We start from the raw sequence: 57671 nt of genomic DNA on the forward strand, positions 1-57671 counted from the left end.
CTGGCTGCTAGTCTTGAAACTTTTTCAGAACATCCACTAGCCCAAGCGGTGTTATCCCAAGCAGAAGAAAAAGGTTTGGTGTTATCCCCTGTGGAAAACTTCCAAGCGATTGAAGGAAAAGGGGTCCAAGGTCAGATCGACCAGCAGTTGGTGACCTTGGGAAATGGCAAACTTCATGACGGGACAGCGATGGATCCGGAGCTTGAAAAACGGATGGTAGAGTTGCAAGAGCAGGCCAAAACAGTGATCAGTTTGTCTGTGGATGGGCAAGTGATTGGCTTGATTGCCATTCAAGATGCTCCGAAGGCCAGCTCAAAAGAAGCGATCAAAAAGCTCAAAGAACGGGGCTTGAAAACGGTCATGTTAACGGGGGATAATGAACGGGTGGCCCAAGCTATTGCTAAGCAAGTGGGAATTGACACCGTCATTGCTGATGTCCTTCCTCAAGAAAAAGCTAGCGCCATCCAAAAACTGCAAGAAACTAGCAAGGTCGCCTTTGTTGGAGATGGGATCAATGATGCTCCAGCTCTCTCGATCGCGGATGTGGGGATCGCTATGGGATCTGGAACGGATATTGCGATCGAGTCCGGTGGCATCGTGCTCACGCAAAATGATTTGCTTGGCGTTGTGCGCGCCTTTGACATGAGTCAAAAGACCTTCCGCAGGATCTTACTCAATCTCTTCTGGGCCTCTATCTACAATATCCTTGGGATTCCAATTGCTGCTGGAGTCTTTGTAGGACTGGGATTGACCCTCAATCCAGAACTTGCAGGATTGGCCATGGCCTTTAGTTCAGTATCTGTTTTAATTAGCTCTCTCATGCTTAATTTTACTAAAGTCGATTAAAAAGGCGGTCTTAACCGCTTTTTTCTATTCTAAAACAGATTTTCGAAACGCTTCCAAACTGTACTGTAATAGAGAATGAAAGTTTCTGAGCAAATTCTTATGAATCTGAAAACAAATGTGATAAATTAGGATTGTAAATTTACTGAATCGTTTTCAAATAACATATAAAAGCGCTTTTTGTAAATGACAATATTAATTTAAGGAGAGTTATACTTATGACTCAAGGAAAAATTACTGCATCTGCAGCGATGCTTAATGTATTGAAAACCTGGGGCGTAGATACTATCTACGGTATTCCATCAGGAACACTTAGCTCCCTAATGGACGCTTTGGCTGAAGACAAAGATATCCGTTTCTTGCAAGTTCGTCACGAAGAAACTGGTGCACTTGCAGCGGTTATGCAAGCTAAATTTGGTGGCTCTATCGGGGTTGCAGTTGGTTCAGGTGGACCTGGTGCGACTCACTTGATCAATGGTGTTTACGATGCAGCTATGGATAACACTCCATTTCTTGCTATTCTTGGATCACGTCCAGTTAACGAGTTGAACTTGGATGCCTTCCAAGAGCTTAACCAAAACCCAATGTACAACGGTATCGCTGTTTACAACAAACGTGTAGCTTACGCAGAACAATTGCCAAAAGTCATTGACGAAGCTTGCCGTGCTGCCGTTTCTAAAAAAGGTCCAGCTGTTGTTGAAATTCCAGTAAACTTTGGTTTCCAAGAAATCGACGAAAACTCATACTACGGTTCAGGTTCATACGAACGTTCATTTATCGCTCCTGCTTTGAATGAAACTGAAATTGACAAAGCAGTTGAAATCTTGAACAATGCTGAACGTCCAGTTATCTATGCTGGTTACGGTGGTGTGAAAGCTGGTGAAGTGATTACTGAATTGTCACGTAAAATCAAAGCACCAATCATCACAACTGGTAAAAACTTCGAAGCTTTCGAATGGAACTACGAAGGTTTGACAGGTTCTGCTTACCGTGTTGGTTGGAAACCAGCCAACGAAGTGGTCTTTGAAGCAGACACAGTTCTTTTCCTTGGTTCAAACTTCCCATTTGCTGAAGTTTACGAAGCATTCAAGAACACTGAAAAATTCATCCAAGTGGATATCGACCCTTACAAACTTGGTAAACGTCACGCCCTTGACGCTTCAATCCTTGGTGATGCAGGTCAAGCAGCTAAAGCTATCTTTGATAAAGTAAACCCAGTTGAGTCTACTCCATGGTGGCGTGCAAACGTGAAGAACAACCAAAACTGGCGCGATTACATGAACAAACTCGAAGGTAAAACTGAGGGTGAATTGCAATTGTATCAAGTTTACAATGCAATCAACAAACATGCTGATCAAGACGCTATTTACTCAATCGACGTAGGTGACACTACTCAAACATCTACTCGTCACCTTCACATGACACCTAAGAACATGTGGCGTACATCTCCACTCTTTGCGACAATGGGTATTGCCCTTCCTGGTGGTATCGCTGCTAAGAAAGACAATCCAGATCGCCAAGTATGGAACATCATGGGTGACGGTGCATTCAACATGTGCTACCCAGACGTTATCACAAACGTTCAATACGACCTTCCAGTTATCAACGTTGTCTTCTCAAATGGTAAATATGCCTTCATCAAGGACAAATACGAAGACACAAACAAACACTTGTTTGGTTGTGACTTCTCTAATGCTGACTATGCGAAAATCGCTGAAGCGCAAGGTGCTGTAGGATTTACAGTTGACCGTATCGAAGATATCGATGCTGTTGTTGCAGAAGCTGTGAAACTCAACAAAGAAGGTAAAACTGTTGTTATCGATGCTCATATCACTCCACATCGTCCACTTCCAGTAGAAGTACTTGAGTTGGATCCAAAACAACACTCAGAAGAAGCTATCAAAGCCTTCAAGGAAAAATACGAAGCAGAAGAACTCGTACCATTCCGCCTCTTCTTGGAAGAAGAAGGATTGCAATCACGCGCAATTAAATAATTCCTCTCGTCGAAAATCAAATGTAAACATTGTAGATTTTATACTTTGATTTTCATAGAGAGAATCTTAAAAGACCGGGGAAATCCGGTCTTTTTATGGAGGACAGTAAATGAATTTAAATCAATTGGATATCATCGTTTTAAATGTTCCCCAAGTCTGTGCTGACTTGGAGCGTATTTTGGATAAGAAGGCAGACTATGTTGATAACAGTTTTGCTCAGTTCACGATTGGCAGTCACTGTCTTATGTTCTCACAAAGCCATTTGATACCTCTGGAAAATTTTCAGTCAGGAATCATCCTACACATTGAAGTTGAAGATTTGGAACAGAATCAAAAGCGGTTAAAAGAGATTGGTACCGAGATTTTACACGGTCCTTGTGAAACGGATTGGGGTACAGAGTCCTTATTAGTTAAAGGCCCTGCTGGTCTAGTCATTGATTTTTATCGTATGAAATAGGATGCTAGTCATTTGAAGTTAACCTTAATGATTCTTAAAACAGAATGTGCGAATATGAACTATTGAAAGATCGGAGCAATCCGGTCTTTTTTTTCTTGTCTTTTTTGTTAAATTTGTTAAAATAGCTTCATAACAATATTCTAAGGAGAAAAAAATGCCCACAATTTTCTTTCTATTATTTGGTTTAATGGTTTTAGGCTTTGCTGCCTTCACCTATTTCATGTTCGACATTTTTATCTTTAGTAATTACAGAAATGCCAAGAGATGCACCGAAAGAACGGAAGGAGTTATTATCCGATATTCCTATGCTCTTTATAACGGGATTAGTCTCCCAGTGGTTGAGTACACTGTTGATGGGAACCGATACAAGGTTTTAGGGCCGAAATTTCTATATGCGATTTCAAATACAATCAGTACTCCCTTGGGGTCAATCGTATCTGATGTCAAAATGGATAATTTTGAAGATGGGGAAATTCCTCAGGTTTTAAGATACAAGATTTATAGGAACAGTTTCATCTCTTTAACAAAATCACCTTTAATGGAACGATTCCCAATTGGTGGAAATGTAACTGTTTATTATGACCCTAAAAAACCAAAACATTCCTATGTAGAAAGACCTTTAAAACCAGGTCGTTATGCATGGTTGACTAAATGTTTAGTTTATTTCCTTGTTTTTCTGATGGTTGCTCTAGCTTTCTTTATCATGTTAATTCTTCCAAATCTTATGAACTAATAGTTTCTTGTAGATTTATCAAAAGTATGAAATCCATATCGTTACTATTTTTACAAAATCTTCTCCCTAATTTATAAGATATGAAAAAGAGTTCAACTAGAACTCTTTTTTTGCTATAATGAGGGGAGAAAAATCAGACAGGAGAATAAGATGTCAGAACCATTATTTTTACAATCAGTTATGCAAGAAAAAATTTGGGGTGGGACTAAACTACGTGATGAGTTTGGCTACGACATTCCTAGTGAAAAAATCGGAGAATATTGGGCAATCTCAGCTCATCCAAATGGAGTATCTAAGGTAGCCAATGGCCGCTATCAAGGAACAGATCTCGCTACTTTGTATGCGGAACACCGTGAGTTATTTGGCAACCGTCCAGAGTCAGTATTTCCACTCTTGACTAAAATCCTTGATGCCAATGACTGGCTCAGTGTCCAAGTTCATCCAGACGATGCTTATGGACTAGAGCATGAAGGCGAACTTGGAAAGACAGAGTGCTGGTACATCATCGCTGCAGATGAGGGTTCAGAGATTATCTATGGTCACACTGCTAAGTCAAAAGAAGAACTCCGTCAGCAAATCGAGGATAAGAACTGGGATGCCTTGCTGACAAAGATTCCTGTTAAGGCTGGAGATTTCTTCTATGTACCAAGTGGAACCATGCATGCTATCGGTGCAGGTATCTTAATCCTTGAAACGCAACAGTCTAGTGATACCACCTACCGAGTTTATGATTTTGATCGCAAGGATGACAATGGCAACTTACGCGAGCTTCACCTCGAAAAATCCATCGATGTTTTAAATATTGGTGAGCCAGCTAACAGCCGTCCTGTGACTGTCAAAGCAGATGATTTGCGTTCGACTTTACTTGTTTCTAATGATTTCTTTGCAGTTTACAAGTGGGAAATCACAGGAAAAGTTGAATTTGAGAAGACGGCTGACTACAGCTTGTTTAGCGTCTTAGCTGGTCAAGGGAAACTGACTGTAGACGGAAAAGACTATCCAATTCAAAAAGGTAGCCACTTTATCCTTCCAAGTGATGTTGAAGCTTGGACCTTGGAAGGATCAGATTTAGAATTGATTGTAAGCCATCCATAATAAAAAAGGCTTGAGAGATATTCTCAAGTCTTTTTTTTGTATTTACATAAATTGGGCGATAAAGACCACAATGATGATAATTGGGATGATGAAACGAAGTAGGAAGAGCCAGACTTGGAAAAGTCCTTGTTTCCATGGTGTTTCATCAAGATGCAATTCCTCCATAGCGAGTGTTTTTTTAAAGATATAGCCTGTAAAGAGGGACAAGCAAAGGGCACCAAAAGGCATGAGGAGATTGGAAACCAAGAAATCCATGGCATCAAAGAAGGTTTTCCCAAAGATATGGACATCAGTCATCACACCATGTGATAGAGCTGAAGGAATACCAAAGACAAAAGTTAAAACTCCTAAAATCATACTCCACTTGGCACGCTTACGATTGTCTTGGTTGGTGATGTTACCAACGTTGATCTCAAGCATAACGACTGAAGAGGTTATCGTCGCAAAGATGAAAAGCAAGAGAAAGAGAATATAGAAAATCGTACCTAAAGGCATCTTGTCAAAGAGTTGTGGTAAAACGATAAAGAGGAGACTCGGTCCACCTTCAGATTGGATATTAAAGGCTGACATAGCAGGGAAAATCGCAAGTCCCGCCATGATAGAAACTGAGATGTTCAAGGCTACGATGGAAATTCCTGATTGAACCAGATTGGTCTTCTTATCCAAGTAAGAAGCGTAGGTCAGCATGGCTGTAACTCCAAGGGACAGGGCAAAGAAAGATTGCCCTAGGGCATAAAGTAGTCCAGCACTTGTCAGTTTTGAAAAGTCCGGTTTGAGGAAGTATTTGACCCCTTCCATAGCGTTTGGCAAACTAAGAGAACGCCCGATAATAACAACAAAGATAATAAAGAGTAGGGGCATCATAACCTTAGATGCTCTTTCAATCCCTTTTTGAACACCGTGTGATACTATGAAAATATTCAAGAAAATGAAGAATGCTTGGGCTCCAAGCGCAATGACTGGATTCGAAATGATGGAAGAGAATTGCTGAGCATAATCTCCATTACCAATCAGGTGGAATAATCTCCCAATCTTGATACCAAGGTATACCAGAATCCAACCTCCAATGACACTATAAAATGAGAGAAGGATGAAAAGGGCGAAGGCACCAATCCAACCAATAAAGTTGTACTTTTGATTGTTTCCAAGCTTGCCAAAGGTTTTGATTGCTGATACGCCAGCGCTTCGACCAAGAGCAAATTCAGCCAGTAAGAGAGGAAATCCAATCAACAGTGTCGAAATGAGAAAGACCAGTAAAAATCCTCCTCCACCATTAGTTGCAGTCATGTAAGGAAACTTCCAAACAGCTCCAAGACCAATAGCAGAACCAGCAGATGCAAGGATGAAGCCCAGTTTTGATCCCCATTGCGATTTTTCAGACATCGTTAAAACTCCAATCTATTTTTAAAATAAGAAAAGGCTACTTGAAATCGTCAAATAGCCTTCTCTCAATTGCTCTGAATGAGCTTTTTATTTGATTGATAGACTTGATTATCCTATCATGATTTTTGAAGTCTGTCAAGAAAGCGATTATCATATTTTCATAAAAAATATGATAAAATACTTGACTCTACCCTAAGGTAAGGGGATATACTATTCATGTGAGGAGGAAATCATGTACCATATCAAAGAAGCTGCTCAACTTTCAGGTGTCTCCGTCAAGACCCTGCATCACTATGACAAGATAGGACTCTTGGTTCCGTTAAAGTCAGAAAATGGCTATCGAACCTATAGTCAGGATGATTTGGAACGACTTCAGGTCATTCTTTATTACAAATATCTAGGCTTTTCTTTAGAAAAAATAGCAGAGCTATTGAAGGAAGAAAAGACGGACTTGTTACCACATTTGGCAAGACAGTTGGATTACCTGACTCGAGAAAGACAACATCTGGATACCTTAATTTCAACCTTACAGAAAACCATTCAAGAACAGAAAGGAGAAAGAAAAATGACCATTCAAGAAAAATTCACTGGATTTAGCTATCAAGACAATCAAAAATACCACCAAGAGGCGGTAGACAAGTATGGCCAAGAAGTTATGGATCAAGCCCTTGAGCGTCAAAAAGGACGAGAGGATGAGGCTGCAACAGCCTTTAATCAAGTCTTTCAAAGCTTAGCTCAAAATCTCAAAGATGGTCTGCCGATAACAGCATCTGAAAACCAAGAGGAAGCAACCAAGCTCTTGCAAGCTATTCGTACTTATGGATTTGACTGCTCTATGGAGGTCTTCGGTTATATCGGCCAAGGATATGTCTATAATCCAGAGTTCAAGGAAAACATTGATAAATTTGGACCTGGAACAGCTCAATACACTTCAGATGTTATTGCCCACTATGTTCGAACTCAGACAAAATAAAAATCGGCGGAGTAATCTCTGCCGATTTCTTACTTTTAAGTTTAGTCAAAATGCAAGCTTCCTGCCACCCAGCCGGTACAGAGGGCGGAAGTGATGTTAAAGCCACCTGTGTGGGCATTGATATCTAGTACCTCGCCAGCAAAGTGAAGTCCAGGAACCAATTTACTTTCCAGTGTTTTAGGATTGATTTCCTTGAGACTAACACCTCCTTTGGTCACAAAGGATTTAGCCAAGGACATCTTACCAGTCACAGGAATTTTGAGAGCCTTGATAGATTGGACAAGCTGGTCACGTTCTTTTTCAGTTAGCTGTTTGACTTTTTCTGGGTAGCCTTGCCCAGAGAATTCTGCCAAGCGTTCTGGGAGCAAAGTATTCAAGGCGTTTTTCAAGGATTTTTCACGGTTTTCTTCTAGAAAATTTACTAAGTCACTTTCAGAAAGTTGTGGCAAGACATCTAAAGAGAGGATTTCACCACCCTTGATAAAGCTTGACATACGTAGAGCAGCAGGGCCTGATAAACCAAAGTGGGTAAAGAGCAGATCATGAGTAATGACGTGCTTGCCATAGCTTAGAGTCACATCATCTAGAGAAATTCCCTGCAAGGCCTTGTGTGGGAAATCCGTCAATAAGGGACTCTCGGCCGCCTCAAGTTCGGTGATGGTATGTTTGAAATGACGCGCAATCTCATGACCAAAACCAGTAGAGCCAGTAGAAGGATAAGATTTGCCACCTGTTGTGACAATGAGTTTATCACAAGTGAAGGTCTGGTCTGCTGACTTAAGGACAAACTGGTCGTCGATCTTTTTTACAGAAACAATCTCTGTTTGAGTCATGACTTGTCCGCCTAGCTCCGTGATTTTCTTTTCCAGTGCTTCGATAATGGTCCGAGATTTGTCACTGGCTGGAAAGACGCGTCCATGGTCTTCTACTTTTAGTTTGACCCCATTTTCCGTGAAAAAATTAATGATATCATGGTTATCGAACTGGGAGAAGACGCTGTAAAGAAAGCGCCCATTTCCGGGAATGCCGGCTAATAGGTCATCTAGGGTTCCATTGTTGGTGACGTTGCAACGACCACCACCAGTTCCGGCTAATTTTTTTCCAAGTTTTCGATTTTTTTCGATGAGAAGCGTTTTCTGCCCGTAAAAGCTACTGGAAATAGTAGCCATCATTCCAGCAGGACCACCTCCGATGACAATCGTATCAAAATGTTTCATAGAAATATTGTACCATAAAAAAACAAGAGATGATAAGTCATCTCTTGTCTGATTTATTAGTTGATTTCATATCCCATGAGAAGACCACCCTCTTCAGCATAAAAACTACAAAGTCCAGAAGTTGGAATGATTTTAATATTTGCTGCTGGGAATTTTTCACGCAAAAGCTCTGAGAGCTGTTGGCAGAATTTTTCATTGCTGCGGTGAGCCATGACGATACGCCCACCAGCATAGCCAGCTTTAATTAACTCTTCATAGGCAGCTTGAAGAGACTTTTTAGCACCACGAGCTTTTTGGAGTAGTTCTAAGGTTCCGGTTTCACTTGCTTCGCCCACCATACGAATATTGAGAAGTCCAACAACTGTTCCAATCAGTTTGCTTAAGCGTCCGTTTTTAACAAGGTTATCAACTTTAGCAAGAACGAACAACAACTTGGTTTTTTCTTGATAAGTAGTAATAACTTCAACGACTTCTTCAAAAGAAAGTCCTTGGTTGATCAAGTCATTGATTTTCTCAACAATTAAGTCAACCTCCCCACCAGCAGACAAACTATCAATAACATGAATCTGTGCGTCAGGGTGTTCTTCGAGATAAATATTCTTTGCTAATTGAGCACTATTGTGGCTACCAGACAGAGTTCCAGTGATAGTTACTACAAAAATATGTTTGGCACCTTCGAATGCTCTTAAATAATCATCTGGACTAGGGCAGGCTGATTTAGAAGCTTCAGAAGTAGCATACATGGTTTCCATCATCTGATCAATATCCAGATTGGCATCATCGGTAAATACTGTATCTGCTACCTGAATCGTTAATGGGACACTGACAAACTCAGTATCAGAAGCAAGGTTTGCCAGTTGGCGATAATCACAACCAGAGTCAGCTACAATCTTCCAAGTCATAGAAATTCTCCATCTTTATCACTTATACATTGACAAAGGTTCTGTCTTTTTTTACAATTATATCATGAAAGCCCTTGAAACAAAAGTAGTACCTCTCTGTTGTCACAAGTAGAAAGAAATTGTTATGTCTGAACGTAAAATATCTGAAAAATCGCTTGAGAACCTAAGAAAATCAAATCAAGAATCTAATTTGCTAACCAGAGAAGCGATTGAAACAGCTCTTTTGCAACTCTTGGAGAAAAAGGAGTTAGCTAAGATTAGCATTTCTGAGTTAGTTAAGCGTGCTGGCGTTTCTCGTGCAGCCTTTTATCGAAACTATGAATCCAAAGAAGAGATTTTAGAAAGTGTCTTTAAGCGGAGCGTCCATAACATCATGGAGCAATTGAGCCATTACGATGTCAAAACAGACCTTTATCTGGTTTGGGTTCACCTCTTTCGAGAAGCCAAGAAAGAAGCTAAGGTTATTCAACTTGCCCTAGATTATCACTTAGAAAAAATCTTTGTGCAAGCTATGCAAGAATTTTTAGAAAAATATTATGGAAAATCTAAAGGAGTCAGTAGCTATCTGCATTCTTTTTGGAGTTCCGCTATCGTATCGGTTTTACTTAAATGGATCAAGGATGGGATGAAGGTTCCTGCTGAAAAAATCGCAGATTTGCGCTTGCCATTTTTTAAAAAATAAATCAAGAGGAAAGAAGCTATGATAGAGAAAAGACTGGCTTGGGATGAGTATTTTGCTGCTCAAGCTTTATTGATTGCTAATCGTTCAACTTGTAAACGTGCTAAGGTAGGGGCCGTTTTAGTCAAGGATAACAAGGTTATTTCAACAGGTTATAATGGATCTGTATCAGGAACAGAGCATTGTATTGACCATGATTGCCTAGTGATTGAAGGCCACTGTGTGCGCACTCTTCATGCAGAGGTAAATGCTATTTTGCAAGGGGCAGAGCGTGGCGTTCCAAAAGGTTTCACAGCCTATGTTACTCATTTTCCATGTCTCAACTGCACCAAGCAATTGTTACAAGTTGGCTGTGAGCGGGTCGTTTATATTAACCAATATCGAATGGATGACTATGCCCAACACCTTTATCATGAAAAAGGAACAGAGTTGACTCATCTACCACTTGAAACAGTTCAGCTAGCCATTAAGGAAACTGACCTGATATAGAATATGAAAAAACAAATGGTTTAGAAAGATTTTTAAACCATTTTTTGGTATAATTAGAAGAACAAATTGAAAGTAGGATACGCATAAATGGCAAAACTTGAAGTCATCAATCACCCATTGATTCAACACAAATTATCAATCTTACGTCGTACAGATACCTCAACAAAAGCTTTTCGTGAATTAGTTAATGAAATAGCCATGTTGATGGGGTATGAAGTTCTTCGTGATCTTCCTTTAGAAGATGTAGAAATTGAAACACCTATTACTAAGACTGTACAAAAACAGATTGCTGGTAAAAAACTAGCAATTGTCCCAATCTTGCGAGCGGGTATCGGGATGGTTGATGGATTATTAAGCTTAGTACCAGCTGCTAAAGTGGGCCATATTGGTATGTACCGTGATGAAGAAACACTTCAACCAGTCGAATACTTGGTAAAATTACCTGAAGATATCAATCAACGTCAAGTTTTTGTGGTTGATCCAATGCTTGCAACTGGTGGTTCAGCAATCTTGGCTGTTGATTCCCTCAAAAAGCGTGGGGCTTCAAACATTAAGTTTGTCTGCCTTGTCTCTGCTCCAGAAGGAGTAAAAGCTCTTCAAGAGGCTCACCCAGATGTTGAAATCTTTACAGCAGCCTTGGATGAACATTTGAACGAACACGGATACATCGTTCCAGGTCTTGGTGACGCTGGGGACCGTTTGTTCGGAACTAAATAAGATTCTAAGCTTACACTAAATCTGATAATTGGTTTTAGTTTCGAAAGAAGGTTGAATTTTTGTATCTGTCTAAAAGAATAGAGCAAAATTTTGACCTTTTTTGACTAAAAAGATATAATAATCCTGTATCGAGTCGTTTGACTAAGAAATATTGAAATCAGAAGGAGAAATGAATGATTCCTGTAGTTATTGAACAAACAAGTCGTGGAGAACGTTCATATGATATATACTCACGCCTTTTAAAAGATCGTATCATCATGTTGACTGGACCAGTTGAAGACAATATGGCGAACTCAGTTATTGCCCAGTTGCTTTTCTTGGATGCTCAAGATAGCACAAAAGATATCTACCTTTATGTAAATACTCCTGGGGGTTCTGTATCAGCTGGTTTGGCAATTGTAGATACCATGAACTTTATCAAGGCAGATGTCCAAACTATCGTTATGGGGATGGCTGCATCCATGGGAACAATTATTGCATCAAGTGGAGCAAAAGGTAAACGCTTCATGCTTCCAAATGCTGAATACATGATTCACCAACCAATGGGTGGTACAGGTGGCGGAACGCAACAGTCAGACATGGCTATTGCTGCTGAACACTTACTCAAAACCCGTAAGAATTTAGAGCAAATTCTTGCAGATAATTCTGGTAAATCAGTTGAGCAAATCCATGTAGATGCTGAACGTGATTACTGGATGAGTGCTCAAGAAACTCTTGAATATGGATTTATCGATGAAATTATGGCCAATAATTCTTTGAATTAATCTACTAAAGCAAACTCGACTGAGTTTGCTTTTTTTGCTATAATGGGATAAAGATTCTTTAGAAAGTGGATTTACTATGTTTGAAAAAGAGAGCCGGTCTGGCTTGATTGTCTACCTTTATTATAATCGTGATGCCAAAAAACTTCAAAGTTACGGCGATATTTGTTATCATTCAAAAAAACATCGTTATGTACAATTATATGCACCTACTCAAGAGATAGAAGAGATAGCCAATCGTTTGGAAAAAGAAAAATTTATTAAGGATGTTCGATTGTGTCATATCCAAGAATTGGAGATGCCATTTGTTGGAAGTCTTTATAAATATAAAGAAAACGTTATCATTGAATAAATTGAGTTATATGAGTTGACAATTGTCAGATAATTCGGTATATTCTTAACATATAAATGAATTATGAATTCAAAAAGGAGATAAACATGAAGAAAAAATTTGCATTCTCACTTGTAGCTCTTGCAAGTGTAGCAGTTCTTGCTGCGTGTGGTGAAGTAAAATCAGGTGCATCAAATGCAACTGGTAATACAATTGGAGATACGATTAAAGTTGGTTTCAACTTTGAGGAAACTGGAGCAGTAGCGGCCTACGGAACATCTGAACAAAAAGGTGCTCAACTTGCTGTTGATGAAATCAACGCGGCTGGTGGTGTTGACGGTAAAAAAATCGAAGTAGTTGATAAAGATAATAAATCTGAAACAGCTGAAGCTGCGTCTGTTACAACTAACCTTGTAACTCAATCAAAAGTATCAGTAGTTGTCGGACCTGCTACATCAGGTGCAACTGCTGCATCTGTAGCAAATGCTACTAAAGCAGCAGTTCCATTGATTTCACCTAGTGCTACTCAAGATGGACTTACAAAAGGTCAAGACTACCTTTTCATTGGTACCTTCCAAGATAGCTACCAAGGAAAGATTATCTCAAACTATGTTTCAAACAAATTGAACGCTAAGAAAGTTGTCTTGTATTCTGATAACTCAAGCGATTACGCTAAGGGTGTTGCAAAAGCCTTCCGTGATTCTTATCAAGGCGAAATTGTTGCAGACGAAACCTTCGTATCAGGAGATACAGATTTCCAAGCAGCTTTGACAAAAATTAAAGACAAAGATTTTGATGCGATTGTCTTGCCAGGGTACTACACAGAAGCTGGTAAAATTGTAAACCAAGCTCGTGGTATGGGAATCAATAAACCAATCATCGGTGGTGATGGCTTCAATGGTGAAGAGTTTGTTCAACAAGCAACTGCTGAACGCGCATCAAATATCTACTTCATCTCAGGATTCTCAACTACTGTTGATGTTTCAGATAAAGCAAAAGCCTTCCTTGAAGCTTACCGTGCAAAATACAACGAAGATCCTTCAACATTTGCAGCTCTTGCTTATGACTCAGTTTACCTTGTAGCTAACGCAGCAAAAGGTGCAAAAACTTCAGTTGATCTCAAGAACAACCTTGCTAAAACACAAAACTTCGAAGGTGTTACAGGCCAAACAAGCTTTGATGCAGATCACAACACTGTGAAAACAGCCTTCATGATGACCATGAATAATGGTAAAGTAGAAGCGGCAGAAGTCGTAAAACCTTAATTTTATAGATATCGTAAATGGGGAATGAGCTTTTACTCACTCCCTGTTTCGGTGTTTATAAAGGGATTATTTTTTTATATAAATCCTAAGAAAAATAATTAGAAAGAGTGAACCATATGCTTCAACAACTTGTCAATGGTTTGATCCTAGGGAGTGTTTATGCGCTGCTAGCCTTGGGTTATACCATGGTTTATGGAATTATCAAACTCATTAACTTTGCCCACGGTGATATCTACATGATGGGTGCTTTCATGGGTTATTTCTTGATTAATTCCCTACAATTAAATTTCTTTTTAGCTTTAATTTTATCGATGATTGGTTCAGCCATTCTCGGTGTTATCATTGAGTTTCTAGCTTATCGCCCACTGCGTCATTCAACTCGTATCTCTGTACTGATTACAGCTATCGGGGTATCCTTCTTATTGGAATATGGAATGGTCTATCTGGTGGGTGCCAATACACGTGCCTTCCCTCAAGCAATCCAAACTGTACGATACGACTTGGGGCCAATTAGTCTTACTAATATCCAATTGTTGATTTTGACTGTCTCGATTGTCTTAATGATTCTTTTGCAACTTATCGTACAAAAAACCAAGATGGGGAAAGCTATGCGTGCCGTTTCTGTAGATAGCGATGCAGCTCAGTTGATGGGGATTAATGTAAATCGCACTATCAGTTTTACTTTCGCATTAGGTTCAGCTCTGGCTGGGGCAGCAGGTGTCTTGATTGCCCTTTATTACAACTCTCTCGAACCATTGATGGGAATGACTCCAGGTATTAAATCTTTCGTTGCTGCCGTTCTTGGTGGTATCGGTATCATCCCTGGTGCAGCTCTTGGAGGTTTTGTAATTGGTCTATTGGAAACATTCGCAACGGCCTTTGGTATGTCTGATTTCCGTGATGCGATTGTGTTTGGAATCTTATTGTTGATCTTGATTGTAAGACCAGCAGGTATTCTTGGTAAAAATGTGAAAGAGAAGGTGTAAGCCATGAAACAAAATTTAAAAGCAAATTTAGCCTGGCTTGGTCTTTTGGTCGCAGGTTTTATCTTGATCCAAGTTTTAGTTTTAGCCGGGGTCCTCAATCTTTTCTATATCCAGATTTTAGAACAAATCGGTATTAATATTATCCTTGCTGTTGGTCTGAACCTCATCGTTGGTTTCTCAGGTCAGTTTTCACTGGGACATGCTGGGTTTATGGCAATTGGTGCCTATGCTGCAGCTATTATCGGATCTAAATCTCCTACTTATGGTGCTTTCTTTGGAGCAATGTTGCTAGGAGCCTTGATATCTGGAGCTGTTGCTTTGATTGTCGGAATTCCAACGCTTCGCTTAAAAGGTGATTATCTTGCTGTTGCAACTCTGGGTGTTGCAGAAATTATTCGTATTTTCATCATAAACGGTGGAAGTCTTACTAATGGTGCTGCTGGGATTTTAGGAATTCCAAATTTCACAAGCTGGCCAATGGTTTATATTTTTGCAGTCCTTACGACGATAGCGACTTTGAATTTTCTTCGTAGTCCGATTGGGAGAACGACCTTATCTGTTCGTGAAGACGAAATTGCAGCAGAGTCTGTAGGTGTCAATACCACTAAAATTAAAATCATTGCCTTTGTTTTCGGAGCCATTACAGCAAGTATTGCAGGTTCTCTCCAAGCTGGATTTATCGGTTCTGTAGTTCCAAAGGATTATACCTTTATCAGCTCCATCAATATCTTGATTATCGTCGTATTTGGTGGCTTAGGATCAATTACAGGGTCAATTGTTGCTGCTATTGTTCTTGGAATTTTGAATATGCTTCTCCAAGATGTGGCTAGCGTTCGTATGATTATTTATGCTCTGGCTTTGGTACTTGTTATGATTTTCAGACCAGGTGGTCTTCTTGGAACATGGGAATTAAGTCTGTCACGCCTCTTTAAAAAAGGTAAGAAGGAGGGACAAAACTAATGGCATTACTTGAAGTAAAAAATTTAACCAAGCATTTTGGTGGTTTAACGGCTGTTGGAGATGTAACTCTTGAATTAAATGAAGGGGAACTTGTTGGCTTGATTGGTCCAAATGGAGCTGGTAAAACAACTCTTTTCAACTTGTTGACAGGAGTTTATGAACCAAGTGAAGGGACAGTAACCTTGGATGGACATTTATTAAATGGGAAACAGCCCTATAAGATTGCCTCTCTAGGACTTAGCCGCACCTTCCAAAATATTCGCCTCTTTAAGGATTTGACAGTTTTAGAGAATGTTTTGATTGCTTTTAGCAATCATCATAAAAAGCATGTTTTGGCTAGTTTCTTCCGTTTACCTGCCTATTACAAGAACGAAGAAGAACTAGAAACAAAAGCGATGGACTTGCTGAAGATTTTTGAACTCGATAAGGATGCTCAAACTCTTGCCAAAAATCTTGCTTATGGCCAACAACGTCGTTTGGAAATTGTTCGTGCCCTTGCTACAGAACCTAAAATTCTCTTTTTGGATGAGCCTGCAGCGGGTATGAATCCACAAGAAACTGCAGAATTGACTGAGTTGATTCGTCGCATCAAGAATGAATTCAACATTACTATCATGCTGATTGAACATGATATGAACTTGGTCATGGAAGTTACTGAGCGTATCTACGTCCTTGAGTACGGTCGCTTGATTGCACATGGAACTCCAGAAGAAATTAAGAGCAATAAACGAGTTATCGAAGCTTATCTAGGAGGTGAAGTCTAATGTCTATGTTAAAAGTTGAAAACCTCTCAGTACACTACGGTATGATTCAAGCTGTACGTGATGTGAGCTTTGAAGTCAATGAAGGAGAAGTTGTTTCCCTCATCGGTGCTAATGGAGCTGGTAAAACAACCATTCTTCGTACCTTGTCAGGCCTTGTTCGTCCAAGTTCTGGTCGAATTGAGTTTTTGGGGCAAGAAATCCAAAAGATGCCTGCACAAAAGATTGTGGCATCAGGACTTTCTCAAGTACCAGAAGGACGTCATGTCTTCCCTGGTTTGACTGTTTTGGAAAATTTGGAGATGGGTGCCTTTCTAAAGAAAAATCGAGAAGAAAACCAAGCAAATCTAAAAAAAGTCTTTTCACGTTTTCCACGTTTGGAAGAACGAAAAAACCAAGATGCAGCTACCCTCTCTGGTGGTGAACAGCAGATGCTTGCTATGGGACGTGCGCTCATGTCAACACCGAAACTTCTTTTGTTAGACGAACCATCAATGGGACTTGCTCCGATTTTTATCCAAGAAATTTTTGATATTATCCAGGATATCCAAAAACAAGGAACAACCGTTCTCTTGATTGAACAAAATGCCAATAAAGCACTTGCTATTGCAGATAGAGGCTATGTACTTGAAACAGGAAAGATTGTCCTATCAGGAACAGGAAAAGAACTCGCAGCATCAGACGAAGTCAGAAAAGCATATCTAGGTGGCTAAAAAGGTCTAGGGGACCTTTTTAGTCGGCAGATAAAGATTGCCAAGCAATCCACATTAGTCTGGGGGAGCTTTTTAGTCGGCGGATAAAGATTGCAAAGCAATCATACAATCTACATAAGTATAAAATCAAGGGCTCTAAGTTGAGCTCTTTTTCGTAAAGTCCTTCAGATTTTTCTGAATCTTGAAAAAGAAATGAAAGCGTTTGATAGCTTTTCGCAAAAAGTGTATAATAAAACTATAAATATAAAGGAGATTTCCTATGGCAGTTAAAGATTTTATGACTCGCAAGGTCGTTTATATTAGTCCAGATACAAATGTAGCACACGCAGCCGATTTGATGCGTGAACAAGGCTTACACCGTCTTCCTGTTATTGAAAATGATAAATTAGTAGGCCTTGTAACGGAAGGTACAATAGCAGAAGCTAGTCCATCTAAAGCAACTAGTCTTTCAATCTTTGAGATGAACTACTTGCTTAACAAGACAAAGGTAAAAGATGTCATGATTCGTGATGTTGTTACTGTTTCAGGCTATGCAAGTTTGGAAGATGCAACTTATCTCATGCTAAAAAATAAGATTGGTATTTTACCAGTTGTTGACAATGGCCAACTATACGGCGTTATTACGGATAGAGATGTATTCAGAGCCTTTCTTGAAATTGCTGGCTATGGTGAAGAGGGAATTCGTGTTCGTTTTATCACAGAAAATGAAGTTGGAGTTTTAGGTAAGATTGTTTCTTTAATCGTTGAGGAAAATCTTAATATCTCTCATACTGTTAATATTCCACGTAAAGATGGTAAGATCATTATTGAAGTTCAAATTGAGGGAACGCTTGATCTTAATTCCTTGAAGAAGAAATTCGAAGAAGAGGATATTCTCGTAGATGAAATTGTAAAAACTTCTGCTAAAAAACTCTAAAGAGTAAACTATTATTGTTTTACACTTGCGAAAAAAATTTTTTTCTAGTATAATAGTTTATTGTGAGCAAACCTCACTTACCCCTTGCAATGTCTTGGGGTCATTAGACCAAAAGGAGGAACATATCAATGGCTAAATACGAAATTCTTTATATCATTCGTCCAAACATTGAAGAAGAAGCGAAAAACGCTTTGGTAGCACGTTTTGACTCTATCTTGACTGACAACGGTGCAACTGTTGTTGAATCAAAAGATTGGGAAAAACGTCGTCTTGCATACGAAATCCAAGATTTCCGTGAAGGACTTTACCACATCGTTAACGTTGAAGCAAACGATGACGCAGCTCTTAAAGAGTTTGACCGTTTGTCAAAAATCAACGCTGACATTCTTCGTCACATGATCGTCAAACTTGACGCGTAAGAAGGTAGATTATGATTAACAATGTTGTACTTGTAGGGCGTATGGTACGTGACGCTGAGTTGCGTTATACCCCATCAAATGTAGCAGTTGCTACTTTTACTCTTGCAGTAAACCGTACATTTAAGAGTCAAAATGGTGAGCGTGAAACTGATTTTATCAATGTTGTCATGTGGCGCCAACAGGCTGAAAATCTTGCTAACTGGGCTAAAAAAGGCTCACTTATCGGGGTGACAGGTCGTATTCAGACTCGTAGTTACGATAATCAGCAAGGACAACGTGTCTATATCACCGAAGTTGTGGCTGAAAATTTCCAAATGTTGGAAAGCCGTAGCGTGCGTGAGGGACATACAGGCGGAGCTTACACAGCCCCAACTGCTAACAATGCAGCACCTACAAATTCAGTACCAGACTTTTCACGTGATGAAAATCCATTCGGAACAACAAATCCTTTGGATATTTCAGATGATGATTTACCATTCTAATGGACAATTAATACTATAAAGGAGAAAAAACATGGCTCAACAACGTCGTGGCGGATTCAAACGCCGTAAAAAAGTTGATTACATCGCAGCAAACAAAATTGAATATGTTGATTACAAAGATACTGAGCTTCTTAGCCGTTTCGTTTCAGAACGTGGGAAAATCCTTCCTCGTCGTGTAACAGGAACTTCAGCTAAAAACCAACGTAAAGTAACAACAGCTATCAAACGCGCTCGCGTAATGGCTTTGATGCCTTTCGTAAACGAAGATTAAAAAAAAGACCCGGTTGGGTCTTTTTTTCAGGTCCAGTGGACCTCTTTTTCATGAGCTTGAAAACAAGAAAGCGAATTAAGACCCGGTTGGGTCTTTTTTTCACGAGCATGGAAATGTGAGAGCGAGTTGAGGTTCGGGTAGACTGCTTTTTTACAAGCTGGATAGGGTTAGTAGGGAATTTCATCAGTTTATGGTATAATGAATAGAGTGAGTTAAGGAGGTCTTGCAATGGATGCCAAGTTAAGATACAAGGCTAAGAAGATTAAGGTTATCTTTTTTGATATAGATGATACTTTACGTAATTCAAAGACTGGCTTTATTCCAAGTACTATTCCTACAGTATTTCAACAATTGCGCGATAGAGGAATCTTGACAGGAATTGCGACTGGTCGAGGCATTTTTGGCGTCGTACCAGAGATTAAAGCCCTCAAGCCTGATTTCTTTGTAACCTTGAATGGTGCCTATATTGAAGATAAAAAAGGTAGTGTTCTGTATAGTCATAAAATCGCTAGAGATAAGGTTGAGGAGTATATTGCTTGGACAAAGGAAGTGGGAATTGACTACGGTTTGGTTGGTAGTCATGAGGCTAAATTATCTAGACGAACAGAGATGATTAGCCAGGCCATCGATCCAATTTATCCTGATTTAGAGGTGGACCCTGATTTTTACCAAAAAGAAGATATTTATCAGATGTGGACCTTTGAGGATCAGGGAGATGATTTGACTTTGCCTGAAAGTTTAGCATCAACTTTGCGTATGGTACGCTGGCATGAACATTCATCAGATGTTGTGTCTATCTCTGGTTCAAAAGCAACTGGAGTAGCCAAAGTGGTAGACCAATTAGGTCTTAAACCTGAAAATGTCATGGTTTTTGGAGACGGTCTTAACGATTCAGAACTCTTTGATTATGCAGGTATTAGTGTTGCTATGGGAATTTCTCATGACAACATCAAAGAAAAAGCAGATTATATTACAAAAACATTAGAAGAAAACGGCATTTTTGATGCCTTAGAAGGATTTGGTATGGTAGAAAAAGAATTACATTTTCCACAAGTAGACATTGAAACAGTAGAAGGTCCGATTGCGACTATTAAAACAAATCATGGAGATATGCACATTAAGCTTTTCCCTGAACATGCACCAAAAACAGTAGCCAACTTTATTGCTTTATCAAAAGATGGTTACTATGATGGTGTCATTTTCCACCGTATTATTAAAGACTTTATGATTCAAGGTGGGGACCCAACTGGTACAGGTATGGGTGGTGAATCTATCTATGGTCAGTCATTTGAAGATGAGTTTTCAGAAGAACTTTACAATGTACGTGGAGCCCTTTCTATGGCTAATGCTGGACCAAATACAAATGGTAGCCAGTTCTTTATCGTGCAAAATCAACACTTGCCATATTCTAAGAAAGAAATTGCTCGTGGTGGTTGGCCAGAACCAATTGCAGAAATTTATGCAGAAAAAGGTGGAACTCCTCACTTAGACCGCCGTCATACAGTTTTCGGTCAACTTGCAGATGAAGCATCTTATAAGGTTTTGGATGCTATTGCAGGTGTGGAAACAGGTGCAATGGACAAGCCGGTTGAAGATGTAGTCATTGAAACGATTGAAATTGAGGACTAAAATGAAAATCGGTGATAAGTTAAATGGCCGTATTACTGGGATTCAGCCTTATGGTGCTTTTGTTGAGTTAGAAACAGGAGTGACAGGACTGATTCATATCTCAGAGATTCGGACAGGATTTATAGAAAATATCCATGACGTTTTAAAAGTTGGTGAAGAAGTACAGGTTCAAGTGGTTGATTTTGATGAGTTTACTGGGAAAGCTAGTCTTTCCATCCGTACTTTAGAAGAAGAAAAACATCAACTACCAAGACGGAGACGCTTTTCAAGCGATCGATACAAATATGGTTTTGCCCCTTTAGGACAGATGATGCCAATATGGACTAAAGAAGCTCTTTCGAATCTAAATGAGATGAAACATTAGGTCATTCAAATATGTGAAGAAGCTGACGTGACAAATTAGGAAAAATGATGGAAGAACAGTTATTAAAATCAGGTGAGAGAATCAATCAACTATTCTCTACGGATATCAAAATCATTCAAAATAGAGAGGTTTTTAGCTATTCGGTGGATAGTGTCCTCTTATCACGTTTTCCACGTTTTCCTAAAAAGGGCTTAATTGTGGATTTTTGTGCAGGCAATGGGGCTGTCGGACTTTTTGCTAGTAGTCGTACCAAGGCGAAAATCCTATCTGTAGAAATCCAAGAACGTCTAGCAGATATGGCAGAACGCTCAGTTCGTTTAAATAGCTTAGAAGAACAGATGCGGGTCATTTGTGATGATTTGAAAAACATGCCTAATCATCTTCAAGGAAGCAAAGTAGATATGATTTTATGCAATCCGCCTTATTTCAAGGTAGATCCTCATTCTAATCTGAACGAGAGCGAGCATTATCTTTTGGCTAGGCATGAGATCACAACTAATTTAGAAGAAATTTGTAGAAGTGCTCAAAAAATTCTCAAATCAAATGGCCGGTTGGTTATGGTGCATCGTCCAGATCGATTGCTAGATATCTTAGATAGGCTCCAACAACACAATTTAGCTCCAAAACGTCTACAATTTGTTTATCCTAAGCGTGAGAAGGAAGCTAATATGCTATTAATTGAAGCTATTAAAGACGGTTCCACTAGTGGCTTCAAGGTTTTGCCACCATTAATCATTCACAATGATGATGGCACTTATACACCAGAAGTTCAAGAGATTTACTATGGAAGTTAAGGCTTATATGTATGTAGTTGAGTGTTGCGATGGTTCTTACTATACAGGTTATACAACGGATGTCAAAAAGCGAATCACAGTCCATAATAGTGGCAAGGGAGCAAAGTATACAAGAGCCCGATTACCAGTAAAACTCATCTATGCAGAAGGATTTACCAGTAAGGAAGAAGCTATGTCCGCTGAGGCACTTCTCAAACGTAAGAAGAGAGCACAGAAAGAAAGCTATCTCAAAGAAAATCAAGATAAAAACATTGCGGATGATATAGAAATGTAGTGAAGGAGCCTTTCGGGCTCCTCTTACTTTTGTCAAAAATTGAAAAAAATGCTACAATAAAGAGAATAAAGAAACGAGGTATTATCATGTCTAAGATTCTAGTATTTGGTCACCAAAATCCAGATTCAGATGCTATCGGTTCATCTGTAGCTTTTGCTTACCTTGCAAAGGAAGCTTACGGTTTGGATACAGAAGCGGTGGCTCTAGGTACTCCTAATGAAGAAACAGCTTTTGTATTGGATTATTTTGGTGTAAAGGCACCACGCGTTATCACATCAGCTAAAGCAGAAGGTGCAGAACAAGTCATCTTGACTGACCACAATGAATTCCAACAATCAGTGTCAGATATCGCTGAAGTTGAAGTTTACGGTGTGGTCGATCACCACCGTGTGGCTAACTTTGAAACTGCAAGCCCACTTTACATGCGTTTGGAACCAGTTGGATCAGCATCTTCTATTGTTTACCGCATGTTCAAAGAACACAGTGTAGCAGTACCAAAAGAATTGGCTGGTTTGATGCTTTCAGGTTTGATTTCAGATACCCTTCTTTTGAAATCTCCAACCACTCACCCATCTGATAAAGTGATTGCGCCTGAATTGGCAGAATTGGCTGGTGTGAACTTGGAAGAATATGGTCTTGCAATGTTGAAAGCTGGGACTAACTTGGCAAGCAAATCGGCAGAAGAATTGATCGATATCGATGCGAAAACTTTTGAATTGAATGGTAACAAGGTTCGTGTTGCCCAAGTCAATACAGTTGATATTGCTGAAGTCTTGGAACGCCAAGCTGAAATCGAAGCAGCTATCCAAGCTGCAAATGCAGCTAACGGCTACTCTGACTTTGTCTTGATGATTACAGATATCGTTAACTCAAACTCAGAAATTTTGGCTCTTGGTGCTAATATGGACAAGGTAGAAGCAGCTTTCAGCTTCAAACTTGAAAACAACCATGCTTTCCTTCCAGGTGCTGTTTCACGTAAGAAACAAGTGGTACCACAATTGACTGAAAGCTTTAATGCATAATGATAGGTGGGGAAACCCATCGTTAAAAGGAGTTTCGGCTCCTTTTTTGCTAGGAGAGAAGTATGTTAGAATCTGGCGATTTGATTTTTGTGAGAGAAGATACGGAAATAGGACAGGCCATCCAGGAATCTACTGGTCACTATAGCCATGTGGCCATCTTTTTGGACGGCTTTATTTATCACGCTACTGGAGAAGCAGGTGTTGTCCGCCAAGAACCGGTAGATTTCTTTGAGTCTGATCGAGTCTACGATCTTTATCGCTATCCGGGAATTGATCTCAAAGAGGTCAAAAAGAAAGCAGAGAGCCACTTAGGGGTTCCCTATAATGCTTCCTTTTACCCAGATGGAACCGGTTTTTACTGTTCCCAATATATTGCAGCCATCTTACCCATTTTTGAGACCATTCCCATGAAGTTTGGGGATAATGTGCAGGAAATCAGTGATTTCTGGAGAGACTACTATAAAGAACTAGGACTAGCAGTCCCTCTGAATCAGCCCGGTACCAATCCTAGTCAATTAGCAGCATCTTCTCTTTTAGTTTGTAAAGAAAGGAATCTTTATGATTCAGATTTTTAATCCATCTCGTTTGACGCGACAGCCATTCTTTAGAGATTTGATAGCCTATCTTGATCAGCATGATGATGTTATTCTCCGTGAAATCAAGGCTCAGTATCCAGAAGTCGCAGTTGATAAGTATTTGGAGGAATATATTAAGGCTGGCTTGATTTTACGAGAGAACAAACGCTATTATCTCAATCTTCCCTTTCTAGAATCTACGGAATCTCTTGAACTGGATCGAGAAGTCTTTGTGAGAGAAGAGAGCTCAGTCTATCAGGAATTACAGGAGAAACTTTTTCAAACAGAATTGCGCAATCATACGAATGCAGCACTTTTAGTGGAAAAGACGGACTTTGCAAGACAAAAAATGACCTTATCCAATTATTTTTATAAGGTTAAACATCAGTATCCTTTAACAGCACAGCAGCAAGAGCTTTATGGGATTTTAGGAGATGTTAATCCAGAGTATGCTCTCAAGTATATGACAACCTTTTTGCTCAAGTTTCTTAAAAAAGACCAAGTCCAGCAAAAACGTCGAGACATTTTTGTGGATAGCTTAGAAATCTTAGGGTATATTCGAAAAAATGATGCAAGTAAGTACGAATTAGCAGTTGATTTTGATCGGGAGAGGCTAACTTTCTTTTTGATTTAACTTTTCTTTTTGAGCTATTTGTTTGACTTTGAGTAGGAATAAAGGTAGACTGAAACCAATCGATATTTTTATCGGAAAAATAAAAGGAGACAAATATATGTCAGTTGAAAATAAATTTGACCAAGCTAAAGGTTCTATTAAAGAAAGTTTTGGTAAACTTACTGGAGATAGTAAAACTCAAGCTGAAGGTACCACAGAAAAAACAGTTGCTAAGCTAAAAGAAGTAGCTGAAGAAGTAAAAGAAACTGTTGAAGGTGCAGTAAATGGTTTGAAAAACTCTTTTAAAAAAGAAGACTAAAAAACAAGGGATTTAATCCCTTGTTTTTGGTTTATAAGTAACGTTTGGCAATGGCTGCATCACCCGGGTACTCTTCTTTTACGCCGTTGATGATTTGGTAGCAATCCGCTCCTTTTCCTGCAAGGATGACTGCATCTAGTGGTTGACTGGTAACAGACATTGCAGTTTTAATGGCCTCTTCACGGTCGATGATTGTTTTAACGGGATGCTCAATGTAGCTACTGATTTCATCAGCGATTGCACGTGGATCCTCGTAGTTTGGATCATCTGTGGTGAGAAATACTTGAATTTCAGGATGCTTGTTTAAAAGAAGACCGAAATCTTTTCGGCGACTTTCTCCCTTGTTTCCTGTGGATCCGAGAACGAGTGCAATGTTACCGGTGTGATGTTCTTCAACAACGGAGATAAGTTTTGTAAGACTATCGCCATTGTGGGCATAATCAATGATAACCTTGGCTCCATTTTTCTGAGTCAGAACTTCCATACGACCTGGAACTCGAGTTTCAGCAATTCCTTTTTGGATATCCTCTAGACTAGCTCCGAGACGAAGACAGGCAAGACCAGCTGCAACAGCATTTTCTTGGTTGAAATGTCCAATTAGTTGGATATCATAATCTCCTGCCAATTTTCCAGTAGCTGAAAAGCGAAAGGCCTTGGAATTTTTGATTTGATTATCAGACTGGCTACCATAAAAGTCATGTTCTTTTTGTTCAACTTCTTCTTTGAGAAGGTTGAAGTGGTCCATATCACTATTGACTACAACAGCACGACTATTTTCCATCAGTAACCGTTTGTGGTAGAAGTAGTCTTCAAAAGTCGGATGTTCAATGGGACCAATATGGTCAGGAGTAATGTTAAGGAATACCCCAACATCAAAGGTTAAACCGTAAACTCTGTGAACTAGGTAAGCTTGACTGGAAACTTCCATGACGAGGTGAGTACGGTTATTCTTAACGGCTTGTGCCATCATGTCAAAGAGATCGATGTTTTCGGGTGTTGAGAATGAAGATTTAAAGAATGTCTTGCCATCTAAAGTGGTATTCATAGTGGACAAGAGCGCGGTTGGGTAACGTTGAGACAAGATATGATAAGCAAAGTAGGCTGCTGTCGTCTTCCCCTTAGTTCCGGTAAAGGCTAGAATTTTGAGTTTCTTTTGAGGATTGCCATAAAACTCCATGGCAATTAAACTCATGGCTTTTTTGATGTTATTAACTACAATGACAGGGATACCGACTTGGTAATCTTTTTCAGCTACATACCAGCCCAAACCTTGTGAGATAGCTGACACAAGATATTCTTCTTTAAAAGCTGCACCCTTTGCAAAAAAGAGGCAGTTTTCTTTGGCTTTTCGACTATCATAGCTAATGCTATCAAACGTAACATTCGTGTAGTTATAGAGGTAATTTTCGTGGTCGATAATTTCACGGAAGAGACCATCTTTTTTTAAAATATTCAAAACAGTTTCAATCTTTATCATACTTTCTATTATAAACTTCGAGCCCAAAATTTACAAGTAACAAGGAAAAGTTTATAATGGAAGATAAGGAACTTTTCCTAGTGATTAAATATGAATGAGGAAGCTATGTCAAACGAAACTAATCATCAGCAAGCCCAGATGTTACGAGGGACTGCTTGGCTAACTGCTAGTAACTTTATCAGTCGCTTACTTGGAGCAGTGTACATCATTCCCTGGTATATCTGGATGGGAACTTATGCGGCAAAGGCCAATGGCCTCTTTACCATGGGGTATAATATTTATGCATGGTTCTTACTAATTTCAACAGCAGGAATTCCGGTTGCGGTTGCAAAGCAAGTGGCTAAATACAATACTATGCAGGAAGAAGAGCATAGTTTTGCCCTGATTCGAAGTTTCCTCGGCTTTATGACGGGGCTCGGTTTTGTCTTTGCTTTAGTTCTGTATCTGTTTTCCCCTTGGTTGGCTGATCTTTCGGGTGTGGGGAAAGATTTGATTCCCATTATGCAAAGTCTAGCATGGGCTGTCTTGATTTTTCCATCTATGAGTGTTATCCGTGGCTTCTTCCAAGGGATGAACAACCTGAAACCTTACGCTATGAGTCAAATCGCTGAGCAGGTTATCCGTGTTATTTGGATGCTTTTAGCCACCTTTATCATCATGAAGCTCGGTTCGAAGGATTATCTATCTGCAGTAACTCAATCTACCTTTGCAGCCTTTGTTGGGATGGTCGCAAGTTTTGCAGTCTTGCTTTATTTCCTATTTAAGGAAGGATTACTTCAAAAAGTATTTGAAGCGCGAGATAAGATTGATGGCAAGAAGCTTTTAATCGACACAATTAAGGAAGCTATTCCCTTTATTATAACTGGTTCAGCAATTCAACTTTTCCAAATTCTGGATCAAATGACCTTTATCAATAGCATGAAGTGGTTTACCAACTACAGTAATGAAGACTTAGTAGTCATGTTTTCTTATTTCTCTGCTAATCCTAATAAGATTACCATGATATTAATTTCGGTGGGAGTTTCAATCGGTGGTGTAGGCCTTCCCCTCCTAACAGAGAACTATGTCAAGAGTGATTTACCAGCAGCTGCTCGTCTAGTTCAAAATAGTATCACCATGCTTTTCTTATTTCTTTTACCTGCCACAGTTGGAGTAGTTATGGTGGGTGAGCCTCTTTATACAGTATTTTATGGAAAACCAGATGCTCTAGCCTTGGGATTGTTTGTCTTTGCTGTTTTGCAGTCAACTATCTTGGGTCTGTATATGGTCTTATCACCAATGCTTCAGGCCATGTTTCGAAATCGCAAAGCAGTTCTATATTTTGTTTATGGAGCTATCGCTAAACTTGTTCTTCAATTGCCAGCCATAGCAATTTTCCATAGTTATGGCCCTTTGATTTCAACAACCATCGGTCTCATCATTCCAATTGTTTTAATATATCGTGAAGTCTGTCAGATAACAGGAGCTCGTCGAAAGATCATTTTGAAGAGAACAATTTTAGTCACTATTTTGACTCTAGTTATGTTTATCTTAGTTGGCTTTTTACAATGGCTTCTTGGATTTGTCTTCCAACCATCTGGACGTTTGTGGAGCTTCTTCTATGTCGCCCTAATCGGTGTAATTGGTGGTGGCCTCTACGGAGCTATGAGTCTTTATACTCGACTTTTGGATAAAGTTATCGGAAAGGCAAAAGCTGACCAGTTACGAGCACGATTGAAATTATCATAAACGTTTATAAATAAAACGAACAGTTTGAACTTTTTTATCTTAAAAACTTCAAACTGTTCATTTTTTATTAAAAAAAAGAAAAAAACATAAAAATGAATAAAAATGTAAATTTTTTATATGTAAACATTTGACTAAATAAAACACCGGTTGTATAATAAGACATATATTTGAAACAGGAGGTTTTGAAAATGAAAAAATCGAAAGCTAAATATCTGACACTAGCAGGTGTCGTCCTTAGTGCCGGATTCCTATTGAGCGCATGTAGTAGCTCGTCTAGTGCACCTAAAACTTATAACTACGTATATGGTGCTGACCCAGCCAGCCTAAATTATCTTCTAGAAAATCGTGCAACTACACTTGATGTTGTTACTAACTTGGTAGATGGTTTGATGGAAAACGACCAATACGGGAACTACATCCCTTCATTGGCAGAAGATTGGAGTGTTTCTCAAGATGGATTGACCTACACTTACAAACTTCGTAAAGATGCAAAATGGTATACAAATGAAGGTGAAGAATATGCACCTGTTACTGCAAAAGATTTTGTAACTGGATTGAAATATGCAGCAGATAATAAATCCCAAGCCTTGTATTTGGTTCAAGATTCAATTGTAGGTTTGGATGACTATGTTACAGGTAAATCTAAAGATTTCTCAACAGTAGGTGTCAAAGCTCTTGATGATCAAACTGTTCAATATACTTTGAAACAACCAGAACCATACTGGAATTCAAAAACAACTTCAAGTATTCTGTTGCCAGTTAATGAAGAGTTCTTGAATTCTAAAGGTGCTGACTTTGGTAAGATGGATCCTGCGGATATCTTGTACAGTGGACCTTTCTTACTTAAATCATTCACTTCAAAATCTGCAATGGAATATACAAAGAATCCAAAATACTGGGATGCTAAAAATGTCAATGTGGATGAAGTGAAGTTAAGCTACTTTGATGGTAGTGACCAAGATGCGCTTGTTCGTAACTTCTCTGAAGGAGTTTATAGCTTCGCTCGTCTCTACCCTAATAGTTCAAGCTTTGAAGGTGTGAAAGAAAAATACAAAGACAATATCGTCTACAGTATGCAAAATTCATCATCTTTCTACTATAACTTTAACTTAGATAGAAAATCTTATAAATATACTTCAAAAACAACTGACGCTCAAAAGAAATCTACTCAAGAAGCAGTCTTGAACAAATCTTTCCGTCAAGCAATCAACTTTGCTTATGATCGTACTTCTTATGCAGCCCAATCACAAGGACAAGATGGGGCTACTAAAGTCTTGAGAAACTTACTTGTTCCTCCAACTTTTGTTAATGTTGATGGTAAGAGCTTTGGTGATGCCGTAGCTGCTAAGGTTGTCAATTACGGTAAAGAATGGGAAAACATGAAGTTCGATGATGCTCAAGATGCATACTACAATGCTGATAAGGCTAAAGAAGCCTTCAGTAAAGCTAAGAGCGAATTGGAAGCTAAAGGTGTTCAATTCCCTATCCACTTAGATATGCCAGTTGACCAAGCTACTAAGAGAAGTGTCCAAGAAGCAAGCTCATTCAAACAATCGATCGAATCTGTTTTGGGTGCAGACAATGTTGTTATTGATATCCAAATGCTAAGCACTGATGAAATGGATGGTATTAGTTACCAAGCACAAACAGCTGCACAAAAAGATTATGACCTTTATAATGGTGGTTGGAGTCCAGACTATCAAGACCCATCAACTTATCTTGATACTCTCAGTTTGTCAAGTGGTGGTTCTCTTCAAAATCTAGGTATTGAACCTGGTGAAGCTAATGATAAAGCAAAAGCTGTTGGTCTTGATGTATATACGAAGATGGTTGAAGAAGCTGGTAAAGAACAAGATTTGAACAAGCGTTATGATAAATACGCAGATGCTCAAGCTTGGTTGGTTGATAGCTCACTAGCAATTCCTAACCTTTCTCTTGGTGGTACTCCTGGTTTGAGAAAAACAGTTCCATTCTCAACTGCATTCTCTCAAGCTGGTAATAAGGGTGTGGAATCATTCAAATACCTTAAATTGCAAGATAAAGTTGTAACAAAAGATGAGTATGAAAAAGCTAAAGAAAAATGGTTGAAAGAAAAAGCAGAATCTAATAAGAAAGCACAAGAAGATCTTGCCAACCATGTCAAATAATTAGCAATTTTATAAATAGAAACGATAGCCTACAATTTGGTTATCGTTTTTTATATAGTTTGAAACTATAACTAGCTCTTGAAAAGAAGAAAATGAGTTCCTGAAAATAAGTGGTACAATAGTTAGTATAGATTTGGAGGTATTGTATGAGTAAATCATTTCATATTAACACAATTTTAGCACAAGCAGGGATTAAGTCTGATGAAGCTACTGGTGCTTTGGTGACACCACTTCATTTTTCAACGACATACCAGCATCCAGAATTTGGTCAATCAACGGGTTATGACTATACGCGTACCAAAAACCCTACTCGTGCCAAAGCAGAGGAAGTTTTAGCGGCTATTGAATCTGCCCACTATGCTCTAGCTACTAGCTCTGGTATGTCTGCCATTGTACTAGCCTTTAGTATTTTTCCTGTTGGTAGCAAGGTTTTGGCTGTCCGTGACCTTTATGGAGGTTCTTTCCGTTGGTTCAATCAAATGGAGCAGGAAGGGCGTTTTCACTTTACCTATGCCAACACAGAAGAAGAGTTGATTGCTGAGCTAGAAAAGGATGTGGATGTACTTTATATCGAAACGCCAACCAACCCTTTGATGTTGGAATTTGATATTGAAAAATTGTCAACATTAGCTCACGCTAAGGGTGCTAAAGTTGTTGTGGACAATACCTTCTACAGCCCGATTTATCAACGCCCAATTGAAGATGGAGCAGATATCGTCCTTCATTCAGCTACAAAATACCTTGCAGGGCATAATGATGTCTTAGCTGGTGTGGTTGTGACAGATAGTGCGGATTTATACGAAAAACTCTTTTACAATCTCAATACGACAGGGGCTGTTTTGTCGCCATTTGATAGTTATCAATTGATTCGTGGTCTTAAAACCTTGTCTCTTCGTATGGAGCGCTCAACTGCTAATGCTCAAGAAATCGTAGCATTTTTGAAACAATCACCTGCAGTCAAAGAAGTCTTGTATACAGGACGTGGGGGAATGATTTCCTTTAAAGTAGCAGATGAGAAACGCATTCCTCATATCTTAAATACTTTGAAAGTATTCTCTTTTGCTGAAAGTCTGGGTGGTGTAGAAAGTCTCATTACCTATCCAACTACTCAAACTCATGCCGATATTCCAGCAGAGGTGCGCCATTCTTATGGTTTGACCGATGATCTCTTGCGTTTGTCTATTGGGATTGAGGATGCTAGAGATTTGATTGCAGACTTGAGTCAAGCCTTGGAAGGATAAGACTATGGGAAAATATGATTTTACGACCTTGCCCAATCGTTTTGGCCAACATACCTATAAATGGAAAGAGGCAGAGACTGACCGTGAAGTATTGCCAGCCTGGATTGCAGATATGGATTTCGTTGTTTTACCAGAAATTCAACAAGCCGTACATGACTATGCGGAACAATTAGTTTATGGCTATACCTATGCTAGTGATGAGTTGGTTGAAGCAGTACAAAATTGGGAAAGAAGCCAACATGGCTATGACTTTAAAAAAGATGCCCTCGTTTTTATTGAAGGTGTTGTACCCGCTATTTCAGTAGCGATTCAAGCTTTTACCAAAGAAGGCGAAGCTGTTCTCATCAATACTCCGGTCTACCCTCCGTTTGCTCGCACTGTTAAGCTCAATAATCGCAAACTGATTACGAATTCTTTAGTAGAAAAAGAAGGTATCTTTGAAATTGACTTTGACCAATTGGAAAAGGACTTTGTTGAAGAGAACGTGAAACTCTATGTTCTTTGCAATCCCCACAATCCTGGGGGACGCGTTTGGGAGAAGGAAGTTCTGGAGAAGATTGGTCAACTTTGTCAAAAATATGGAGTCTTACTGGTATCTGATGAGATTCACCAAGACTTGGCCCTCTTCGGGCATAAACATCATTCCTTTAATACGGTGAACCCTGACTTCAAGGATTTTTCAATTATTTTAAGCAGTGCTACTAAAACTTTTAACATAGCTGGGACCAAGAATTCCTATACCATTATTGAAAGTCCTAAGTTGAGAGTCGCTTTCCAAAAACGTCAGCTTGCAAATAATCAGCATGAAATCTCAGGACTCGGATATTTGGCAACAGAAGCTGCTTATCGTTATGGTAAGGATTGGCTAGAAGAACTTAAGGAAGTTCTTGAAAATCATATCAATTATGTAGTTGATGTATTTGAAAAAGAAACAAAGATTAAAGTCATGAAGCCACAAGGAACCTACCTCATTTGGCTTGACTTTTCAGACTATAATATTAGCGATGAAGAACTAAGAAAGCTCTTGAGAGACGAAGCTAAGGTTATCCTAAATAGAGGTTTAGACTTTGGTGAAGAGGGAACATTGCATGCACGCTTAAACGTAGCCATGCCAAAAACCTTGCTAGAGCAAGTCTGTCAACGAATCGTAAAAGCTGTATCAAAATAAACAAAAAAATAGCCTTTCTAAGACTAAATATCTTAGAAAGGCTATTTTAATAGGGAGAATTATGGTATAATAAAGGGATAAAGTAAAGGGGCAGATATGGCTAAATTGATTCCAGGTAAACTTCGAATGGAGGGAGTAGAAGTCTACGAAACTGGTCAGATTAAAATTATGAAGGAGCAAGACAATCGCGTTTATGCGCGTGTAGCGGAAGAAGAAATTCGCTATAGTTTAGACGATGATTTGATCTTTTGTGCATGTAGTTTTTTCCAAAAAAGAGGCTACTGTGTTCATTTGGCGGCACTGGAATATTATTTTAAAAATGACCCTACAGGACAGGAAATCTTGCTCAATCTGGAGTCTAATCAGGAAGAGAAAGAAACTGTTGAGACACAGGTATCTATTGGAGGGAAATTTTTAGAAGCTATCCAGCTTCCAAATCAGTCTAATAAATATCAGCTTTCTGCTCAAGGGCAGGTGGAAGCGGGGACTAATCGCATTGTCTGGACTTTAAGGATTGGTCTTTTTGGGCAAGAAAAGTTTTATGTGATTAGGGATATTCCGCTGTTCTTAAAAGTCATAGAGACTGCTAAACCTTACATGATTGGAAAATATTACGAGCCTTCATTGAGAGTTGAGCAATTTGATAAAGATAGCCAAGGTGTCTTGAATTTCTTACGAGGATTGATTGAGGAGAAAGAAGAGCACAACATCTTTTTCCCAAATCAAGGGCGACATCTCTATTTCCCTAAAACGTTTTTTGAGCAGGGCGCTGACCTACTGATGGGTTTAGACGTCTTTCAATTTGACCATCAATTGTCAAGTTATCATCATTTGATTTTTCAAGATTTTGATGGTCAAGTAGGTTTGTTTTCTTTTCGAATTGAAGAAAAACCTAATTATTTTGGAATGGAAATTTTCGAACAGGAATGTCTCAATTTCTTTTATAGGGGACAAATTTTATTTTCTAAAGGAAATTTTTATATTTTGTCAAAAAACCAGGCTATTTTATTAAATGCGCTTAGAAAAGTTCCATTAGATTATAGTGGCAGGAAAATTTTACAGTTTGATACGAACGACCGAGACCTCTTAGCTTCGACCTTGTCCCAGTTTAAAGACCTCGGGAAAGTAGAAGCTCCTGAGTCTCTTCAAATCCAGACTTTCCGTCCTTCATTTTACATGGATCGAGAAGAGGATGGCTCTATTCGTTTGGATATGCAGTTTCAGTATGGAACTTGCCTAGTAACCAATCGTAATGAACTAGAGAAACTGCCTTTTTCTAGTGATATTCATTTGGAAAAACAAATTTTTCAGTTAGCTCTTTCTGCTGGATTTGAAGCTGATTTTCGTTCATGGCGTCAAAGTTTGAAAGCTGATGCAGTTTATGCGTTCTTCCAAGAAATTTTACCAGCATTTGCAGCTCTTGGGGAATTAAAGATTTCTGAGAGTTTGCAGGAGCTTTATCAGGTTCAGAAACCTCAAGTACATATCTCTTCCAAGGGGAGTCTTTTAGAGATTCGATTTGATTTTCAAGATATAGATCAAGAGGAAATCAATCGAGCTATGGAGGCTCTCGCTGCCAAACAGGACTATTATATTTCCTCCTCTAACCAGGTTTATTATTTCGATGAACAGACCAAACGTATTCGCAAGGAGTTAGAGGACTTGGGGATTGAAGAGATAGAGAGTGATTCTTTCCATGCACGCAAATCTTTAGCTTATACACTTTCTCATCTTTTTAAGGATCAGGATCAAGTTACTTTTACTGAAGAATTTCGAAATCTGGCACGTGATTTGACTCATCCAGAGGATTTCCCGATGAAACCTCTAGATATTCGAGCTCAACTCAGAGACTATCAGAAAAAGGGAATCCAATGGCTTCAAATGCTTCATCATTATGGGTTTGGAGGAATTTTAGCTGACGATATGGGGCTTGGGAAGACCTTGCAAGCTATCGCCTTTCTAAGTAGCCAGCTTCAAGACGATAGCCGAGTCTTAATCCTCGCTCCGTCTGGTTTAATTTATAACTGGGCTGACGAGTTTCAAAAATTTGCACCAAATTTGAATGTAGCAGTTGTACATGGCTTGAAACCATATAGAGAGGCTATCTTAGCAGAAAAACATCAAATTTATGTGACCAGTTATGCCACTTTCCGCCAGGATAGTGAGATTTATCAAGATTTATCTTTTGACTTTCTATTTCTAGACGAAGCTCAGGTGATGAAAAATGCCCAGACCAAAATTGCTAAAATTTTGAGGAAGTTTGTTGTTCCATCCGTCTTTGCTCTATCTGGAACCCCGATTGAAAATAATTTAGGGGAATTATGGTCTATTTTTCAAATTGTCTTGCCAGGATTTTTACCAGCAAAAAAAGACTTTATGAAATTACCAGCTGAAAGGGTTGCCCAGTTTATCAAACCTTTTGTTATGCGTCGTAAAAAAAGGGATGTTCTTACTGAGTTACCTGATTTGATTGAAGTAGTTTACAAGAATGAACTAGAGGATCAGCAAAAGACCATCTATCTCGCACAATTGCAACAGATGCAGGAACATTTAGGGAAGGTAACTGAGTTAGAATTTCAACGCAATCGTGTTGAAATATTAACAGGACTCATGCGTCTTCGCCAGATTTGTGACACTCCTTCACTCTTCATGAATGATTATCAAGGAGATAGCGGGAAGCTTGATAGTTTACGTGATTTACTCAATCAAATTGGTGAAGCAAATCATCGTGTACTCATCTTTTCTCAATTTAGAGGAATGCTGGACCGAATTGAGCAGGAATTACCTCAGATTGGCTTAACTTCCTTCAAGATTACAGGCTCAACTCCATCACATGAACGTCAAGAAATGACCAAGGCCTTTAATCAGGGCGAACGCGATGTTTTTTTGATTTCGCTAAAAGCTGGTGGAGTTGGTCTCAATCTAACTGGTGCGGACACCGTTATTCTGGTAGATCTATGGTGGAATCCAGCTGTTGAATCACAGGCTATAAGTAGGGCTCATCGCATGGGACAAGAGCAAGCTGTTGAGGTTTATCGTCTGGTGACTCGGGGAACAATTGAAGAAAAGATACAAGAGCTCCAGGAACAGAAAAAAAATCTAGTTTCAGAAGTCTTAGACGGAACAGAATCCCGTGGAAGTCTCACACTTGCTGAAATTCAAGAAATATTAGGAATTTCTGAAGCCAAGACTTGAAAAATCAAGACTTTACGCTATAATGGAGTATTGAAAGGGAATAAAAATGAAGCACGAAAGATTTCCAATAGTGTCAGATGATGAGATCATGCTGACAGAGATGCCATTTATGAACTTATATGATGAGTCGGATTTGATTAGTAATATTAAGGGAGACTACCAGGATAAAAACTACTTGGAATGGTCACCAATTACCAATGATAAAAAGTCTCCGACTAATGTACAAGAAAAACTAACTGAAAAAAAAGAAAAAACCTACGCTGAGCTTGCTCGTGAAGAAGCAAGAGCTGATTTGAAACGGAAACGTTCAGCAAAGTATTTGACTCAAGATGTTAGCTTTACAAAACGTCATAAACCTTCAAATAATGTAGTAAGACAGGCAAATCATCCAACAGCTCCTTTCCAAAAGGAAAATTCAGGTGAACTTGCAAGATATAGTGACAAGCTAACGCAAAGCCATTATATTTTAGCTAAAATGGCTCCTAAGATACAACAAACAACCACAGAAGAGCATCTGGGACCAAAGAAAAATAATTATGATTTTCTAAAGAAAAGTCAAATCTACAACAAAAAAGAAAATCAAAAAGAAAAAGAACGTAAAATAGCTCAAGAATTAAACTTGACAAGGATGACAGAGTAAAGGGGAAATAAGATGGCAAAAACCTATCATTTTATCGGAATTAAAGGATCAGGAATGAGTGCCTTGGCTTTGATGTTGCACCAAATGGGGCATAAGGTTCAAGGATCTGATGTAGAGAAATATTACTTTACACAACGTGGATTAGAGCAAGCAGGGATTAAAATTTTACCTTTTGATGAGAAAAATCTTCAAGGGGATTTAGAGATTATCGCTGGGAATGCCTTTCGCCCAGATAACAACGTAGAAATTGCCTACGCAGATAAGAATGGGATAAGTTATAAACGTTATCATGAGTTCCTTGGTAGCTTTATGCGTAATTTTGTCAGTATGGGAGTTGCGGGTGCACATGGTAAAACATCAACAACAGGGATGCTTTCTCACGTATTATCACATATTACTGATACGAGCTATTTAATTGGGGACGGTACAGGTCGTGGTTCTGCAAATGCCAAGTATTTTGTCTTCGAATCAGACGAGTATGAGCGTCATTTCATGCCATATCATCCAGAGTATTCCATCATTACCAATATCGACTTTGACCATCCAGACTACTTTACGAGCCTAGATGATGTTTTCAATGCCTTTAACGATTACGCAAAACAAATCACCAAAGGTCTGTTTGTATTCGGTGAAGATAAAGAGTTGCGTAAGATTACGAGTAATGCTCCAATCTATTATTATGGATTTGATGCTGAAAATGACGACATTGTAGCCAGCAATCTTCTTCGCTCAACGACAGGCTCAACCTTCACAGTTCATCATCATGGAGAAAATCTTGGGCAGTTCCACATTCCTACTTTTGGTCGTCACAACATCATGAATGCAACAGCAGTAATTGGTTTACTTTATACTGCAGGCTTTGACATGGATTTAGTTCGCGAACACTTGAAGACTTTTGGAGGAGTAAAACGTCGCTTTACAGAAAAAATTGTCAATGATACTGTTATTATCGATGATTTTGCACACCATCCAACTGAAATTATTGCTACCTTAGATGCTGCGCGTCAAAAATATCCACACAAGGAAATTGTAGCTATTTTCCAACCGCATACCTTTACAAGAACCATTGCCTTGTTAGATGAATTTGCGGATGCCCTAAACCAAGCGGATGCCGTTTATTTGGCACAAATTTATGGTTCAGCCCGTGAGGTTGATCATGGGGATGTTAAAGTGGAAGACCTAGCTAATAAAATTCATAAAAAACATCAAGTTATTACTGTTGAAAATGTATCTCCTCTTCTTGATCATGACAATGCAGTCTACGTATTCATGGGAGCGGGTGATATTCAAACCTACGAATACTCATTTGAACGTCTCTTGTCAAATTTGACCAGCAATGTTCAGTAAGGAATAACATGGAATGTCCAATTAATATTAGGGAAGCTCAGCATTCTGATATTGAACAAATTTGTTCGATACAGGAAAGTACTCTGAATTTCCAAGACCAACTAACTCAAGAAATACTAGAAGAACGTATCCGCAATCATGCGGATACGTTTCTCTTAGCCAGCTTTGATAATCAGGTAATTGCTTATATCGTTGCAACGACTATTACCGACTTTTCTTTACACAAATGGATTATAGATAACAAAGATGAGGATTCTATTAACGAAAACTCAACAATCATTGAAGAACTATCAGTACATCCAGACTTTCAGAAACAAGGTTTTGGAACCTTGTTACTTGCAAGTCTTAAGGAAGTTACCCGTCAAAAAAATAGTCCAACTATTTATTTTCTCTGTAAAGATGAATTGCTTTCTTACTTTGAACTGAATGGATTTATAGATCAAGGGTTCATAGAAGGAGAAAGAAGCAGTGAAGATGCCTTTCTCATGTGTTGGGGGAATCCCTTTTATCAGGAGGAGTTATGATTATTCGACCAGCTAGACTAGACGATTTAGACCGTATTGTAGAGATTGAATTAGAGAATTTTTCGATAGAAGAAGCCATACCTCGCTCTGTTTTTGAAGCACATTTAAAGAAAATAGAGACCAGTTTTCTGGTGGCTGAAAAAGAAGGGGAGATTCTTGGCTATATTGAAGGACCGGTAGTCCCCAATCGTCACTTGCAGGACCAATCTTTTACTGAAGAAATAGAAGATTACAGTCATCAAAAAGGTGGTTACATATCTGTAACTTGTCTGTCCATTACTAAGGAAGCCCAATCATTAGGACTGGGACGAAAACTCTTAACTGCCTTGAAAGAAGTGGCTTTTAAGTATGAACGCAAGGGAATTAATTTAACCTGCCACGATTACCTCATTGAATATTATGAAAAACATGGTTTTGTCAATGAAGGAAGATCTAAGTCGCAGTTTGCAGGGGAAGAATGGTATGATATGGTCTGGGAAAACAGGAATTAGTTGGTAGAATGGTATCTATGGTTGCTTTTCTTTGGTTTTTAAGATATAATATTAAGGATTATCAACAAGGAGGTAATTACCTTTGAGCGAACATTCAAATGAAGAAGAAAAATTAAGTTTTAAAGAAAAAATTCTACGTGACTTAGAGCAACAGAAAAAAGAGGCCACTAAATCAGAACAAACTGACGATCTCCTTTCAACTTTAGTCAATTCTTCTGAGTTAACTTCAGGAAAAAAAGAACCAAGCATATCTGATGAAGAGTTAATTGAAAAATCAGTTTCAGCTGTGGATCAGTTAATTGATAATGCACCAGCTGTTCCTCCACGTCCAACTATTACAGAAGAAGCTCCAGAAGAGGTTGTTGAGTCATTTCAATCTATCTCAGAAAAAGAAGAAAAACATTCAATTCCAACAAAGGTGTCAGTTTCATACCGCACTCAGGATGCTTCACCTGAAGTGGATGAAACGGTAAAACCTGAATCAGATCAGGAAGAAACTACAACTGAAAATCCTGTTGAAGTAGACACAGAAGCGCCAGGACTTTCTAGAAGAAGTCAAAGAGAGCCTGTGAAACCAATTAAGAAAAAGAAAAAATCCCACTTTAAAGGAATTTTAATGACCATATTAGTATTGTTGATCTTACTTGGTGCTGGTGGGTTCTTTGGTCTCCGTTATGCTGAATCAGCTTTGCTACCTGTAGATCCAAGTTCTAAACAATATGTGACTGTACAAATTCCTGATGGGGCTAATACTCAACAAATTGGTGAAACCTTGGAGAATTCTGGTTTAATTAAAAATAGTTTGGTATTTACCATGTATGCCAAGTATAAGAATTACTCTGACTTAAAATCAGGTTATTATAACTTGAAGAAAAGTATGAGTACAGAGGAATTGATTAAAGCGCTACAAAAGGGTGGGACACCAGAACCTCAAGAACCTTCCCTAGCTGAATTGACTATCCCTGAAGGTTATACTTTGGAACAAATTGCACAGGCGGTTGGTCAACTTCAAGGCGACTTTAAGGAACCTTTGACTGCAAACGCATTTATGGCAAAAGTTCAAGATGAAAGCTTTATTACTAAAGAGGTTGCTAAATATCCGAATCTACTTGAGAGCTTACCAGCAAAAGATAGTGGTGTCCGTTATCGTTTAGAAGGCTATCTTTTCCCTGCAACCTATACGATTAAAGAAAGTACAACTGTTGAAAGTCTAATTGATGATATGTTGGCAGCTATGGATAAAAATCTATCTAATCACTATGCTACCATCAAACAAAAGAATTTAACAGTTAATGAGCTATTAACGATTGCTTCTCTTGTTGAAAAAGAAGGTGCAAAAACAGATGATCGTAAGTTGATTGCTGGAATTTTCTATAATCGCTTGAATCTTGGTATGCCACTTCAAAGTAATATTGCCATTCTTTATGCAGAAGGTAAACTTGGTCAAAATATCAGTCTTGCTGATGACGCTGCTATTGATACTACTCTTGATTCACCGTATAACGTATATACAAAAGTGGGTCTTATGCCTGGTCCAGTTGATAGCCCAAGCTTAGATGCTATCGAATCAAGTATCAATCAGACTAAGAGTGATTATCTATACTTTGTTGCTAATGTTCAAGATGGTAAAGTTTACTATTCAACTACTTTAGAAGAACATAATCGAAATGTTCAAGAGCATATTAATGGTAAATTAAACCAGTCCAATAGCACAAACTAAAATTATGTGGTTTTCCACATAATTTTGCTTTTAAAAGTAAATATTTATTTAAATAATTTAAAGAAAGTTGAGAAAAATGGTAGAAAAAACTTATCCAATGACATTGGAAGAAAAAGAAAAACTTGAAAAAGAATTAGAAGAATTAAAATTAGTACGTCGCCCAGAAGTTGTAGAACGGATCAAAGTTGCCCGTTCATATGGTGACTTATCTGAAAACAGTGAATATGAAGCCGCTAAGGACGAACAAGCTTTCGTTGAGGGACAAATCTCAAGTCTAGAAACTAAGATTCGTTACGCAGAAATCGTCAATAGCGATGCAGTTGCTCAAGATGAAGTTGCTATTGGAAAAACTGTAACCATCCAAGAAGTCGGAGAAGATGATGAAGAAGTTTATATCATTGTCGGGTCAGCTGGTGCAGATGCTTTTGCTGGTAAAGTCTCTAATGAAAGTCCAATAGGACAAGCATTGATTGGTAAGAAAACTGGAGACATTGCGACAGTTGAGACACCTGTTGGTAGCTACGATGTCAAAATTTTGAAAGTAGAAAAAACAGTCTAATCAAATTGATGAGAAAAGGAGGTATGGTCTTTCCTAACTCCTTTTTCTTCTAAAATGGATAGGAGACATATGAGTTCACAAAAAAATAAAAATAAGATGAAGCGTGGCCTAACCAACCGTCATGTCCAAGTCATGGCAATCGCTGGGACTATCGGAACAGGTCTCTTTTTAGGAGCAGGTCGTTCAATCAGTTTGACGGGGCCTTCAATTGTTCTGATTTATATGATCACAGGTGCCTTTATGTTCTTGATGATGCGCGCTGTCGGTGAAATGCTTTATCAAGATCCTGAACAACATACCTTTATCAATTTTATTACCCGTTACCTTGGTAAGGGCTGGGGATATTTTTCAGTCTGGTCTTACTGGTTATCAGTTATCTTTATAGGAATGGCGGAAATCACAGCCATTTCCCAGTATGTTCAGTTCTGGTTTCCGTCTTGGCCAGGATGGCTGATTCAGATTAGCTTTTTGGTTATTCTAGGTTTGGTAAATCTGATTGCCGTTAAAATCTTTGGAGAAGTTGAATTTTGGTTTGCCATGATTAAAATTGTGGCTATTCTTGCTATGATTGCCACAGGGGTATTTATGGTATTGACAGGATTTGAGACACCTCATGGAGCTGCGAGCATAGCAAATATTACCAATCATTTCTCTCTTTTTCCAAATGGAGTTGTGAACTTTGTCATGGCTTTTCAAATGGTATTTTTTGCTTATCTGATGATTGAATTCATCGGTGTAACGACATCTGAAACGAAAAATCCTCGTCAGGTTTTGCCAAAAGCCGTTAAAGAAATTCCATTGAGAATTGGTTTCTTCTACGGAGGAGCTCTTTTGTCAATCATGGCTATCATTCCATGGAAGGAGCTAGGTTCAGCAGATTCACCATTTGTTACGGTGTTCCAATTAGCAGGTGTTAAATGGGCAGCCGCTTTGATTAACTTTGTTGTCTTAGCTTCAGCAGCATCAGCTTTGAATTCAACCCTATATTCTACAGGTCGACACTTGTATCAGATTGCACATGATTCGCCTAATCGCTTCCTAAAAGCCATTAAGGCGGACACACTTTCTCGTCATAATGTTCCTCAGAATGCCATCATTGCTTCAGCTGTATTGATTGGTCTTGCTGCCTTTATCAATGTACTTCCTGGTGTATCAGATGCTTTTGCTTTGATTACAGCTTCCTCATCGGGTGTTTACATTGCCATCTACATCTTGATCATGGTAGCTCATCTTAAGTATCGTAAGTCCAAAGATTTTATGGCGGATGGGTATCTCATGCCTTACTACAAATTTTTAAATCCCTTAACAATCCTCTTCTTTATCTTTGTATTTGTGATTCTTTTCCTACAAGAATCAACTGTTATGGGAGCTAGAGGCTCAGCTATCTGGATTGTCGCTTTTGGTATATATAGCCAGTGGAAATTTAGAAAATAAAACAGAAACTCATCAACATTAGTTGGTGGGTTTTCTAGTTTGACAGCTTTTTAAAATAGGAATATAATCATGCTATAAGTATCTTCGAGGAGGGTTTGAATGCATATTCAATTGGAGAATACAGAGTCACAGAAAGCACAGAAAATAGGAAATTTGATTCGCACCTATAATCGTTCTAAAAGAGAAGTTGCTGAAAGTGAGCCACTTAATCTATATATTGAAGATGAACATGGTGAAATCATGGCTGGTTTAGTAGCAGAGACTTTCGGGAATTGGTTAGAAATCGAGTATTTGTTTGTGAAGGAGGACTTGCGAGGACAAGGAATCGGCTCCCAACTATTGCACCAAGCAGAAAGTGAAGCTAAAAAGAGAAACTGTCGCTTTGCTTTTGTGAATACCTATCAGTTTCAAGCACCAGCCTTTTATCAGAAGTATGGCTACAAGGAAGTTTTTACTTTGAAAGATTATCCCTATACTGGACAAAGATACTATTATCAAAAAGATTTGTAAGTATAGAACTCTCTATCATTTCGGTGGTAGAGTTTTTTTGTTAAAAAAATCGCACAAAATGACAGGTATATATTGCATAATGTAAAATATATGATATAATAAACTTAGAAATAAGCGCAACTTTTTAAAATCTAAAAGGAGGTAAGAAGTGGCTAAGAATTTAAAATTAAAACTAGCTCGAGTGGAGTTAGATATGACACAGAGTGACTTGGCAGATGCTGTAGGTGTGACTCGACAGACTATCGGCTTGATAGAAGCAGGAAAGTACAATCCTAGTCTTTCCCTTTGCCAGTCTATTTGCAGATGCTTAGGGAAAACTTTAGATCAATTATTTTGGGAGGAAGAAGATGAAAAATAGATTATTTTATTATCAATTACTGGATGAAAGAGAAGAACAACAACTTCATAAAGCGGGTGCAGAGAGTTTTCATATTTCTACCGGATTATTGTTTCTAGCTTATTTCATATCAGTGTTAGCACCAAGCCTTTTTAATCCTAGCATGCTTCTCGCAATTATCATCATAGGGAATTTTTACTTTATCAATCGTGCTAGAAGTCTAGGTGTGACCTACTATAGTCGTTTTCATTTTACAATTTTAGGTTGTCTATTATTAACTCTAGTGATTACAGCTACCTTGATGCTACAAAACTACCAGTTTAATATCGAAATTTATCAGCACAACCCTCTACATATTAAGTACATTTATGCATGGGTATTTACTTATATCTTTTATCTTCCATGGGTCTTTATTGGTAACTTAGGCTTGAAAAGTTATGGTGAATGGGCCCAGAAGAAGTATGAAAAAGCGATGGATGCGTTGGAGAAAGAATGAAAGCTTGTTACAATTTTCTCAATCCTTTTCAAATATGATATAATAGTACTAATTTATAAGATGGTGAGAGTTTCGCCATTCCGTAAACTAAGGAAGAAGGAATAGATATGTATCCAGATGATAGTTTAACATTGCACACTGATTTGTATCAGATTAATATGATGCAAGTATACTTTGATCAAGGCATTCATAATAAGAAAGCAGTTTTTGAGGTGTATTTCCGCCAACAGCCATTTAAGAATGGGTATGCTATCTTTGCAGGTTTAGAGCGTATTGTGAAGTACTTGGAAAACTTACATTTTTCAGATAGCGATATTGATTATTTAGAGTCACTTGGTTATCACGGTGATTTTTTGGAATATCTCCGTAACCTCAAGATGGAATTGACTGTACGTTCTGCTCAAGAAGGGGACTTGGTATTTGCCAATGAACCGATTGTTCAAGTGGAAGGTCCTTTGGCTCAGTGTCAATTAGTTGAAACAGCCCTTTTGAATATTGTTAACTTTCAAACCTTGATTGCGACCAAGGCAGCTCGTATTCGTTCGGTTATCGATGATGAACCTTTGATGGAGTTCGGTACACGTCGTGCACAAGAAATGGATGCGGCTATCTGGGGGACTCGTGCGGCTGTTATTGGTGGAGCTAATGGAACTAGTAATGTGCGTGCAGGAAAGCTTTTTGGTATTCCGGTTTTAGGAACTCACGCACATTCCTTGGTACAGGTCTATGGCAATGATTATCAAGCTTTTAAAGCTTACGCAGCGACTCATAAGAACTGTGTTTTTCTAGTTGATACCTATGACACCCTACGTATCGGTGTTCCAGCAGCGATTCAGGTTGCGCGTGAACTTGGTGACAAAATCAACTTTTTAGGAGTTAGGATTGACTCTGGGGATATTGCTTATATTTCTAAGAAAGTCCGTCAACAGTTGGATGAGGCTGGATTTACTGATGCTAAGATTTATGCATCCAACGACCTTGACGAAAATACCATTCTTAACCTCAAGATGCAAAAGGCTAAGATTGATGTTTGGGGTGTGGGAACTAAGCTCATCACGGCCTATGATCAACCAGCGCTTGGAGCAGTTTATAAGATTGTTGCCATCGAAGATGAAAATGGTCACATGCGTAATACAATTAAACTCTCTAGCAATGCTGAGAAAGTTTCAACTCCGGGTAAGAAACAAGTTTGGCGCATTACCAGTCGTGAAAAAGGCAAATCAGAAGGGGACTACATTACCTATGATGGTGTTGATGTCACAAGTATGACAGAAATCAAGATGTTCCATCCAACTTATACTTACATCAAGAAGACTGTTCGTGATTTTGAAGCCGTTCCTCTCTTGGTTGATATTTTCAAGGATGGCAAGTTAGTCTATGATTTACCAAGTCTGTCTGAAATTCAAGCCTATGCACGTAAAGAATTTGATAAATTGTGGGACGAATATAAACGTGTCCTCAATCCTCAGCATTATCCAGTCGACTTAGCGCGTGATATTTGGCAAGATAAGATGGAATTGATTGACAAGATGCGCAAGGAAGCTCTAGGCGAAGGAGAAGAAGAATGACCTTACAAGAAGAGATTATCCAAGAATTGGGTGTCAAACCGGTGATTGATCCAAAAGAAGAAATCCGACGCTCCATCGACTTTCTAAAAAGATATCTGAAAAAGCATCCCTTCCTTAAAAGTTTTGTTTTAGGGATTTCCGGAGGTCAAGACTCAAGCCTAGCTGGACGCTTAGCTCAACTAGCTATTGAAGAAATGCGTGCAGAAACGGGTGATGATAGCTATAAATTTATCGCTGTTCGCTTACCCTATGGTGTGCAAGCTGATGAAGATGATGCCCAAAAAGCCTTACACTTCATTCAACCAGATGTGAGTTTGGTAGTAAATATCAAAGATTCTGTTGATGCTATGACAGTAGCAGTAGAAGTGACAGGCAGTCCTGTTTCAGATTTTAATAAGGGAAATATCAAGGCTCGTAGCCGTATGATTGCTCAGTACGCCCTTGCAGGTGCTTATAGCGGAGCGGTTATTGGTACCGACCATGCTGCTGAAAATATTACAGGATTCTTTACCAAGTTTGGTGACGGGGGTGCAGATATCTTACCTCTTTATCGCCTCAATAAACGTCAAGGAAAACAACTCCTGAAGGAACTTGGAGCTGACTCATCCCTCTATGAGAAGGTACCAATCGCAGACCTGGAAGAAGAAAAACCAGGCTTGGCAGATGAAGTGGCCTTGGGAGTTACTTATAATGAAATCGATGACTATCTCGAAGGAAAACAAGTAAGTCCAGAAGCCCAAGCAACTATCGAAAAATGGTGGCACAAAGGCCAACACAAACGCCACCTACCAATCACAGTGTTTGATACGTTTTGGGAGTAAAAACCTCCGGGGGAAGTTTTTACCCCGAGTCTTGAAAGGGGAAAACGAGGAAGGTCCGGTAACTCGAAGAGTTTGATTTCGTTGTCTCACCCCCGCAACGATGACTAGGCTTGAACAAACTTGACAAAGTGCATTTCAAGCCAGACAGCGACTGCGTCATGAAATTAGAGGAGACTGTTGTTTTCTCAATGTTTATGAGTGTAGTGTTTTTACCCCGAGCCTGAAAATAGAAAAGCGAAGAAGGTCCGGAGGACCTTTTTCACTTTATAACTTAAATTAGGAGAGTGAGATAGGTCAATGCAAGTTTGAACCAATCCATAAAATAGAAAGCGAGTTACGATTATGAAAGAACTAGGAACACAAACTATAGAGACAGAACGATTGATTTTGAGGAGATTTGTGGAAACTGATGCTCAAGCCATGTTTGAAAATTGGGCCTCACGATCAGAAAATCTGACTTATGTGACTTGGGATCCACACTTAAATGTTGAACAGACTCGGAATTCTATTGGCAATTGGGTAAAATCCTATGATGAACCAAATTACTACAAATGGGCTATTTGTTTCAAAGAAAATCCAGACTATGTTATCGGAGATATCAGTCTTGTTAGTGTCGATGAAGAAAACTCTAGTTGTGAAATCGGCTATATCTTAGGCATGGACTACTGGGGTCGAGGGCTCATGACGGAAGCCTTGAAGGCTGTTTTGTCATTCTGTTTGCATGAGATTGGATTTGAACAAGTTGATGCTTGTTACGTAAGTTTAAATCCTGCATCGGGTCGTGTCATGGAAAAAGCAGGTATGACTTTTTGGAAAACTGTTCCAAATGCAGTTGAACGAAAAGGCTATAAAGCTGATAAAATGTATTACCAAATCAAAAAATAAGATGGAAAAGTGAAGCTTTTCCATCTTATTTTTTATAAAATACCTTTTAATCAAAGTAAAGCAAATCTTTGCTGGTGCTTGTAAAGAGGTCAAAACCGTCTTTAGTAACAACACCACAGTCTTCGATACGAACGCCGACTTTACCAGGGATGTAAATACCAGGTTCAACAGAGAAGCACATACCTTCTTCGATGATCATGTCGTTTCCTTCCATGATGGATGGGAATTCATGCACATCCATACCGATACCGTGACCGAGACGGTGGTTGAAATACTCACCGTAGCCAGCTTTTTCAATCACTTCACGAGCAGCACGGTCGACTTCATGAGCTGTCACACCAGGTTTGATAAAGTCAAGGGCAGCTTGTTGAGCTTCAAGAGTCAAGTTGTAAATATCTTTCTTGAATTGGTCTGGCTTACCAACAGCAACTGTACGAGTCATATCTGATGCATAACCATTGACCATCACACCGAGGTCAAAGAGGAGAAGAGCATCGTTTTCAACCTTGTTAGCAGCAGGGATACCATGAGGGTTTGCAGCATTGTTTCCTGTTAAGACCATAGTATCAAAACTCATTTCATAACCATCTTGTTTCAATGCAAAGTCGATTTGAGCTATAATATCTGTTTCAGTTTTATCTAATGAAATATTATCAAAGCCAACTCTTACAGCTTTGTCTGCATACTGACCAGCTACCATCATTTTTTTGACTTCATCGGCAGATTTGATGAGGCGCATCCGTTGGATCAATGGTGTTAAGTTTTCAAATTCAGCTTTTCCAAATACTGATTGGAGGCCATGATACTTGGTCAAGATAAGGTTGCTAAACTCAACAGCAACACGTTTAAATTCAACTTGTGGCAAGGCGTTTTGAATTTTTTTCCAAGGATTTTCAGAGTCAACATAGCCAACAACTGGGAATGATACGGTACTGGTTGCACGCTCAACCTCTAGCGCGGGAACAAAGAGTAGAGGTTCTTGGCCTTTAAGGACAAAGAGGAACATTTGGCGTTCGTGTGGGTCACTGTAAAAGCCAGTGAGATAGTTAATTGTGACGGGGTCAGATACGACAGCGACGTCTAGTTTTTCTGATTCAAGATATGTTTCAATTTGTTGTAATTTAGACATAAGCTACCTTCTTTCTACCCCTCTATTTTGGCAAAAAATGGAAAAAAATGCAAGGAAGAAGGAGAAAAAGCATAAAAAAATTCCAACAGCTGATAGCATGTTGGAATAGGAATATTAGTTGAATTCGGCCTTACTTTTAACATCGCTGTATTCTTCAGCAACTTCTTGACTAAGAATATCTTCATAGGCGGGAAGGACGATGTCCTGACCGTATTTTTTCTTGAGGGCAGTAGTGACTAAGCGATAGGCTAAGTTTGCATTACGGGATAAAATAGGCCCGTGGAAATATGAACCAAAGACGTTTTTATAGTGAACACCTTCACCGACCTTTTCTTCGTTGTTTCCATTTCCGTAAACAACCTGACCGAGTGGTTTTTGGTCATCAGATAGGAAGGTGCGACCTTGGTGGTTTTCAAAGCCATAGTAGGTTTCATCAAATTCTTCGTTATGAATTTTAATGTCACCGATAAAGCGGTTGTTGGTTTGGTTGAGTGTGTAATGTCCCATGACGCCAAGACCTTCAATGCGTCTTCCGGAAGCTTCAACATAATATTGGCCCAATAGTTGGAAGCCACCGCAGATAGCTAGGACGACACCATCATTTTGGATAAACTTGTCGATATTTTCTTTTTTAGCAGGCAAATCACCAGCAATGATACTTTGTTCAAAGTCTTGGCCACCGCCGAAAAAGGCAATATCGTAGTGATGTTCATCGAAATTATCATGAAGCGAAACGATATCAACTGTTACATGTGCACCCAGCTTTTCAGCGACGTACTTGAGCATGAGGATATTCCCATTATCTCCGTAGGTGTTCATGAGATTCCCATAGAGGTGGGCGATATTTAGTTGGTAAGGATAATTGCCATCTTTTGAGGAAAGTGAAGTATAAACCATTAGTTCATCTCCTTTCTAACAATCTGACGATTTGCTAGTAATTCTCGGAATTCTAGCATAGCCGTGTAAGTCGCAAGGATATAGGCATGCTTGCAGTCTTGAGCTTCGATTGTTTTGAGAACTTGTTCCAGACTGCTTGTCTCAGTGATTTTATCAGCTGGGTAACCAGTTACTCGAAGACGACGAGCGATTTCAGAATGACGAACACCACCCGCGTTGATTTCAGGAATGTCCATATCAGTAATTTGCTCAAAGTCAGCATCCCAAATCCAGCTGGTATCAATCCCGTCCGCATAATTTGCATTGAGGAGAACAGAAAGACTAAATGGGTAAGGAGCTAGTTTGATCATTTCGATAGCCTGGGTAGCACCAACAGGATTCTTGATGAGGACCAGTGTACATTCCTTGTCACCGATATGGAAGGTTTCTTGGCGACCAAATACAGCACGACTCTTATCAAATCCTTGTTTAATCAGTTGAGAATCAGCACCAAGGTAACGCGCGATAGCCACCGCAGCGAGAGCGTTGTAGATGTTGTAGAGTCCACCGATTTGGATACCGTATTCTTGACCATCGATAACAAAGAGAGAACGATTGTTGGTCAACTCAACCAATTCTGTCAGACGGTAGTCTAAGTCAGGACGTTTACATCCACAGTTTTCGCAGATATAGGCTCCCAAGTTGGCATAAGTATTGAGCTCATATTTCAGAATACTTTGACAGTCAGGGCAGAGAATACCTTCGGTGTTGTAGTGAGCAAGCTTTGCTGGACCTTTTTCCAAATCAAAGCCAAAATATTGAACAGGATTTGGAATTGCAGGCTTGTAGAAGAGTGGACTGTCACCGTTAAGGAGCACAGTAGCAGTAGGAACTTTTCGAATAGCATCCAAAATCATGTTGTAGGTCGTATAAATCTCACCGTAGCGGTCCATCTGGTCACGGAAGATATTGGTGATAACGAAAAGACTAGGCTGGATGTAGTCACAGATATGTGAGAGACTAGCTTCGTCGATTTCAAGAACTGCAATATTTTTTCCAGTTTTTGAAGATTTTGCAGTCAAGAAAGTAGTCGTAATCCCTGTGATCATGTTGGCACCACTTGGATTGGTTAACACTTGACCGTAAATTTCCTTTAGGATACCGACAGTAAGAGCGGTCGTCAAGGTTTTCCCATTAGTACCAGTTACTACAACAATCTCATAGTTCTTCGCTAAATGTTGTAAAATATCTTTATCAAGTTGAAGGGCAAGTTTTCCAGGGAGCGTGCTTCCACGTCCAAGACGACTCAAAATAAAATGAGAAGAACGCCCAGCAAGAAGGCCCAAAGTAGTTTTTAATTTCATGTTTCTATTATATCATAAATGCTTAAAAAGACGGATTTGAGATTTTGGATAAAAAAACAACCCTAGGTGGGTTGCTTTTTAATAAGTGTATCTTAGGTTAAATCGCAAACAAATCATTCAAGTTTTCAGCCAAGGTTGGGTGAGTGAAGATTTGTTTTGTGAAGTAAGTGTATGGAATCTTATTATCCATAGCAACAGTAATGATGTTGATGATTTCTTGTGAACCTTCAGAGAAGATAGTAGCACCGAGAATTTCTTTTGTTTCAGTGTTGACAACGGCTTTGAAGGCACCACGAAGATCTCCATTGACATGACCACGAGGCATTCCAGCAACAGGCATTTCTTTGACTGCGTATGGAAGTTTCAAATCAGCCGCTTGGCTTTCAGTCAAACCGACTTGAGAAAGAGCGGGTGTGATAAACATGGTGGTTGGTACGTTGAGACGGTCTTCAAGAGTGTAGCTACCATCTCCAGCAAGATAGCTATAAACAACACGGAAGTCATCAAGTGAAACGTAGGTAAATTGAGGTCCACCATTGACATCACCGACTGCAAAGACACCAGGAACAGTTGTTTGACAATGTTTATCTACTTTGATAGCACCACGTTCAGTTAGTTGGATATCAGTGTTTTCAAGTTGAAGTGGTTCCACATTTGGTTTACGTCCAGTTGCGTAGAGAAGAGCATCAAAACGGTAAGTTTCGTTTTCAGTTACGACAAGGACTTGGTCACCGTCGTTTTTGATTTCAGTAGTATGAACGTTTTGAAGCAATTCAATACCGTCTTCTTCCATGTATTTCTTAGCAAGAGCTGAGATAGAAGGTTCTACACGAGGTAAGAAGGTATCTAGAGCATCCAAGACAGTTACCTTACTTCCAAGTTTATTGTAAAGACCAGCAAATTCAAGACCAATGTTTCCGCCACCAAGTACACCAAGTTTTTCTGGTAATTGTTCTAAGTTTTGGATACCTGTTGAATCAAAGACATTCTTGCTTGTTGCAAGACCTGGAATTGGTAATACATTTGAAACAGCACCAGTATTGATGACGATGGTTTCAGCAGTTAGTTCTTGTTTTTCATCACCAGCTTGGATTTCGATGACCTTGTTCGAAACAAAGTGAGCTTCCGCATCTAAAATATCGACACCTGTACCTGCTACAGTAGCATAGTTTTTACCATTGAGTCTTGTGGTAACGGTGTTTTTGGTCTCCATGACTTGATCAAATGACAAGCCTTTTTCAGCAGCTACGAGTAAAGTTTTAGTAGGGATACAAGCAATATTGATACAAGTTCCCCCGTACATAGCCTTGCTGCGTTCAATGAGGGCAACTTTTTTACCAGCTGAAGCCATTTTACCAGCTAGTGTCTTACCAGCTTTCCCAAATCCAATGACAATTAAATCGTATGTTAACATTTAAAAATCCTCCTTTTCGAATTTCATTCTAGCACAAGAAAAAAATTTTTTCACAAATCTGCTACGGAAAATTGAGTGGGCTGATTTCTTCACTTTTTAGCAATAATGAATTTGGTCATTTTATAAGGGGGTCAGACTATCTTTTACTCATTTCTTGTGTTATACTAGATAGGTTGCAAAGATAGCAATACTTTTCTTTTGTGGAAAAGAAGCAACACGATTTGTCATATAGGAAGTATGAAAATACGTCATAAATAGAAAAGTATAAAGAAAGCGCCATAGGGTGGCTTCGCACCACCTTTAGAAAGAAGAAAAACGTGAAATTTAATGAATTTAATCTTTCTGCTGACCTTTTAGCAGAAGTTGATAAAGCAGGATTTGTAGAAGCAAGTCCTATCCAAGAGCAAACCATTCCATTGGCTCTAGAAGGAAAAGATGTAATTGGTCAAGCTCAGACTGGTACGGGGAAAACTGCAGCTTTTGGACTCCCAACTCTCGAAAAAATCCGCACCGAAGAAGCGACCATTCAAGCTTTGGTCATCGCTCCCACTCGTGAACTAGCTGTTCAAAGTCAAGAAGAACTTTTCCGCTTTGGGCGAAGCAAGGGTGTAAAAGTCCGTTCTGTTTATGGTGGTTCAAGTATCGAAAAACAAATCAAGGCACTTAAATCAGGAGCTCATATCGTAGTTGGAACGCCTGGTCGTCTTCTAGACTTGATCAAACGCAAGGCCTTGAAACTACAGGACATTGAAACTCTTATCCTTGACGAAGCAGATGAAATGCTTAACATGGGCTTTCTTGAAGATATCGAAGCCATCATCTCTCGTGTACCTGAGAATCGCCAAACCTTACTTTTCTCAGCAACTATGCCAGAGCCTATCAAACGCATCGGGGTTCAGTTCATGAAAGAACCTGAGCATGTGAAGATTGCTGCTAAGGAATTGACAACAGAACTCGTAGACCAGTACTATATCCGTGTTAAGGAACAAGAAAAATTTGACACCATGACTCGTCTCATGGATGTAGAACAACCAGAACTTGCAATCGTATTTGGTCGTACCAAACGCCGTGTGGATGAGTTGACTCGCGGTTTGAAAATCCGTGGCTTCCGAGCAGAAGGGATTCATGGAGACCTTGACCAAAACAAACGTCTTCGAGTTCTTCGCGATTTTAAAAATGGCAATCTTGATGTTCTCGTCGCAACAGATGTCGCAGCTCGTGGTTTAGATATCTCAGGAGTGACTCATGTATACAACTATGATATTCCTCAAGACCCTGAAAGCTATGTTCACCGTATTGGCCGTACAGGTCGTGCCGGTAAGTCAGGCCAGTCCATTACTTTTGTAGCTCCAAATGAAATGGGTTATCTCCAAATTATCGAGAACTTGACTAAGAAGCGTATGAAAGGCTTGAAACCAGCGACAGCAGAAGAAGCCTTCCAAGCTAAAAAGCACGTGGCACTTAAGAAAATCGAACGTGACTTTGCAGATGAGACTATTCGTGGAAACTTCGACAAATTTGTTAAGGATGCGCGCAAACTCGCGGTAGAATTTAGTCCTGAAGAATTGGCCATGTATATCCTCAGCTTAACAGTTCAAGATCCAGACAGTCTTCCAGAAGTGGAAATCGCGCGTGAAAAACCATTGCCATTTAAACCATCTGGTGGTGGTTTTGGTGGTAAGGGCAAAGGTGGTCGTGGAAATGGCTACCGTGGAGACAAACGCCGTGATCGAAATCATAGAGAAGACCGTGATGGTGGACGCCGTGATTTCAAACGGAAGTCCAATAAAAATAGCCGAGACTTTGAAGGAAAAGGAAACAAACGCCCACATCGTACCTCAAGTGAAAAGAAAAACGGCTTTGTAATCCGCAACAAAGGTGACAAATAATAAAAAAACAATCCAATAAATGGATTGTTTTTTTATATATAAGGAGACCTACATTAGAAATACTCATACACATCAAAGGATTTATATATTTGTTATCTTGTAATATTATATTATCAAAAAAGAATAGCTTTGTCAATAAAAATATTCAAAAAATATCAAAAATTTCCAAACAAAAGAGAATTGCAATTCAATAAACAATTTTCAGATAATTATTGAAAAATCGCTTTCTTTATGTTATAATAATAGGGATTAAATGCGAGGTGAGTTATGGCAAACTTATTAGAAAAAACAAGAAAAATTACATCTATGTTGAAACGTTCTGAGGAACAATTCCAAGATGATTTACCTTATAATGCCATTACCCGTCAGTTGGCTGATATTATCCATTGCAATGCCTGTATTGTGAATAGTAAAGGCCGACTTTTGGGATATTTTATGCGCTACAAAACCAATAATGACCGTGTAGAGCAATTTTTCCAATCAAAGATTTTCCCAGATGACTATATTCAAGGCGCTAACATGATTTATGATACGGAAGCAAACCTTCCAGTAGAGCATGACTTGACTATTTTTCCGACTGAGAGTCGTGCTGATTTTCCTGATGGATTGACAACTATTGCTCCAATTCATGTCTCAGGAATTCGTTTAGGATCTTTGATTATTTGGCGTAACGATAAGAAATTTGAAGATGATGATTTGATTCTTGTTGAGATTTCAAGCACTGTAGTTGGGATTCAACTTCTCAATTTCCAAAGGGAAGAAGATGAAAAAAATATTCGTCGTCGTACAGCAGTAACGATGGCAGTAAACACCCTATCTTACTCTGAACTTAGAGCAGTATCTGCTATTTTAGGAGAACTAAATGGTAACGAAGGTCAGTTGACTGCGTCAGTTATTGCAGACCGAATCGGTATTACACGTTCAGTGATTGTCAACGCCCTACGTAAACTTGAGTCAGCAGGAATTATTGAAAGCCGATCTCTGGGTATGAAGGGAACCTATCTTAAAGTATTGATTCCAGATATATTTGAAGAAGTGAAGAAGAGGGATTACTAATGACCAAGGCTTTGATTTCGATTGACTACACGGAAGATTTTGTTGCAGATGATGGAAAATTGACTGCTGGTGCTCCAGCGCAAGCTATTTCAGATACTATCTATCAGGTGACAAGGAAAGCTTTTGAGCGCGGGGACTATATCTTCTTTACGATTGATGCTCATGAGGAAAACGATGTTTTTCATCCGGAAAGTAAACTCTTCCCACCTCATAACATCATTGGGACCAGTGGACGCAATTTGTATGGAAAGTTAGCAGACTTCTATCAGGAGCATGCTAATGATAGTCGTGTTTTCTGGATGGATAAGCGTCACTATTCAGCCTTTTCAGGGACAGATTTGGATATTCGTCTAAGAGAGCGTCGTGTAGATACTGTCATTTTGACAGGCGTTTTAACAGACATTTGTGTTCTCCACACAGCTATTGATGCATACAATCTTGGCTATCAGATTGAAATTGTCAAACCGGCTGTCGCTTCTATTTGGCCTGAAAATCATCAATTTGCGCTATCTCACTTCAAGAATACCTTAGGAGCCAAGTTGCTTGATGAAAATTTAAATGAAATAACTGAATAATTTTCATAGATATGTAAAAATATGAAAAAAGTATTGACAAGATTTGGGAAAGTTGATATACTAGTACAGTAATCGACGCGGGGATGGCGGAATTGGCAGACGCGCAGGACTAAGGATCCTGTGACCGCTTTAGGTCGTGAGGGTTCAAGTCCCTCTCTCCGCATAGTAGATGAGCTAGCTTTTTATTTTTTTGAAAGATGTATATTGAAAAACATACAGGATAGTTTTTTTGTATGTTTTTTGTTTTCTTTTAAAAAGTGTTACAATATAGATAGAAAAGAAGGAAAAGAAATCAGTATTAAAAAAATAGAGAGAGTAGTGTAGAAAAGTTTAATCTATCCTATTTTATAATGGTTATTATTGGGAAAGATTTCATGGTTAAAGACTTGTATTCCCTGATTTAAAATAGGCATTTCAAAAATGTAAAGGAGGATTACGATGGTTAATGAACTTCAACGAATAATGAGCGCATTTATTCAAATTCTCTTTATTATTTTACTACCTTATATCTGGTGGTTTCTGACTGCGAGGGGGAAAGTCCCATTTATGGAATGGATTGGTTTAAAAGCTATTAAAGGGTTGAAGATTCTTATCTTATCGCATGGATAATTGGTGGCTTTCTCCTGTTTACAATTTTTTCTATGTTTATCTTTCCTCTAACACGTAGTATAGAAACGGCTACTTCGGCATTTTCCGATATGGGTCTTAAAGATTTGCCAAGTATACTAATTTATAGTTTTTTACAGACTTCTTTGCCTGAGGAACTTTTATTTAGAGGGTTTTTATTAAAACGATTAGTTAATCATATGCCATTTTTCTTTGCAAATACGATACAGGCTATCGCTTTTGGTTTGATTCATGGAATATTATTTGTCTCACTCGTATCTATAGAAATTACTCTTTTTATTACCTTGTTTACAGGAGTAATCGCTGCTTATTTAGGCTTTGTCAATGAGAAAAAAGCTGGAGGCTCTATTTTTACGAGTTGGATCATACATGCTTTAGCTAACATTTTCTCTGGGATAGTTGCTGCATTTTCTCTGTTTTAATCTGGGGGATTTATAAATATAAAGTCAGTAGAAATACTGGCTTATTTTATTTCAAAAATTTTTCTTTTTTCATAAACATTTCATATTTGAATATTATAATGGATTTACAAATATGGAGGTGCTATATGAATCCCACTCAAAGAGCTTGGGCTTATGTCAGCAGAAAACGACTGAGAAGTCTCATATTATTTTTGATTCTATTTGTTTTATTGGCAGGAATATCGGCTTGTTTGACGCTTATGAAGTCCAACAAAACAGTAGAAAATAATCTTTATCGCTCACTGAATACATCGTTTTCGATTAAAAAAATCGAAGCAGATCAGACTTTTCAACTGTCTCAACTAGATGACCTTAAAAAGATAAAGGGTCTTGAGAAGATTTCACCTGAGCTAGAGACAATAGCTAAGTTGACTGACAAAGAAGTTGTTACTGGGGAACAAAGTATCCAAAGGGATGATTTGACAGAGGCTGAAAAAAATCTTATCAGTTTGATTGCTTTGGAAGATTCTTCCAAGGATGTTGCTTTTACAAGTTCCGCCTTTAGCCTTATAGAAGGAAGACATATCGAAAAAGGGGATCGAAAAAAAATCTTAATCCACGAAGATTTAGCCAAGAAAAACAATCTAAAAGTAGGAGAGAAGATTAGCTTAAACCCTGCTCAAGTAGGAGGAAACAGTGGACAAACACTAGATTATGAAATCGTAGGTGTTTTCTCAGGTCAGAAGCAAGAGAAATTTACCGGTCTATCATCAGACTTTAGTGAAAATACGGTCTATACAGACTACGAAAGTAGCCAAAATTTACTTGGCAACAAGGAAGCTCAAGTTACTGCAGCCCGTTTCTATCTTGAAAATCCAAAAGATATGGATGGTATCATTCAAGAGGTTGAAAAGTTATCCCTGGAAAACCAAGGGTTCCAAGTTGAAAAGGAAAATAAGGCCTTTGAACAAATCAAGGATTCCGTTTCGACCTTCCAAACCTTCTTACAGATTTTCCTCTATGGCATTATGATTGCTGGTGTAGGGGCGCTGATATTGGTCTTGTCACTTTGGTTACGAGAGCGAGTCTACGAAGTTGGTATTTTATTGGCACTA

General features: G+C 38.9%; 58 protein-coding genes, 1 tRNA gene and 1 pseudogene (2 of these 60 only partly in view). 52 read left to right on the top strand and 8 right to left on the bottom strand.

Annotated features, from left to right (window positions below):
- The 5 genes from HMPREF3237_RS07110 to manA all read left to right on the top strand — a co-directional run.
- A protein-coding gene (locus HMPREF3237_RS07110) for a heavy metal translocating P-type ATPase (RefSeq protein WP_070889331.1) crosses the window boundary here: on the top strand, positions 1-846 show its final stretch. Its footprint begins 1377 nt before the window's first position; the window shows 846 of its 2223 coding nt (coding positions 1378-2223); its start codon lies beyond the left edge, outside the window; its stop codon occupies positions 844-846.
- 215 nt (positions 847-1061) lie between these two features.
- Positions 1062-2837 carry a pyruvate oxidase gene (gene spxB / locus HMPREF3237_RS07115; protein WP_006145225.1) on the top strand — a complete coding sequence of 592 codons (1776 nt, stop codon included), beginning with the start codon at positions 1062-1064 and terminating at the stop codon, positions 2835-2837.
- A gap of 109 nt (positions 2838-2946) precedes the next feature.
- The gene (locus HMPREF3237_RS07120; protein WP_070889332.1) at positions 2947-3294 is read left to right on the top strand and encodes a VOC family protein; all 348 of its coding nucleotides are present in this window, start codon (positions 2947-2949) and stop codon (positions 3292-3294) included.
- Between the two features lie 154 nt (positions 3295-3448).
- A complete protein-coding gene (locus HMPREF3237_RS07125; RefSeq protein ID WP_070889333.1) occupies positions 3449-4027 on the top strand; it encodes a DUF3592 domain-containing protein in 579 nt (192 codons plus the stop codon).
- Positions 4028-4177: 150 nt separating this feature from the next.
- Positions 4178-5122: a mannose-6-phosphate isomerase, class I gene (manA, locus tag HMPREF3237_RS07130; protein ID WP_070889334.1), complete on the top strand. Its 945-nt coding sequence runs from the start codon at positions 4178-4180 to the stop codon at positions 5120-5122.
- Positions 5123-5164: 42 nt separating this feature from the next.
- Here the strand turns inward: manA and HMPREF3237_RS07135 are convergent, their stop codons facing one another.
- On the bottom strand, positions 5165-6505 hold the full coding sequence (locus HMPREF3237_RS07135) for a sodium-dependent transporter (RefSeq protein ID WP_070889335.1): 1341 nt from the start codon (positions 6503-6505) through the stop codon (positions 5165-5167).
- Between the two features lie 232 nt (positions 6506-6737).
- Here HMPREF3237_RS07135 and HMPREF3237_RS07140 point away from each other — a divergent pair, with 232 nt between their 5' ends.
- Positions 6738-7478 (top strand): MerR family transcriptional regulator, encoded by a 741-nt coding sequence (locus HMPREF3237_RS07140; RefSeq protein ID WP_070889336.1) that lies wholly within the window; start codon positions 6738-6740, stop codon positions 7476-7478.
- A gap of 41 nt (positions 7479-7519) precedes the next feature.
- On the opposite strand, the gene HMPREF3237_RS07145 is transcribed toward HMPREF3237_RS07140, so the two are convergent.
- On the bottom strand, positions 7520-8695 hold the full coding sequence (locus tag HMPREF3237_RS07145; RefSeq protein ID WP_070889337.1) for an aminoacetone oxidase: 1176 nt from the start codon (positions 8693-8695) through the stop codon (positions 7520-7522).
- A 56-nt stretch (positions 8696-8751) separates the two neighbouring features.
- Positions 8752-9597 (bottom strand): DegV family protein, encoded by an 846-nt coding sequence (locus tag HMPREF3237_RS07150; RefSeq protein ID WP_006145236.1) that lies wholly within the window; start codon positions 9595-9597, stop codon positions 8752-8754.
- Between the two features lie 124 nt (positions 9598-9721).
- Between HMPREF3237_RS07150 and HMPREF3237_RS07155 the strand changes: the two genes are divergently transcribed.
- The 22 genes from HMPREF3237_RS07155 (at position 9722) to HMPREF3237_RS07260 (ending at position 24937) form a co-directional block, all read left to right on the top strand.
- A complete protein-coding gene (locus HMPREF3237_RS07155; RefSeq protein ID WP_070677977.1) occupies positions 9722-10279 on the top strand; it encodes a TetR/AcrR family transcriptional regulator in 558 nt (185 codons plus the stop codon).
- A gap of 18 nt (positions 10280-10297) precedes the next feature.
- A complete protein-coding gene (locus tag HMPREF3237_RS07160) occupies positions 10298-10765 on the top strand; it encodes a deoxycytidylate deaminase (protein WP_070889338.1) in 468 nt (155 codons plus the stop codon).
- Positions 10766-10852: 87 nt separating this feature from the next.
- Positions 10853-11482 carry a uracil phosphoribosyltransferase gene (upp, locus tag HMPREF3237_RS07165; RefSeq protein WP_006145239.1) on the top strand — a complete coding sequence of 210 codons (630 nt, stop codon included), beginning with the start codon at positions 10853-10855 and terminating at the stop codon, positions 11480-11482.
- A gap of 173 nt (positions 11483-11655) precedes the next feature.
- Positions 11656-12246 carry an ATP-dependent Clp protease proteolytic subunit gene (locus tag HMPREF3237_RS07170; RefSeq protein WP_006145241.1) on the top strand — a complete coding sequence of 197 codons (591 nt, stop codon included), beginning with the start codon at positions 11656-11658 and terminating at the stop codon, positions 12244-12246.
- A gap of 76 nt (positions 12247-12322) precedes the next feature.
- Positions 12323-12595 carry a YlbG family protein gene (locus HMPREF3237_RS07175; RefSeq protein WP_006145246.1) on the top strand — a complete coding sequence of 91 codons (273 nt, stop codon included), beginning with the start codon at positions 12323-12325 and terminating at the stop codon, positions 12593-12595.
- Positions 12596-12681: 86 nt separating this feature from the next.
- Entirely contained in the window at positions 12682-13839 is a 1158-nt protein-coding gene (locus HMPREF3237_RS07180; protein WP_070889339.1) for an ABC transporter substrate-binding protein, read from the top strand.
- Between the two features lie 116 nt (positions 13840-13955).
- Positions 13956-14825: a branched-chain amino acid ABC transporter permease gene (locus HMPREF3237_RS07185; RefSeq protein ID WP_070889340.1), complete on the top strand. Its 870-nt coding sequence runs from the start codon at positions 13956-13958 to the stop codon at positions 14823-14825.
- Between the two features lie 3 nt (positions 14826-14828).
- Positions 14829-15785 carry a branched-chain amino acid ABC transporter permease gene (locus HMPREF3237_RS07190; protein WP_070889341.1) on the top strand — a complete coding sequence of 319 codons (957 nt, stop codon included), beginning with the start codon at positions 14829-14831 and terminating at the stop codon, positions 15783-15785.
- Positions 15785-16549, top strand: coding sequence for an ABC transporter ATP-binding protein (locus tag HMPREF3237_RS07195; RefSeq protein ID WP_070889342.1), 765 nt, complete (start codon positions 15785-15787; stop codon positions 16547-16549). Before HMPREF3237_RS07190 ends, HMPREF3237_RS07195 begins: the two co-directional genes overlap by 1 nt.
- Positions 16549-17259, top strand: a complete 711-nt coding sequence (locus tag HMPREF3237_RS07200) for an ABC transporter ATP-binding protein (protein ID WP_006151996.1) — start codon at positions 16549-16551, stop codon at positions 17257-17259. Before HMPREF3237_RS07195 ends, HMPREF3237_RS07200 begins: the two co-directional genes overlap by 1 nt.
- A gap of 259 nt (positions 17260-17518) precedes the next feature.
- Positions 17519-18175: a CBS domain-containing protein gene (locus HMPREF3237_RS07205; protein ID WP_070889343.1), complete on the top strand. Its 657-nt coding sequence runs from the start codon at positions 17519-17521 to the stop codon at positions 18173-18175.
- 128 nt (positions 18176-18303) lie between these two features.
- A complete protein-coding gene (gene rpsF / locus HMPREF3237_RS07210) occupies positions 18304-18594 on the top strand; it encodes a 30S ribosomal protein S6 (RefSeq protein ID WP_002896497.1) in 291 nt (96 codons plus the stop codon).
- An 11-nt stretch (positions 18595-18605) separates the two neighbouring features.
- Complete coding sequence (gene ssbA / locus HMPREF3237_RS07215) at positions 18606-19076, top strand: single-stranded DNA-binding protein SsbA (RefSeq protein ID WP_070889344.1); 471 nt, start codon at positions 18606-18608, stop codon at positions 19074-19076.
- 31 nt (positions 19077-19107) lie between these two features.
- Complete coding sequence (gene rpsR, locus HMPREF3237_RS07220; RefSeq protein WP_000068664.1) at positions 19108-19347, top strand: 30S ribosomal protein S18; 240 nt, start codon at positions 19108-19110, stop codon at positions 19345-19347.
- Positions 19348-19575: 228 nt separating this feature from the next.
- Complete coding sequence (locus tag HMPREF3237_RS07225; protein ID WP_070889345.1) at positions 19576-20976, top strand: Cof-type HAD-IIB family hydrolase; 1401 nt, start codon at positions 19576-19578, stop codon at positions 20974-20976.
- A complete protein-coding gene (locus tag HMPREF3237_RS07230; protein WP_083801013.1) occupies positions 20951-21340 on the top strand; it encodes a S1 RNA-binding domain-containing protein in 390 nt (129 codons plus the stop codon). Before HMPREF3237_RS07225 ends, HMPREF3237_RS07230 begins: the two co-directional genes overlap by 26 nt.
- A gap of 44 nt (positions 21341-21384) precedes the next feature.
- Positions 21385-22134 carry a tRNA1(Val) (adenine(37)-N6)-methyltransferase gene (locus tag HMPREF3237_RS07235; RefSeq protein ID WP_070889346.1) on the top strand — a complete coding sequence of 250 codons (750 nt, stop codon included), beginning with the start codon at positions 21385-21387 and terminating at the stop codon, positions 22132-22134.
- The gene (locus HMPREF3237_RS07240; protein WP_070889347.1) at positions 22124-22408 is read left to right on the top strand and encodes a GIY-YIG nuclease family protein; all 285 of its coding nucleotides are present in this window, start codon (positions 22124-22126) and stop codon (positions 22406-22408) included. The genes HMPREF3237_RS07235 and HMPREF3237_RS07240 overlap by 11 nt, the downstream gene beginning before the upstream one ends.
- 86 nt (positions 22409-22494) lie before the next feature.
- The gene (locus HMPREF3237_RS07245; RefSeq protein WP_070889348.1) at positions 22495-23430 is read left to right on the top strand and encodes a manganese-dependent inorganic pyrophosphatase; all 936 of its coding nucleotides are present in this window, start codon (positions 22495-22497) and stop codon (positions 23428-23430) included.
- Positions 23431-23492: 62 nt separating this feature from the next.
- Complete coding sequence (locus HMPREF3237_RS07250) at positions 23493-24005, top strand: YiiX/YebB-like N1pC/P60 family cysteine hydrolase (RefSeq protein ID WP_070889349.1); 513 nt, start codon at positions 23493-23495, stop codon at positions 24003-24005.
- Positions 23989-24639, top strand: coding sequence for a DUF1803 domain-containing protein (locus HMPREF3237_RS07255; protein ID WP_070889350.1), 651 nt, complete (start codon positions 23989-23991; stop codon positions 24637-24639). Before HMPREF3237_RS07250 ends, HMPREF3237_RS07255 begins: the two co-directional genes overlap by 17 nt.
- 97 nt (positions 24640-24736) lie before the next feature.
- The gene (locus HMPREF3237_RS07260; protein WP_070889351.1) at positions 24737-24937 is read left to right on the top strand and encodes a CsbD family protein; all 201 of its coding nucleotides are present in this window, start codon (positions 24737-24739) and stop codon (positions 24935-24937) included.
- Between the two features lie 31 nt (positions 24938-24968).
- Here HMPREF3237_RS07260 and HMPREF3237_RS07265 read toward each other — a convergent pair whose 3' ends face one another.
- The gene (locus HMPREF3237_RS07265) at positions 24969-26414 is read right to left on the bottom strand and encodes a UDP-N-acetylmuramoyl-L-alanyl-D-glutamate--L-lysine ligase (RefSeq protein ID WP_070889352.1); all 1446 of its coding nucleotides are present in this window, start codon (positions 26412-26414) and stop codon (positions 24969-24971) included.
- Positions 26415-26519: 105 nt separating this feature from the next.
- Here HMPREF3237_RS07265 and HMPREF3237_RS07270 point away from each other — a divergent pair, with 105 nt between their 5' ends.
- From HMPREF3237_RS07270 to HMPREF3237_RS07355, 18 genes are all read left to right on the top strand, one after another.
- Entirely contained in the window at positions 26520-28142 is a 1623-nt protein-coding gene (locus tag HMPREF3237_RS07270) for a putative polysaccharide biosynthesis protein (RefSeq protein WP_070889541.1), read from the top strand.
- A gap of 188 nt (positions 28143-28330) precedes the next feature.
- On the top strand, positions 28331-30289 hold the full coding sequence (locus HMPREF3237_RS07275; RefSeq protein WP_070889353.1) for a peptide ABC transporter substrate-binding protein: 1959 nt from the start codon (positions 28331-28333) through the stop codon (positions 30287-30289).
- A 146-nt stretch (positions 30290-30435) separates the two neighbouring features.
- Complete coding sequence (locus HMPREF3237_RS07280) at positions 30436-31530, top strand: cystathionine gamma-synthase (RefSeq protein ID WP_070889354.1); 1095 nt, start codon at positions 30436-30438, stop codon at positions 31528-31530.
- Between the two features lie 4 nt (positions 31531-31534).
- Positions 31535-32698, top strand: coding sequence for a MalY/PatB family protein (locus HMPREF3237_RS07285; RefSeq protein WP_070889355.1), 1164 nt, complete (start codon positions 31535-31537; stop codon positions 32696-32698).
- Between the two features lie 96 nt (positions 32699-32794).
- Entirely contained in the window at positions 32795-35893 is a 3099-nt protein-coding gene (locus HMPREF3237_RS07290) for a pilus expression-regulating Snf2 family helicase (RefSeq protein ID WP_070889356.1), read from the top strand.
- Positions 35894-35939: 46 nt separating this feature from the next.
- A complete protein-coding gene (locus tag HMPREF3237_RS07295) occupies positions 35940-36533 on the top strand; it encodes a divisome accessory protein ZapJ (RefSeq protein ID WP_070889357.1) in 594 nt (197 codons plus the stop codon).
- Between the two features lie 12 nt (positions 36534-36545).
- Positions 36546-37880 (top strand): UDP-N-acetylmuramate--L-alanine ligase, encoded by a 1335-nt coding sequence (gene murC / locus HMPREF3237_RS07300; protein WP_070889358.1) that lies wholly within the window; start codon positions 36546-36548, stop codon positions 37878-37880.
- Between the two features lie 8 nt (positions 37881-37888).
- On the top strand, positions 37889-38404 hold the full coding sequence (locus tag HMPREF3237_RS07305) for a GNAT family N-acetyltransferase (protein ID WP_070889359.1): 516 nt from the start codon (positions 37889-37891) through the stop codon (positions 38402-38404).
- Positions 38401-38895, top strand: a complete 495-nt coding sequence (locus HMPREF3237_RS07310) for a GNAT family N-acetyltransferase (protein ID WP_070889360.1) — start codon at positions 38401-38403, stop codon at positions 38893-38895. The genes HMPREF3237_RS07305 and HMPREF3237_RS07310 overlap by 4 nt, the downstream gene beginning before the upstream one ends.
- An 82-nt stretch (positions 38896-38977) precedes the next feature.
- The gene (gene mltG / locus HMPREF3237_RS07315; RefSeq protein WP_070889361.1) at positions 38978-40615 is read left to right on the top strand and encodes an endolytic transglycosylase MltG; all 1638 of its coding nucleotides are present in this window, start codon (positions 38978-38980) and stop codon (positions 40613-40615) included.
- Between the two features lie 76 nt (positions 40616-40691).
- Positions 40692-41174, top strand: a complete 483-nt coding sequence (gene greA, locus HMPREF3237_RS07320) for a transcription elongation factor GreA (protein ID WP_006145294.1) — start codon at positions 40692-40694, stop codon at positions 41172-41174.
- Positions 41175-41243: 69 nt separating this feature from the next.
- Entirely contained in the window at positions 41244-42608 is a 1365-nt protein-coding gene (locus HMPREF3237_RS07325) for an amino acid permease (protein ID WP_070889362.1), read from the top strand.
- A gap of 99 nt (positions 42609-42707) precedes the next feature.
- Positions 42708-43118 carry a GNAT family N-acetyltransferase gene (locus HMPREF3237_RS07330; RefSeq protein WP_083327692.1) on the top strand — a complete coding sequence of 137 codons (411 nt, stop codon included), beginning with the start codon at positions 42708-42710 and terminating at the stop codon, positions 43116-43118.
- A gap of 148 nt (positions 43119-43266) precedes the next feature.
- Complete coding sequence (locus HMPREF3237_RS07335; RefSeq protein ID WP_006145297.1) at positions 43267-43476, top strand: helix-turn-helix transcriptional regulator; 210 nt, start codon at positions 43267-43269, stop codon at positions 43474-43476.
- On the top strand, positions 43466-43951 hold the full coding sequence (locus tag HMPREF3237_RS07340; RefSeq protein WP_006145298.1) for a DUF6773 family protein: 486 nt from the start codon (positions 43466-43468) through the stop codon (positions 43949-43951). The genes HMPREF3237_RS07335 and HMPREF3237_RS07340 overlap by 11 nt, the downstream gene beginning before the upstream one ends.
- Before the next feature lie 107 nt (positions 43952-44058).
- Positions 44059-45519, top strand: coding sequence for a nicotinate phosphoribosyltransferase (locus HMPREF3237_RS07345; protein ID WP_070889363.1), 1461 nt, complete (start codon positions 44059-44061; stop codon positions 45517-45519).
- Positions 45516-46340: an ammonia-dependent NAD(+) synthetase gene (gene nadE, locus HMPREF3237_RS07350; RefSeq protein WP_070889364.1), complete on the top strand. Its 825-nt coding sequence runs from the start codon at positions 45516-45518 to the stop codon at positions 46338-46340. Before HMPREF3237_RS07345 ends, nadE begins: the two co-directional genes overlap by 4 nt.
- Positions 46341-46682: 342 nt before the next feature.
- Positions 46683-47225: a GNAT family N-acetyltransferase gene (locus HMPREF3237_RS07355; protein WP_070889365.1), complete on the top strand. Its 543-nt coding sequence runs from the start codon at positions 46683-46685 to the stop codon at positions 47223-47225.
- Positions 47226-47271: 46 nt separating this feature from the next.
- On the opposite strand, the gene HMPREF3237_RS07360 is transcribed toward HMPREF3237_RS07355, so the two are convergent.
- From HMPREF3237_RS07360 to HMPREF3237_RS07375, 4 genes are all read right to left on the bottom strand, one after another.
- Entirely contained in the window at positions 47272-48354 is a 1083-nt protein-coding gene (locus HMPREF3237_RS07360) for a M24 family metallopeptidase (protein ID WP_070889366.1), read from the bottom strand.
- Between the two features lie 114 nt (positions 48355-48468).
- Positions 48469-49251 (bottom strand): lipid II isoglutaminyl synthase subunit GatD, encoded by a 783-nt coding sequence (gatD, locus tag HMPREF3237_RS07365; RefSeq protein ID WP_070889367.1) that lies wholly within the window; start codon positions 49249-49251, stop codon positions 48469-48471.
- Positions 49251-50594, bottom strand: a complete 1344-nt coding sequence (gene murT / locus HMPREF3237_RS07370) for a lipid II isoglutaminyl synthase subunit MurT (RefSeq protein WP_070889368.1) — start codon at positions 50592-50594, stop codon at positions 49251-49253. The genes gatD and murT overlap by 1 nt, the downstream gene beginning before the upstream one ends.
- 97 nt (positions 50595-50691) lie before the next feature.
- Positions 50692-52008 carry an FAD-containing oxidoreductase gene (locus HMPREF3237_RS07375; RefSeq protein ID WP_070889369.1) on the bottom strand — a complete coding sequence of 439 codons (1317 nt, stop codon included), beginning with the start codon at positions 52006-52008 and terminating at the stop codon, positions 50692-50694.
- A gap of 317 nt (positions 52009-52325) precedes the next feature.
- On the opposite strand from HMPREF3237_RS07375, the gene HMPREF3237_RS07380 reads away from it, so the two are divergent.
- The 6 genes and pseudogenes from HMPREF3237_RS07380 to HMPREF3237_RS07405 form a co-directional block, all read left to right on the top strand.
- A complete protein-coding gene (locus tag HMPREF3237_RS07380; RefSeq protein ID WP_070889370.1) occupies positions 52326-53897 on the top strand; it encodes a degradosome RNA helicase CshA in 1572 nt (523 codons plus the stop codon).
- A gap of 267 nt (positions 53898-54164) precedes the next feature.
- Positions 54165-54953, top strand: a complete 789-nt coding sequence (gene codY / locus HMPREF3237_RS07385; protein ID WP_006145308.1) for a GTP-sensing pleiotropic transcriptional regulator CodY — start codon at positions 54165-54167, stop codon at positions 54951-54953.
- Positions 54953-55528, top strand: a complete 576-nt coding sequence (locus HMPREF3237_RS07390; protein ID WP_070889371.1) for a cysteine hydrolase family protein — start codon at positions 54953-54955, stop codon at positions 55526-55528. Before codY ends, HMPREF3237_RS07390 begins: the two co-directional genes overlap by 1 nt.
- Positions 55529-55605: 77 nt before the next feature.
- Positions 55606-55691 (top strand) — tRNA-Leu (locus HMPREF3237_RS07395).
- Positions 55692-55966: 275 nt separating this feature from the next.
- Positions 55967-56577, top strand: a pseudogene (locus tag HMPREF3237_RS07400) (CPBP family intramembrane glutamic endopeptidase).
- 125 nt (positions 56578-56702) lie between these two features.
- Positions 56703-57671, top strand: partial view of an ABC transporter permease gene (locus HMPREF3237_RS07405; RefSeq protein ID WP_070889372.1) — the 5' portion only. The gene runs 309 nt beyond the window's last position; the window shows 969 of its 1278 coding nt (coding positions 1-969); the start codon lies at positions 56703-56705; its stop codon lies beyond the right edge, outside the window.

The organism is Streptococcus sp. HMSC34B10 (assembly GCF_001839505.1).
Classification (GTDB): Bacteria; Bacillota; Bacilli; order Lactobacillales; family Streptococcaceae; genus Streptococcus; species Streptococcus peroris.

Bases quoted from the DNA above. Each gene is read 5' to 3' on its own strand.
- spxB (WP_006145225.1), top strand. From the start codon at position 1,062: ATGACTCAAGGAAAAATTACTGCATCTGCAGCGATGCTTAATGTATTG.
- HMPREF3237_RS07120 (WP_070889332.1), top strand. From the start codon at position 2,947: ATGAATTTAAATCAATTGGATATCATCGTTTTAAATGTTCCCCAAGTC.
- HMPREF3237_RS07125 (WP_070889333.1), top strand. From the start codon at position 3,449: ATGCCCACAATTTTCTTTCTATTATTTGGTTTAATGGTTTTAGGCTTT.
- manA (WP_070889334.1), top strand. From the start codon at position 4,178: ATGTCAGAACCATTATTTTTACAATCAGTTATGCAAGAAAAAATTTGG.
- HMPREF3237_RS07135 (WP_070889335.1), bottom strand. From the start codon at position 6,505: ATGTCTGAAAAATCGCAATGGGGATCAAAACTGGGCTTCATCCTTGCA.
- HMPREF3237_RS07140 (WP_070889336.1), top strand. From the start codon at position 6,738: ATGTACCATATCAAAGAAGCTGCTCAACTTTCAGGTGTCTCCGTCAAG.
- HMPREF3237_RS07145 (WP_070889337.1), bottom strand. From the start codon at position 8,695: ATGAAACATTTTGATACGATTGTCATCGGAGGTGGTCCTGCTGGAATG.
- HMPREF3237_RS07150 (WP_006145236.1), bottom strand. From the start codon at position 9,597: ATGACTTGGAAGATTGTAGCTGACTCTGGTTGTGATTATCGCCAACTG.
- HMPREF3237_RS07155 (WP_070677977.1), top strand. From the start codon at position 9,722: ATGTCTGAACGTAAAATATCTGAAAAATCGCTTGAGAACCTAAGAAAA.
- HMPREF3237_RS07160 (WP_070889338.1), top strand. From the start codon at position 10,298: ATGATAGAGAAAAGACTGGCTTGGGATGAGTATTTTGCTGCTCAAGCT.
- upp (WP_006145239.1), top strand. From the start codon at position 10,853: ATGGCAAAACTTGAAGTCATCAATCACCCATTGATTCAACACAAATTA.
- HMPREF3237_RS07170 (WP_006145241.1), top strand. From the start codon at position 11,656: ATGATTCCTGTAGTTATTGAACAAACAAGTCGTGGAGAACGTTCATAT.
- HMPREF3237_RS07175 (WP_006145246.1), top strand. From the start codon at position 12,323: ATGTTTGAAAAAGAGAGCCGGTCTGGCTTGATTGTCTACCTTTATTAT.
- HMPREF3237_RS07180 (WP_070889339.1), top strand. From the start codon at position 12,682: ATGAAGAAAAAATTTGCATTCTCACTTGTAGCTCTTGCAAGTGTAGCA.
- HMPREF3237_RS07185 (WP_070889340.1), top strand. From the start codon at position 13,956: ATGCTTCAACAACTTGTCAATGGTTTGATCCTAGGGAGTGTTTATGCG.
- HMPREF3237_RS07190 (WP_070889341.1), top strand. From the start codon at position 14,829: ATGAAACAAAATTTAAAAGCAAATTTAGCCTGGCTTGGTCTTTTGGTC.
- HMPREF3237_RS07195 (WP_070889342.1), top strand. From the start codon at position 15,785: ATGGCATTACTTGAAGTAAAAAATTTAACCAAGCATTTTGGTGGTTTA.
- HMPREF3237_RS07200 (WP_006151996.1), top strand. From the start codon at position 16,549: ATGTCTATGTTAAAAGTTGAAAACCTCTCAGTACACTACGGTATGATT.
- HMPREF3237_RS07205 (WP_070889343.1), top strand. From the start codon at position 17,519: ATGGCAGTTAAAGATTTTATGACTCGCAAGGTCGTTTATATTAGTCCA.
- rpsF (WP_002896497.1), top strand. From the start codon at position 18,304: ATGGCTAAATACGAAATTCTTTATATCATTCGTCCAAACATTGAAGAA.
- ssbA (WP_070889344.1), top strand. From the start codon at position 18,606: ATGATTAACAATGTTGTACTTGTAGGGCGTATGGTACGTGACGCTGAG.
- rpsR (WP_000068664.1), top strand. From the start codon at position 19,108: ATGGCTCAACAACGTCGTGGCGGATTCAAACGCCGTAAAAAAGTTGAT.
- HMPREF3237_RS07225 (WP_070889345.1), top strand. From the start codon at position 19,576: ATGGATGCCAAGTTAAGATACAAGGCTAAGAAGATTAAGGTTATCTTT.
- HMPREF3237_RS07235 (WP_070889346.1), top strand. From the start codon at position 21,385: ATGATGGAAGAACAGTTATTAAAATCAGGTGAGAGAATCAATCAACTA.
- HMPREF3237_RS07240 (WP_070889347.1), top strand. From the start codon at position 22,124: ATGGAAGTTAAGGCTTATATGTATGTAGTTGAGTGTTGCGATGGTTCT.
- HMPREF3237_RS07245 (WP_070889348.1), top strand. From the start codon at position 22,495: ATGTCTAAGATTCTAGTATTTGGTCACCAAAATCCAGATTCAGATGCT.
- HMPREF3237_RS07250 (WP_070889349.1), top strand. From the start codon at position 23,493: ATGTTAGAATCTGGCGATTTGATTTTTGTGAGAGAAGATACGGAAATA.
- HMPREF3237_RS07255 (WP_070889350.1), top strand. From the start codon at position 23,989: ATGATTCAGATTTTTAATCCATCTCGTTTGACGCGACAGCCATTCTTT.
- HMPREF3237_RS07260 (WP_070889351.1), top strand. From the start codon at position 24,737: ATGTCAGTTGAAAATAAATTTGACCAAGCTAAAGGTTCTATTAAAGAA.
- HMPREF3237_RS07265 (WP_070889352.1), bottom strand. From the start codon at position 26,414: ATGATAAAGATTGAAACTGTTTTGAATATTTTAAAAAAAGATGGTCTC.
- HMPREF3237_RS07270 (WP_070889541.1), top strand. From the start codon at position 26,520: ATGTCAAACGAAACTAATCATCAGCAAGCCCAGATGTTACGAGGGACT.
- HMPREF3237_RS07275 (WP_070889353.1), top strand. From the start codon at position 28,331: ATGAAAAAATCGAAAGCTAAATATCTGACACTAGCAGGTGTCGTCCTT.
- HMPREF3237_RS07280 (WP_070889354.1), top strand. From the start codon at position 30,436: ATGAGTAAATCATTTCATATTAACACAATTTTAGCACAAGCAGGGATT.
- HMPREF3237_RS07285 (WP_070889355.1), top strand. From the start codon at position 31,535: ATGGGAAAATATGATTTTACGACCTTGCCCAATCGTTTTGGCCAACAT.
- HMPREF3237_RS07290 (WP_070889356.1), top strand. From the start codon at position 32,795: ATGGCTAAATTGATTCCAGGTAAACTTCGAATGGAGGGAGTAGAAGTC.
- HMPREF3237_RS07295 (WP_070889357.1), top strand. From the start codon at position 35,940: ATGAAGCACGAAAGATTTCCAATAGTGTCAGATGATGAGATCATGCTG.
- murC (WP_070889358.1), top strand. From the start codon at position 36,546: ATGGCAAAAACCTATCATTTTATCGGAATTAAAGGATCAGGAATGAGT.
- HMPREF3237_RS07305 (WP_070889359.1), top strand. From the start codon at position 37,889: ATGGAATGTCCAATTAATATTAGGGAAGCTCAGCATTCTGATATTGAA.
- HMPREF3237_RS07310 (WP_070889360.1), top strand. From the start codon at position 38,401: ATGATTATTCGACCAGCTAGACTAGACGATTTAGACCGTATTGTAGAG.
- greA (WP_006145294.1), top strand. From the start codon at position 40,692: ATGGTAGAAAAAACTTATCCAATGACATTGGAAGAAAAAGAAAAACTT.
- HMPREF3237_RS07325 (WP_070889362.1), top strand. From the start codon at position 41,244: ATGAGTTCACAAAAAAATAAAAATAAGATGAAGCGTGGCCTAACCAAC.
- HMPREF3237_RS07330 (WP_083327692.1), top strand. From the start codon at position 42,708: ATGCATATTCAATTGGAGAATACAGAGTCACAGAAAGCACAGAAAATA.
- HMPREF3237_RS07340 (WP_006145298.1), top strand. From the start codon at position 43,466: ATGAAAAATAGATTATTTTATTATCAATTACTGGATGAAAGAGAAGAA.
- HMPREF3237_RS07345 (WP_070889363.1), top strand. From the start codon at position 44,059: ATGTATCCAGATGATAGTTTAACATTGCACACTGATTTGTATCAGATT.
- nadE (WP_070889364.1), top strand. From the start codon at position 45,516: ATGACCTTACAAGAAGAGATTATCCAAGAATTGGGTGTCAAACCGGTG.
- HMPREF3237_RS07355 (WP_070889365.1), top strand. From the start codon at position 46,683: ATGAAAGAACTAGGAACACAAACTATAGAGACAGAACGATTGATTTTG.
- HMPREF3237_RS07360 (WP_070889366.1), bottom strand. From the start codon at position 48,354: ATGTCTAAATTACAACAAATTGAAACATATCTTGAATCAGAAAAACTA.
- gatD (WP_070889367.1), bottom strand. From the start codon at position 49,251: ATGGTTTATACTTCACTTTCCTCAAAAGATGGCAATTATCCTTACCAA.
- murT (WP_070889368.1), bottom strand. From the start codon at position 50,594: ATGAAATTAAAAACTACTTTGGGCCTTCTTGCTGGGCGTTCTTCTCAT.
- HMPREF3237_RS07375 (WP_070889369.1), bottom strand. From the start codon at position 52,008: ATGTTAACATACGATTTAATTGTCATTGGATTTGGGAAAGCTGGTAAG.
- codY (WP_006145308.1), top strand. From the start codon at position 54,165: ATGGCAAACTTATTAGAAAAAACAAGAAAAATTACATCTATGTTGAAA.
- HMPREF3237_RS07390 (WP_070889371.1), top strand. From the start codon at position 54,953: ATGACCAAGGCTTTGATTTCGATTGACTACACGGAAGATTTTGTTGCA.